Source organism: Sphingopyxis sp. NJF-3, from assembly GCF_053514865.1.
The window spans coordinates 3,617,046-3,672,081 of the sequence record NZ_CM130726.1 but is presented as its reverse complement, the minus strand read 5'-3'; the positions used below and the strand labels follow the sequence as shown (position 1 = coordinate 3,672,081).

General features: G+C 68.5%; 53 protein-coding genes and 1 tRNA gene (2 of these 54 only partly in view). 28 read left to right on the top strand and 26 right to left on the bottom strand.

Annotated elements, in window-relative coordinates:
* The 3 genes in view from ACOTSS_RS17675 to ACOTSS_RS17665 are tightly spaced (at most 2 nt apart) and all read right to left on the bottom strand, a layout consistent with a single transcriptional unit that may run on beyond the window.
* A protein-coding gene (locus tag ACOTSS_RS17675; RefSeq protein ID WP_448689287.1) for an acetyl-CoA carboxylase biotin carboxylase subunit crosses the window boundary here: on the bottom strand, positions 1-952 show its 5' portion. 416 nt of this gene lie to the left of the window's left edge; the window shows 952 of its 1,368 coding nt (coding positions 1-952); it begins with the start codon at positions 950-952; the stop codon falls past the left edge of the window.
* Between the two features lie 2 nt (positions 953-954).
* Complete coding sequence (accB, locus tag ACOTSS_RS17670) at positions 955-1,452, bottom strand: acetyl-CoA carboxylase biotin carboxyl carrier protein (protein WP_448689286.1); 498 nt, start codon at positions 1,450-1,452, stop codon at positions 955-957.
* Entirely contained in the window at positions 1,449-2,996 is a 1,548-nt protein-coding gene (locus ACOTSS_RS17665; protein ID WP_448689285.1) for a hypothetical protein, read from the bottom strand. Before ACOTSS_RS17665 ends, accB begins: the two co-directional genes overlap by 4 nt.
* 272 nt (positions 2,997-3,268) lie before the next feature.
* Between ACOTSS_RS17665 and ACOTSS_RS17660 the strand changes: the two genes are divergently transcribed.
* Positions 3,269-4,450: an acyl-CoA dehydrogenase family protein gene (locus ACOTSS_RS17660; RefSeq protein WP_448689284.1), complete on the top strand. Its 1,182-nt coding sequence runs from the start codon at positions 3,269-3,271 to the stop codon at positions 4,448-4,450.
* Positions 4,399-5,514: a phosphotransferase gene (locus ACOTSS_RS17655; protein WP_448689283.1), complete on the top strand. Its 1,116-nt coding sequence runs from the start codon at positions 4,399-4,401 to the stop codon at positions 5,512-5,514. Before ACOTSS_RS17660 ends, ACOTSS_RS17655 begins: the two co-directional genes overlap by 52 nt.
* A 24-nt stretch (positions 5,515-5,538) precedes the next feature.
* Here ACOTSS_RS17655 and ACOTSS_RS17650 read toward each other — a convergent pair.
* Positions 5,539-5,615 (bottom strand) — tRNA-Arg (locus tag ACOTSS_RS17650).
* A gap of 149 nt (positions 5,616-5,764) precedes the next feature.
* Between ACOTSS_RS17650 and ACOTSS_RS17645 the strand changes: the two genes are divergently transcribed.
* Positions 5,765-6,802, top strand: a complete 1,038-nt coding sequence (locus ACOTSS_RS17645; RefSeq protein WP_448691370.1) for a YeiH family protein — start codon at positions 5,765-5,767, stop codon at positions 6,800-6,802.
* A gap of 31 nt (positions 6,803-6,833) precedes the next feature.
* Here the strand turns inward: ACOTSS_RS17645 and ACOTSS_RS17640 are convergent, their stop codons facing one another.
* Complete coding sequence (locus tag ACOTSS_RS17640; protein ID WP_448689282.1) at positions 6,834-7,640, bottom strand: zinc-ribbon domain-containing protein; 807 nt, start codon at positions 7,638-7,640, stop codon at positions 6,834-6,836.
* A gap of 167 nt (positions 7,641-7,807) precedes the next feature.
* Here ACOTSS_RS17640 and ftsE point away from each other — a divergent pair, with 167 nt between their 5' ends.
* From ftsE to ACOTSS_RS17620, 4 genes are read left to right on the top strand one after another with little or no spacing between them, the layout of a single operon-like run.
* Positions 7,808-8,536 carry a cell division ATP-binding protein FtsE gene (gene ftsE / locus ACOTSS_RS17635; RefSeq protein ID WP_448689281.1) on the top strand — a complete coding sequence of 243 codons (729 nt, stop codon included), beginning with the start codon at positions 7,808-7,810 and terminating at the stop codon, positions 8,534-8,536.
* A 4-nt stretch (positions 8,537-8,540) separates the two neighbouring features.
* A complete protein-coding gene (locus ACOTSS_RS17630; RefSeq protein WP_448689280.1) occupies positions 8,541-9,446 on the top strand; it encodes a cell division protein FtsX in 906 nt (301 codons plus the stop codon).
* Entirely contained in the window at positions 9,443-9,973 is a 531-nt protein-coding gene (locus tag ACOTSS_RS17625) for a YdcF family protein (RefSeq protein ID WP_448689279.1), read from the top strand. Before ACOTSS_RS17630 ends, ACOTSS_RS17625 begins: the two co-directional genes overlap by 4 nt.
* A 10-nt stretch (positions 9,974-9,983) precedes the next feature.
* Positions 9,984-10,715 carry a lysophospholipid acyltransferase family protein gene (locus ACOTSS_RS17620; protein ID WP_448689278.1) on the top strand — a complete coding sequence of 244 codons (732 nt, stop codon included), beginning with the start codon at positions 9,984-9,986 and terminating at the stop codon, positions 10,713-10,715.
* Positions 10,716-10,848: 133 nt separating this feature from the next.
* Here the strand turns inward: ACOTSS_RS17620 and ACOTSS_RS17615 are convergent, their stop codons facing one another.
* Positions 10,849-11,751 (bottom strand): prephenate/arogenate dehydrogenase family protein, encoded by a 903-nt coding sequence (locus tag ACOTSS_RS17615; RefSeq protein ID WP_448689277.1) that lies wholly within the window; start codon positions 11,749-11,751, stop codon positions 10,849-10,851.
* Positions 11,752-11,759: 8 nt separating this feature from the next.
* Positions 11,760-12,875 (bottom strand): histidinol-phosphate transaminase, encoded by a 1,116-nt coding sequence (hisC, locus tag ACOTSS_RS17610; protein ID WP_448689276.1) that lies wholly within the window; start codon positions 12,873-12,875, stop codon positions 11,760-11,762.
* Between the two features lie 91 nt (positions 12,876-12,966).
* Between hisC and metX the strand changes: the two genes are divergently transcribed.
* On the top strand, positions 12,967-14,085 hold the full coding sequence (gene metX / locus ACOTSS_RS17605; RefSeq protein WP_448689275.1) for a homoserine O-acetyltransferase MetX: 1,119 nt from the start codon (positions 12,967-12,969) through the stop codon (positions 14,083-14,085).
* The gene (gene metW / locus ACOTSS_RS17600) at positions 14,082-14,681 is read left to right on the top strand and encodes a methionine biosynthesis protein MetW (protein ID WP_448689274.1); all 600 of its coding nucleotides are present in this window, start codon (positions 14,082-14,084) and stop codon (positions 14,679-14,681) included. The genes metX and metW overlap by 4 nt, the downstream gene beginning before the upstream one ends.
* A gap of 217 nt (positions 14,682-14,898) precedes the next feature.
* On the opposite strand, the gene ACOTSS_RS17595 is transcribed toward metW, so the two are convergent.
* Complete coding sequence (locus ACOTSS_RS17595; RefSeq protein WP_448689273.1) at positions 14,899-15,540, bottom strand: TetR/AcrR family transcriptional regulator; 642 nt, start codon at positions 15,538-15,540, stop codon at positions 14,899-14,901.
* A 271-nt stretch (positions 15,541-15,811) separates the two neighbouring features.
* Here ACOTSS_RS17595 and ACOTSS_RS17590 point away from each other — a divergent pair, with 271 nt between their 5' ends.
* Positions 15,812-18,121, top strand: a complete 2,310-nt coding sequence (locus tag ACOTSS_RS17590) for a TonB-dependent receptor (RefSeq protein WP_448691369.1) — start codon at positions 15,812-15,814, stop codon at positions 18,119-18,121.
* A 53-nt stretch (positions 18,122-18,174) separates the two neighbouring features.
* Here ACOTSS_RS17590 and ACOTSS_RS17585 read toward each other — a convergent pair whose 3' ends face one another.
* From ACOTSS_RS17585 to hemC, 5 genes are read right to left on the bottom strand one after another with little or no spacing between them, the layout of a single operon-like run.
* Positions 18,175-19,308 carry a CaiB/BaiF CoA transferase family protein gene (locus tag ACOTSS_RS17585; RefSeq protein WP_448689272.1) on the bottom strand — a complete coding sequence of 378 codons (1,134 nt, stop codon included), beginning with the start codon at positions 19,306-19,308 and terminating at the stop codon, positions 18,175-18,177.
* A 2-nt stretch (positions 19,309-19,310) separates the two neighbouring features.
* Positions 19,311-20,513 (bottom strand): acyl-CoA dehydrogenase, encoded by a 1,203-nt coding sequence (locus ACOTSS_RS17580; RefSeq protein ID WP_448689271.1) that lies wholly within the window; start codon positions 20,511-20,513, stop codon positions 19,311-19,313.
* A 42-nt stretch (positions 20,514-20,555) separates the two neighbouring features.
* Positions 20,556-21,464, bottom strand: coding sequence for a mitofilin family membrane protein (locus ACOTSS_RS17575; protein WP_448689270.1), 909 nt, complete (start codon positions 21,462-21,464; stop codon positions 20,556-20,558).
* Positions 21,465-21,490: 26 nt separating this feature from the next.
* Complete coding sequence (locus tag ACOTSS_RS17570; protein ID WP_448689269.1) at positions 21,491-22,174, bottom strand: uroporphyrinogen-III synthase; 684 nt, start codon at positions 22,172-22,174, stop codon at positions 21,491-21,493.
* The gene (gene hemC / locus ACOTSS_RS17565) at positions 22,171-23,118 is read right to left on the bottom strand and encodes a hydroxymethylbilane synthase (RefSeq protein ID WP_448689268.1); all 948 of its coding nucleotides are present in this window, start codon (positions 23,116-23,118) and stop codon (positions 22,171-22,173) included. Before hemC ends, ACOTSS_RS17570 begins: the two co-directional genes overlap by 4 nt.
* 267 nt (positions 23,119-23,385) lie before the next feature.
* Here hemC and tsaD point away from each other — a divergent pair, with 267 nt between their 5' ends.
* From tsaD to ACOTSS_RS17550, 3 genes are all read left to right on the top strand, one after another.
* Positions 23,386-24,420: a tRNA (adenosine(37)-N6)-threonylcarbamoyltransferase complex transferase subunit TsaD gene (gene tsaD, locus ACOTSS_RS17560; protein WP_448689267.1), complete on the top strand. Its 1,035-nt coding sequence runs from the start codon at positions 23,386-23,388 to the stop codon at positions 24,418-24,420.
* The gene (locus ACOTSS_RS17555) at positions 24,417-25,427 is read left to right on the top strand and encodes an NAD(P)H-dependent glycerol-3-phosphate dehydrogenase (RefSeq protein ID WP_448689266.1); all 1,011 of its coding nucleotides are present in this window, start codon (positions 24,417-24,419) and stop codon (positions 25,425-25,427) included. The genes tsaD and ACOTSS_RS17555 overlap by 4 nt, the downstream gene beginning before the upstream one ends.
* 94 nt (positions 25,428-25,521) lie before the next feature.
* A complete protein-coding gene (locus ACOTSS_RS17550) occupies positions 25,522-27,069 on the top strand; it encodes a lipopolysaccharide biosynthesis protein (protein WP_448689265.1) in 1,548 nt (515 codons plus the stop codon).
* Between the two features lies 1 nt (position 27,070).
* On the opposite strand, the gene ACOTSS_RS17545 is transcribed toward ACOTSS_RS17550, so the two are convergent.
* Positions 27,071-28,069: an adenosine kinase gene (locus ACOTSS_RS17545; RefSeq protein ID WP_448689264.1), complete on the bottom strand. Its 999-nt coding sequence runs from the start codon at positions 28,067-28,069 to the stop codon at positions 27,071-27,073.
* Positions 28,070-28,176: 107 nt separating this feature from the next.
* Here ACOTSS_RS17545 and ACOTSS_RS17540 point away from each other — a divergent pair, with 107 nt between their 5' ends.
* Positions 28,177-28,857 (top strand): EI24 domain-containing protein, encoded by a 681-nt coding sequence (locus tag ACOTSS_RS17540; RefSeq protein ID WP_448689263.1) that lies wholly within the window; start codon positions 28,177-28,179, stop codon positions 28,855-28,857.
* Positions 28,854-29,258: a hypothetical protein gene (locus tag ACOTSS_RS17535; protein WP_448689262.1), complete on the top strand. Its 405-nt coding sequence runs from the start codon at positions 28,854-28,856 to the stop codon at positions 29,256-29,258. Before ACOTSS_RS17540 ends, ACOTSS_RS17535 begins: the two co-directional genes overlap by 4 nt.
* A gap of 122 nt (positions 29,259-29,380) precedes the next feature.
* On the opposite strand, the gene queG is transcribed toward ACOTSS_RS17535, so the two are convergent.
* The gene (queG, locus tag ACOTSS_RS17530) at positions 29,381-30,433 is read right to left on the bottom strand and encodes a tRNA epoxyqueuosine(34) reductase QueG (protein WP_448689261.1); all 1,053 of its coding nucleotides are present in this window, start codon (positions 30,431-30,433) and stop codon (positions 29,381-29,383) included.
* Positions 30,434-30,480: 47 nt separating this feature from the next.
* Between queG and ACOTSS_RS17525 the strand changes: the two genes are divergently transcribed.
* From ACOTSS_RS17525 to msrB, 4 genes are all read left to right on the top strand, one after another.
* A complete protein-coding gene (locus ACOTSS_RS17525) occupies positions 30,481-31,449 on the top strand; it encodes an ABC transporter ATP-binding protein (protein ID WP_448689260.1) in 969 nt (322 codons plus the stop codon).
* A complete protein-coding gene (locus tag ACOTSS_RS17520; RefSeq protein ID WP_448689259.1) occupies positions 31,446-32,744 on the top strand; it encodes an ABC transporter permease in 1,299 nt (432 codons plus the stop codon). The genes ACOTSS_RS17525 and ACOTSS_RS17520 overlap by 4 nt, the downstream gene beginning before the upstream one ends.
* Positions 32,745-32,957: 213 nt before the next feature.
* Positions 32,958-34,214 carry a cytochrome P450 gene (locus ACOTSS_RS17515; RefSeq protein ID WP_448689258.1) on the top strand — a complete coding sequence of 419 codons (1,257 nt, stop codon included), beginning with the start codon at positions 32,958-32,960 and terminating at the stop codon, positions 34,212-34,214.
* Positions 34,215-34,258: 44 nt separating this feature from the next.
* Complete coding sequence (gene msrB / locus ACOTSS_RS17510; RefSeq protein ID WP_448689257.1) at positions 34,259-34,744, top strand: peptide-methionine (R)-S-oxide reductase MsrB; 486 nt, start codon at positions 34,259-34,261, stop codon at positions 34,742-34,744.
* Here the strand turns inward: msrB and ACOTSS_RS17505 are convergent.
* The 4 genes from ACOTSS_RS17505 to surE form a co-directional block, all read right to left on the bottom strand.
* Positions 34,702-36,522 carry a hypothetical protein gene (locus tag ACOTSS_RS17505; protein WP_448689256.1) on the bottom strand — a complete coding sequence of 607 codons (1,821 nt, stop codon included), beginning with the start codon at positions 36,520-36,522 and terminating at the stop codon, positions 34,702-34,704. The two genes, msrB and ACOTSS_RS17505, sit on opposite strands and share 43 nt — an antisense overlap.
* A 6-nt stretch (positions 36,523-36,528) precedes the next feature.
* Complete coding sequence (locus tag ACOTSS_RS17500; protein ID WP_448689255.1) at positions 36,529-36,954, bottom strand: GtrA family protein; 426 nt, start codon at positions 36,952-36,954, stop codon at positions 36,529-36,531.
* Between the two features lies 1 nt (position 36,955).
* Positions 36,956-38,482, bottom strand: coding sequence for an NAD(P)/FAD-dependent oxidoreductase (locus ACOTSS_RS17495; protein WP_448689254.1), 1,527 nt, complete (start codon positions 38,480-38,482; stop codon positions 36,956-36,958).
* Positions 38,483-38,612: 130 nt separating this feature from the next.
* Positions 38,613-39,386: a 5'/3'-nucleotidase SurE gene (surE, locus tag ACOTSS_RS17490; protein ID WP_448689253.1), complete on the bottom strand. Its 774-nt coding sequence runs from the start codon at positions 39,384-39,386 to the stop codon at positions 38,613-38,615.
* A gap of 161 nt (positions 39,387-39,547) precedes the next feature.
* On the opposite strand from surE, the gene ACOTSS_RS17485 reads away from it, so the two are divergent.
* Genes ACOTSS_RS17485 through ACOTSS_RS17470 form a run of 4 tightly spaced genes read left to right on the top strand, consistent with a single transcriptional unit; the run spans position 39,548 to position 42,994 of the window.
* Positions 39,548-40,291 carry a PEP-utilizing enzyme gene (locus ACOTSS_RS17485; RefSeq protein ID WP_448689252.1) on the top strand — a complete coding sequence of 248 codons (744 nt, stop codon included), beginning with the start codon at positions 39,548-39,550 and terminating at the stop codon, positions 40,289-40,291.
* The gene (locus ACOTSS_RS17480; RefSeq protein WP_448689251.1) at positions 40,288-40,890 is read left to right on the top strand and encodes a hypothetical protein; all 603 of its coding nucleotides are present in this window, start codon (positions 40,288-40,290) and stop codon (positions 40,888-40,890) included. The genes ACOTSS_RS17485 and ACOTSS_RS17480 overlap by 4 nt, the downstream gene beginning before the upstream one ends.
* Positions 40,887-42,617, top strand: a complete 1,731-nt coding sequence (locus tag ACOTSS_RS17475; RefSeq protein ID WP_448689250.1) for a pyruvate, phosphate dikinase — start codon at positions 40,887-40,889, stop codon at positions 42,615-42,617. The genes ACOTSS_RS17480 and ACOTSS_RS17475 overlap by 4 nt, the downstream gene beginning before the upstream one ends.
* A complete protein-coding gene (locus ACOTSS_RS17470; protein ID WP_448689249.1) occupies positions 42,614-42,994 on the top strand; it encodes an acetyl-CoA carboxylase biotin carboxyl carrier protein in 381 nt (126 codons plus the stop codon). Before ACOTSS_RS17475 ends, ACOTSS_RS17470 begins: the two co-directional genes overlap by 4 nt.
* Before the next feature lie 12 nt (positions 42,995-43,006).
* On the opposite strand, the gene ACOTSS_RS17465 is transcribed toward ACOTSS_RS17470, so the two are convergent.
* From ACOTSS_RS17465 to ACOTSS_RS17450, 4 genes are all read right to left on the bottom strand, one after another.
* Positions 43,007-43,990, bottom strand: coding sequence for a phosphotransferase family protein (locus tag ACOTSS_RS17465; RefSeq protein WP_448689248.1), 984 nt, complete (start codon positions 43,988-43,990; stop codon positions 43,007-43,009).
* Between the two features lie 2 nt (positions 43,991-43,992).
* Complete coding sequence (locus tag ACOTSS_RS17460; protein ID WP_448689247.1) at positions 43,993-45,195, bottom strand: hypothetical protein; 1,203 nt, start codon at positions 45,193-45,195, stop codon at positions 43,993-43,995.
* A gap of 20 nt (positions 45,196-45,215) precedes the next feature.
* Positions 45,216-45,530 (bottom strand): EthD family reductase, encoded by a 315-nt coding sequence (locus tag ACOTSS_RS17455; RefSeq protein WP_448689246.1) that lies wholly within the window; start codon positions 45,528-45,530, stop codon positions 45,216-45,218.
* 129 nt (positions 45,531-45,659) lie between these two features.
* Positions 45,660-46,319 (bottom strand): GntR family transcriptional regulator, encoded by a 660-nt coding sequence (locus ACOTSS_RS17450; RefSeq protein ID WP_448689245.1) that lies wholly within the window; start codon positions 46,317-46,319, stop codon positions 45,660-45,662.
* Positions 46,320-46,609: 290 nt separating this feature from the next.
* On the opposite strand from ACOTSS_RS17450, the gene ACOTSS_RS17445 reads away from it, so the two are divergent.
* The 4 genes from ACOTSS_RS17445 to ACOTSS_RS17430 all read left to right on the top strand — a co-directional run bounded on the left by ACOTSS_RS17445 (position 46,610) and on the right by ACOTSS_RS17430 (position 52,230).
* Positions 46,610-48,919, top strand: a complete 2,310-nt coding sequence (locus ACOTSS_RS17445) for a TonB-dependent receptor (RefSeq protein WP_448689244.1) — start codon at positions 46,610-46,612, stop codon at positions 48,917-48,919.
* Between the two features lie 178 nt (positions 48,920-49,097).
* Positions 49,098-49,838 (top strand): response regulator transcription factor, encoded by a 741-nt coding sequence (locus ACOTSS_RS17440; RefSeq protein ID WP_448689243.1) that lies wholly within the window; start codon positions 49,098-49,100, stop codon positions 49,836-49,838.
* 104 nt (positions 49,839-49,942) lie between these two features.
* Positions 49,943-51,004 (top strand): zinc-binding dehydrogenase, encoded by a 1,062-nt coding sequence (locus tag ACOTSS_RS17435; RefSeq protein WP_448689242.1) that lies wholly within the window; start codon positions 49,943-49,945, stop codon positions 51,002-51,004.
* Positions 51,005-51,024: 20 nt separating this feature from the next.
* Positions 51,025-52,230 (top strand): phosphotransferase, encoded by a 1,206-nt coding sequence (locus tag ACOTSS_RS17430; protein ID WP_448689241.1) that lies wholly within the window; start codon positions 51,025-51,027, stop codon positions 52,228-52,230.
* 48 nt (positions 52,231-52,278) lie between these two features.
* Here the strand turns inward: ACOTSS_RS17430 and ACOTSS_RS17425 are convergent, their stop codons facing one another.
* Together ACOTSS_RS17425 and ACOTSS_RS17420 are read right to left on the bottom strand one after the other, a co-directional pair.
* On the bottom strand, positions 52,279-52,662 hold the full coding sequence (locus tag ACOTSS_RS17425; protein WP_448689240.1) for an OsmC family protein: 384 nt from the start codon (positions 52,660-52,662) through the stop codon (positions 52,279-52,281).
* A gap of 59 nt (positions 52,663-52,721) precedes the next feature.
* Positions 52,722-53,570, bottom strand: coding sequence for an oxygenase MpaB family protein (locus ACOTSS_RS17420; RefSeq protein ID WP_448689239.1), 849 nt, complete (start codon positions 53,568-53,570; stop codon positions 52,722-52,724).
* Between the two features lie 82 nt (positions 53,571-53,652).
* On the opposite strand from ACOTSS_RS17420, the gene ACOTSS_RS17415 reads away from it, so the two are divergent.
* Complete coding sequence (locus ACOTSS_RS17415; RefSeq protein ID WP_448689238.1) at positions 53,653-54,885, top strand: acyl-CoA dehydrogenase family protein; 1,233 nt, start codon at positions 53,653-53,655, stop codon at positions 54,883-54,885.
* Between the two features lie 6 nt (positions 54,886-54,891).
* Here ACOTSS_RS17415 and ACOTSS_RS17410 read toward each other — a convergent pair whose 3' ends face one another.
* Positions 54,892-55,036, bottom strand: partial view of an acyl-CoA dehydrogenase family protein gene (locus ACOTSS_RS17410; protein ID WP_448689237.1) — the 3' portion only. The gene runs 953 nt beyond the window's last position; the window shows 145 of its 1,098 coding nt (coding positions 954-1,098); its start codon lies off the right edge, out of view; the stop codon is at positions 54,892-54,894.

Below are 55,036 nucleotides of genomic sequence, written 5' to 3'. Positions count from 1 at the left end.
CCGCGACGCGGAGCTGTTCCTGCACCAGATCGACGCCGCTCACCATTTCGCTCACCGGATGCTCGACCTGAATGCGCGCGTTGACCTCGATGAAATAGACCTCCTGCCGGAGGACGTCGTAGAGGAATTCGACCGTTCCCGCGTTGCGGTAGTCGACGCTCGCCGCCAGATTGACCGCCGCCTTGTGCAGCGTGTCGCGCAGCGTGTCGGGCATCGCGACGCTTGGCGCTTCCTCGATCAATTTCTGGTAGCGGCGCTGGACCGAACAGTCGCGCTCGCCGAAATGGACGACCTTGCCGTGCCCGTCGCCGATCAGCTGCACCTCGACGTGGCGCGCCTCGGGGACGAAGCGTTCCATGAACAGGGTGCCGTCGTTGAACGCCGCCAGCGCCTCGGCGCTCGCGCGGTCGTAGCCGGCTTCGACCTCTTCGCCGTCGTTGGCGATCACCATGCCGCGACCGCCGCCGCCGGCCGCCGCCTTCAGAAGAACGGGATAGCCGATGTCGTCCGCGACGCGACGCGCGTCGGCGGCGCTGGCGATCTCGCCGCTTCCGGGCACCAGCGGCACCCCCGCCGCAGCCGCCATCTCGCGCGCACGCAATTTGTCGCCAAGTGCGTCGATGATCGATGGTTGCGGTCCGACGAACAATAGCCCGTGCTGCTCGCAAAGCTCGGCGAACATCGCGCGTTCGGAGAGGAAGCCATAGCCCGGATGCAACGCATCGCAGCCGCTCGCTTTCGCCGCCTGGACGACGAGCTTCGCATCGAGATAGCTGCGCGCCGCCGGGCCGGGGCCGAGAACGAGCGCGCGGTCGACGAATTTCGCGGCGGCGCTTTCCCGGTCGGCGTCGGACACGCCGAGGACCGTCTCGATCCCGAGTCCGCGCGCCGCACGCGCGACGCGAAGCGCGATCTCGCCGCGGTTGGCGATGAACAGGCGCGCGATCGCCACCGTCAGTCCTTCACGATCACGAACAACGGCTGGTCGGCTTCGACGAGCGCGCCGTCGGCGGCGAGGATCGCATGGACGTGGCCGTCGCAGCCCGCGCGCACCGAAGTGAAGAGCTTCATCACCTCTACGAGGCAAATCTCGGTCTCGGCGGTCACCGGGTCGCCGGCCTCGACATAGGGGTCGGCCCCCGGCTTGGGCGCGCGATAAAAGGTGCCGAGATAGGGCGCGGCGACGACGACCGCATCGGCCGGCCAGTCGCCCGCGGGCGCTGAGGCGAGCCCTTCGGCTGCGGGCGGCGCAGCCGGTGCAGCTGCGGCCGCTGCCACCGCCACGGCCGGCGGCGCGACCGGGGTCACCTGCGCGCCGATGCCGCCGGTATCGGGATCGGTCGACAGATAGATTTCAAAGCCGTCGCGGATGACGTGGAGTTCGCGCAGGCCCGATTTCTCGAACTCGGCGATCAGCTGCTCGATGTCGGCCGACTGGTCCTTCGCGCTCATTGCCCGCTCTCCCGCAGCGCATCGACGGCGCCGGGGTCGAGCCCCGCGCCCTGGCCATCGAGGCGAGACCCCCGAAATTCGTCGGCATAGATGGCGCGAACCGCCGGGTCGCCCGACCGGTATTTCACCGTCGTGTCGCAAAGGAAGCGATGGCCATCGGCCATCTGCAGCGGCCGGAAATCCCGCGCCCGCGCGTTATAGTCGGCGAGCGGCAGCACGCCCGCGCTGGTCGTATAGCGATCGGCCTTGGCGCCGAGATGCGTGACACCCGCGCCCATCGGCGCGAGCCCCGGCGCCTCGCCCTGCCGGTCGAGCACATGATAGGGAATATGCGAGATATAGCGCACGGGATTGTTGTTGTGCTGCATCATCGCATAGCCATGGATGCGCTGGCTCGGCAGGTCGACGAGCCCGACGAGCGAGCCGAGAAAGTCGCGGCCGAACTCGTCGTTCAGCAGCGGCCGGAAACGGTCGGCGCGCGCGTCGATCGTCATCCAGTCGTCGACGTCATAGACCCCGGCGACATGCGCGAAATCCTTGATCAGCGAGAAATAGGTGAGCGCGCCGGCATCCATCATCTGGTCGCGCGACCATCCCGCCATCCGTTTCCACAAGGCGACGGTCGCCGCGCGAATGCGCTCGGTCAGGTCCTCGAAGGTGCCGGCCAGCTCCCTGGCCGATCCCATGCCGACGGGCACGAAGCCTTCCGACAGCGCGTCGGAGGTATAGAGGCCGACGCCGGTCAGCCGGTCGGCGGTGAACTCGGGCTTCGATTCGAAACTGCCCCAATCGTCCATCAGATAGAAGTGGCAGTCGGTCGCCTCCATCGTCACGGTCAGATTGTTGTAGGGGATGTCGCCCGCGATCCCGTCGAGCCAGGGATAGTCGCCCTCGGCAAGGTCGGTGAATTCACGGACGATCAGCTCGCGATTCTCGGCAAGCCGGTAGGGGCCGCTGTTGTTGAGCGTGCAGCGGCTCTCGCACGAGACGAGGAAGCCATATTGCGACACCGCGGCGAGGAAGGCCTGGGCGGCCTTGTGCAGCCGGTCGCCGGGCGTGCAGGCGAAGAGGTCGGCGTGGAAACGCTGGATTCGCCGCTCAGGCAGAAGCTGGACGCGCTGGCCGAATTCGCGCGCGTTGAGGTGCCCGTCCTCGCGCTGCTGCGCCAGCTTGAAGCGCCGCCAGAAGTCGAGGACATAGGCGACGTCCTCGGCGGCGTCGGCGGGGTCGAGCATGCCGAAGTTGATCAGCATCTCGCGGCCGAGAAGATAGAAGGTCGGCATGCCCCAGCCGGGAAGATTGCCGAACTTGCCGCCCATCGCCCGCGCCCGGTCGCCGATCTCCTCTGCGGACATGCGCGCCTCGATCTTCCGGAGCAGTTCGGGATAGCGATAGAAGCAGCAGAGGTAGGACAGCAGCATATAGGAGGGGACGGGAAACAGCTTCGATTCCTGGACCGTTCGGGTGACGCACAGCCAATAGGTATCGTCGCCCAGCGACTGGATCGCATTATTGGCTTCCAGCAAATGCGTATAAGTCAGCATCTCTCACCCCTTGGCGGGCCTGCGCGTTCACCGCAAAACCCCGATCGCCCCGTCCGATTAGCACCCTTGACGCCAAAGCGAAAGAGTGTTTAGGCGAAATCGTCGAACGAAATCGAACATTCCTTTTCAGGTGAATTGACCCGGATTCCGCATATCCTTCTGATTCAATATGCTTCTTTGCGCCGGCTACCGGCAGTGACGGAAACCCGTCACCTTCGCAAATTTGCATTTTTCGGATCGAATGCGGCCCACCCAACTGGAGAATCCAAGCCATGATCCCATCCGATCGCGCCAGAGACATCGGCGACCGCGTCGAACGCTTCGTCCGCGACCGGATCACCGCCTATGAACGCGACCCGCGTTGCGGCGCGCACGGCCCATCGGATGATCTGGTGCAGGAGATGCGCGAACTGGCGCGCGCGGCGGGCGTCCTCACGCCGCATATCCTGAAGGACGGCTGCCATCTTTCGCATGCCGAGACCGCTTATGTGCTGATCCGCTCGGGCCTGTCGCCGCTGGGGCCGCTGGCGGTGAACACCGCCGCTCCCGACGAAGGCAATATGTATCTGCTCGGAAAAGTGGGTTCGGCCGAGCAGAAGGAACGCTTCCTGAAGCCGATGATCGCGGGCACGGCCCGATCGGCCTTTTTCATGACCGAGCCCGCCGAGGAGGGCGGCGCGGGCTCCGACCCCTCGATGATGCGGACGATGTGCCGGCAGGACGGCAATCATTGGGTCATCAGCGGCCGCAAGGCCTTCATCACCGGCGCCGAGGGCGCGCGGGTCGGCATCGTCATGGCGAAGGCCGAGGACGTCGTCGAGGGCGGCGGGGCGTGCATGTTCCTCGTCGACCTGCCCGACCCGGCGATCCGCATCGACCGCGTGCTCGACACCATCGACGGCTCGATGCCCGGTGGCCACGCCGTGCTGACCATCGACGATCTGCGCGTTCCCGCCGACCAGATGCTCGGCAATCCGGGCGAGGGCTTCCGCTATGCGCAGGTCCGTCTCGCACCCGCGCGGCTCACCCACTGCATGCGCTGGCTCGGCGCCTGCATCCGCGCCAACGAGATCGCGACCGACTATGCGAACCGCCGCCACGCCTTCGGCAAGCCGCTGGTCGATCATGAAGGCGTCGGCTTCATGCTCGCCGAGAATCTCATAGATATCAAACAAGCCGAGCTGATGATCGACTGGTGCGCGGGCGTGCTCGACACGGGATCGCTGGGGATCGCCGAAAGCTCGATGGCGAAGGTCGCGGTGTCGGAGGCGCTGATGCGGATCGCCGACCGCTGCGTCCAGGTCATGGGCGGCACCGGCGTGACGCGCGATACGATCGTCGAGCAGGTGTTCCGTGAAGTCCGCGCCTTCCGCATCTACGACGGCCCCACCGAGGTCCACAAATGGAGCCTCGCCAAGAAGATCAAGCGCGACTGGAAAGGCGCGCAGGCGTGAGCGCGCTGGGGCAGGATGCGAACACCGGAACCACCGCGGTTCGCGACGCCCATCGCTTCGACGAGGCCGCGCTGGCGCGCTGGATGGCGGATCATGTCGCGGGCTTCGCCGGACCGCTCGCCGTCGAGCAGTTCAAGGGCGGCCAGTCGAACCCGACCTACAAGCTCGTCACGCCGCGCCGCAGCTATGTTCTGCGCCGCAAGCCGCCGGGCCCGACGCTGAAGGGCGCGCATGCCGTCGATCGCGAGGCGCGAATCCTGACCGCGCTCGGCGGCGCCGGCTTTCCGGTCGCGCGGGTCCACGGCCTCTGCACCGACGACAGCGTCATCGGCAGCTGGTTCTATGTCATGGAGATGGTCGAGGGCCGCATCTTCTGGGATGCGACCTTTCCCGGTGTCGCGCGCGCAGACCGCCCGCGCTATTTCGACGCGATGAACGGGGCGATCGCGCGGCTGCACATGATCGATTATCGCGTGCTGGGGCTCGAGGATTACGGTCGACCGGGCAATTATTTCGCGCGCCAGATCGCCCGCTGGTCGCGGCAATATCGCGAGGATCCCGATGCGGGCCGCAATGGCGACATGGACGCGCTGATCGAATGGCTGCCGGCCCATATTCCCGACGGCGAGGAAAGCGGCATCGTTCATGGCGATTTCCGCTGCGACAATATGATCTTCCATCCGAGCGAGCCCCGCGTGGTCGCGGTGCTCGACTGGGAATTGTCGACGCTGGGCCACCCGCTCGCCGATTTCCCCTATCATGCGATGATGTACCGGATGCCGCCGCACATCGTCGCGGGACTGGCGGGCGGCAATCTCGCCGCGCTGAACATCCCCGCCGAGGAGGATTATGTCGCCGCCTATTGCGCGCGGACAGGGCGCAGCGGCATCGCCAATTGGGATTTCTACATCGCCTTCAACGTCTTCCGGCTTGCCGCCATTTTCCACGGCATCCGCGGCCGCGTCATCCGTGGCACCGCCGCATCGAGCCAGGCCCGCGAGCGGTCGAAGGCCTTTCCGGAACTGGCGGCGCTCGCCCGCCGGTCGATGGAAAGCTGCGGATAGCCGCACTCCGGCTTCGTTCCGCAATGGCGCACCCGACAGGATTCGAACCTGTGGCCTCTGCCTTCGGAGGGCAGCGCTCTATCCAGCTGAGCTACGGGTGCCGGTAGAGCGGCGCCTCTAGCAAGCCCGGATCGCGCCAGCAATCGAATAACGACCGAAAGCGCATTGCGCATCGGGGGCGGGATGTGCGAAGCGCGGCAGCGCCGAACCCTGGGGAGTGCCCGTGGCGATTTCCGAACAGCGCTGGCCGATGGCCGCCGATCTCTATGGCGAACTGCAGCTCGAGGCGGCGCCGCCCGCGACGCGGCGCTGGCGCGACTATCTGCCCGGCGGCCTCGTCACCGCGATCGCGGCGCTCGCCGCGGCCTGGCTCGCCGATCACTATGCCGCGCCGATCGTGCTGATGGGCCTGCTGATCGGTCTCGCCCTCTCCTTTCTGTCGCAGGACCGGCGCACCCACGCGGGGCTCGACCTGATGTCGCAGACCGCGCTGCGCATCGGCATCGTTCTCGTTGGCGCGCGGATCACCGCGACGCAGCTCGCCGAACTGGGGCCGCTGCCCTTCGCCTTGCTCGTCCTGATCATGCTGACGGTCATCGTCGCCACCGTGGCGAGCGCGCGCCTGTTCCGGCAGGACAGCCACGCCGCGCTGCTCGCCGGCGGCGCGACCGCGATCTGCGGCGCCTCGGCGGCGCTCGCACTCTATTCGCTGATCGGCGACAAGCGCGTCGACCAGGCGCGCTTCACGCTGACATTGGTGGGCATCACCGTGGCCAGCGCGCTCGCGATGACGCTCTACCCGGTGCTCGCGGCGCAGCTCGGCCTTTCGGACACCCAGGCGGGCTTCCTGATCGGCGCCTCGATCCACGACGTCGCGCAGGCGATCGGCGGCGGCTTTTCCTTCTCCGCTCAAGCGGGCGAGGTCGCGACGATCGTCAAGCTGACGCGCGTCGCGCTGCTCGCCCCGATGCTGATGCTCGTCGGCTTGTGGCTCGGCCGCAGCGGCGCGACGGAGGCGGCGAAGACGCGCATTCCGTTGCGCCTGCCCTGGTTCATCCTCGGCTTCCTCGCGCTCGCGGCGATCAACTCGCTCGCCCCCCTACCGAAGCCGGTTCAGGATGGCAGCGCGACTGCGGCGCAGGCGCTGCTGCTGCTCGCGATCGTTGCGACGGCGATGAAGGCGCGGCTGCACCTGTTGCTCGACCAGGGCTGGCGCAGCTTCGCGCCGATCATCGTCGCGACGCTGACCAGCTTCCTGCTGTCGCTTGCCGCCGCGATCAGCCTGTGACGCCGTGACGTCACGGTAACGTGGCAGAATTTCAGCCTTTCGGCAGCGCCCAGCTCACCGTCAGCTGCGTCGCCCGGCGCGGGATGTCGAGCTTGGCTTCGCTGAAATTGACCTTCTCGTTCGGCGGCAGCATCCGCACCGGCGGCTTGATCGTCCAGCTGTAGACGATCGTCCCCTGCGCGTCGCGCAGTTCGGCGAGGATCGGCGGCACGCGCTGTTCGCGGTCGGTCGGGTTGATGATCACCCCCGACGCCGCGAAATAGATGGTGCCGTCGGCGAGTTCGCGGTGATCCTGGTTGGGCGGCAGTTCGATGACGAGGTCGGGCTCGTCGGCCGCGCCGGGAAGCCCGAGACCCTGCGCCCAGCTCGGTAGCCCGTAATAGAAAAGCGCACCGGTCGCGCCGATCATCAGCACCGCCGCCGCCGCGGCCACCATCGTCCAGCGCTTCGCCGGGTTGCGGCGGGCGCGGCGGAAAGGCAGCGGTTCGTCCGCCGCAGCGGGCATGGCACGCGGCGCCGGCTCGGCAGTGGCGGCGAACGCTTCGGGAGGCGGAGGCGCGGCGGGCTCCTCGGCCGGCGCCGCCACGGGCGGTACCGGGGGCGGGGCGACCGGAGCCGGCGACGGCCCGTCGTCGGCCGTCCGCACCGGATCGGGTTCCGGCACCGGCGCCGGCGCTGAAGCCGGCGTTGGCGCGGGCGGGATCGCCGCGGCACCGAGCGCCGGCTCCTGGAACCAGCTGTGGCGGCAATTGGCGCAGCGCACGGTGCGGCCATTGGGTCCGATCGCCGTATCGGGCACGACATAACGGGTCTGGCAGGACGGGCAGGCGAGGATCATGGCGTCCCTCTAAACACGCTGAGTCGCGCGCTGGCAAGCGTCGCGTCGCACCGACGGGCGCATCGGCGCTTGTCCTTGGGGAACAGCCGTGCAACAGCCAACGGCATGAGCGCGGAGGCTCCCCTGTTTTCCCGGCCGGCGGCGCGGCCCTGTACGCGGCTGACGTCATGACGGCCGCCACCGCTCCCCGCACTGGCGGCGCGATGGTCGAGTTCGACAGTGTCGGGCTCCGCTACGGCCCCGACAGCGAAATCCTCTCCGACATCAGCTTCAACCTGCAGCCGGGAAGCTTCTATTTCCTCACCGGCGCGTCGGGCGCGGGCAAGACGTCACTGCTCAGAATGCTCTATCTCGCGCAGCGGCCGAGCCGCGGCATCGTGCGGCTGTTCGGCGAGGATCTGGTCGCGATGCCGCGCCAGCGCCTGCCCGGCTTTCGCCGCCGCATCGGCGTCGTCTTCCAGGATTTCCGCCTGATCCCGCACCTTTCGGCGCGCGACAATATCGCGCTGCCGCTGCGCATCGCGGGGGTCAGCGAGGAGGATCTGTCGGGCCCGGTGGGAGAGATGCTGAGCTGGATCGGGCTCAGCGAGCGCGCCGATGCGCGCCCCGCGACGCTGTCGGGCGGCGAGCAGCAGCGCGTCGCGATCGCGCGCGCGGTGATCGCGCGCCCGCAACTTCTCGTGGCCGACGAACCGACGGGCAACGTCGATCCCGAGATGGCGATGCGGCTGTTGGGATTGTTCGAGGCGCTGAACCGCCTCGGCACCACCGTCGTCGTCGCGACCCACGACATCCACCTGATCAGCCGCATCGACAATGCGCAGATGATGCGGCTCGAAAAGGGGCGGCTCGCCGATCCGACCGGCGCGCTGCGCTATCCGCCGAACCGCGCGTGACGTCATGATCATCCCGCGCGTTCCCGTCCAGCATCGCCGCCTGCTTCCCGACCGCCGCCTGTCGGGGCCGACACCGTGGGTGATCGCGATCCTGATGATGCTGACCCTGCTCGCCGCCGCCGCCGGGATCGGGCTCGCGCGATCGGCGGGCGCGATCGGCGACGCGATCGCGGGGCGGGTGACGGTGCAGATCGTTACCGCCAATCCCGTCACCCGCGCCGAGCAGGCCGCGGCGCTGCGCCGCGCCGCCGCCGCGCAGCCCTATGTCCGCGCCGCGCGCGCGGTCGAGCCGGCGGAGCTGCTCGCGACGCTCGGCCAGTGGTTCGGCGGCGAGGATGGCGACGACCCCGTGCTCAAGTCGCTGCCGCTGCCCGCGCTCGTCGACGTCGATTTCGTCGGCGGCGAGCGCGCGGGCCAATTGGACCGGCTGCGCGCGCTGGTCGCCGAGACCGCGCCGGGCGCGCGGATCATCCCGCACGCCGAATGGCTGGGCCCGGTCGCGCGGCTGATCCGCTCGCTCGCCTGGGTCGCGGGCGGACTGGTCGTGCTGATGATCCTCGCCAGCGCGGCGGTGGTGATCATGACCGCGCGCGCCGCGCTCGGCACCCATTATGCGACGATCGAGATGCTCCACCTGATCGGCGCGACCGACCGCCAGATCGCGCGGCTGTTCCAGCGCCGCATCGCGATCGACACCGCCTATGGCATCGCGCTCGGCAGCGCGGTCGCGGCGGCGATATTGCTGCTCATCGGCTGGCAATGGTCGCGGGTGACCGCGGGGCTCGCCGCGACCGCATCGCTGGGGGCCGCGGGCTGGGCGCTCTTGCTGGCGCTGCCGCTATTGGCTATCGCGCTGGCTGCTTTGACGGCGCGCCAGACGCTGCTCGCCGCGCTCAAGAAGATTTTATGATCAAGCGCCTGATTTCCGTCCTCTTCCTGGTCTGGGTGCTGGGCTTCGCCTGGTTCGCGCTGCTGCCGCCGATGCCCGCGCCGCCGCAAAAGACCGACGCGATCGTCGTGCTGACCGGCGGACCGGGGCGCATCGACCGCGCGCTCGAACTGCTCGAGACGGGGCAGGCGAAGCGGCTGCTGATCAGCGGCGTCGCGCGCGAGGTGAAGCCGCGCGAGCTCGCCGCCGAATATAAGCGCCCGCAGTCGCTGTTCGATTGCTGCATCGCGCTCGGCTTCGAGGCCGAGGATACGCGCTCGAACGCCACCGAGGTGGCGAGCTGGGTTGCGCGGCGCAACTACAAGACGGTGCGCCTCGTCACCACCGACTGGCACATGCGCCGCGCCGAATATGAGATCGGCCGCGCGGTCGGCGGCAAGGTGACGATCATCCCCGACGCGGTGCGCAGCCGGCCAAGCTTCTCGACGCTGTTCCGCGAGTACCACAAATATCTCGCGGGGCTGGCGGGCGGCCTCCTCGGGCTGTAAGCCCCGCTTCGTGCGTTACACCCTCGCTCTTCTCCGCTCGATCCTGTTCTGGATCGCCTTCGTCTTCGCGAGCAGCGTCTGCTCGATCGGCGCGGTCGTCGCGCTGCCGATCTCGCACCATGCGACGCGCGGGTTCGTGCGGGGCTGGGCCTGGTTCCACCGCGTCATCTGTCGCGCGATCCTCGGGCACCGCATCGTCGTCGAGGGCGCGATGCCCGACATTCCGGTGCTCTATGTCTTCAAGCATGAAGGCGCGTTCGAGACGATCGAGCAGCCCCTGCTGTTTCAATGGCCCGCGGTGTTCGCGAAAGAGGAGCTGTTCTCGATTCCCGTCTGGGGCCAGGCGGCGCGCTTTTACGGCCTGATCCCGGTCGACCGCGACGGCGGCGGCAAGGCGATGCGCGCGATGCTCGCCGCGGCGAAGGCCGCGCTCGACGCAGGCCGCCCGCTGGTGCTGTTCGCCGAGGGCACGCGCGTCCCCCACGGGCTCGCGCCGCCGCTCCGCGCGGGCTTCGCGGGAATGTACCGCCTGCTCGGGGTGCCGGTGATTCCCGTCGCGGTGAACAGCGGCATCGTCTATCCGCCGCATCGCTGGGTCAAATGGCCGGGGACGATCACCTACAGGATCGGCGAGACGATCCCCGCCGGCCTGCCGCGCGAGGAAGCCGAGGAGCGCGTCTGGCGCGCGATCAACGCGCTCAATCCGCCCGAGGCGTTGCTGGGGGGGCAAGCGCCCGCCTAAAAAGTTCCGTATCCCCGAGCGAAGACGAGGGGCTCGTTCGAGCGGAGCGAGAACCGCCTCACCCCGCTGCCTCGACTTCGCTCGGCATGGCCCCTCGTCTTCGCTCGGGGATACGGATCGCTTTGACCGAGTCTCAGTGCTTCCGCCCGAAATCGGGCGCCGGATCGTCCTGCCCCTCGGCGATGATCGAGCGGCGGATCGCGCGGGTCCGCGTGAACCATTCCTCGAGCTTCGCGCCGTCGCCGCGGCGGATCGCCTGCTGGAGCACGGTCAGATCCTCGTTGAAGCGCTGCAGCGTCGCGAGCACCGCGTCCTTGTTGGCGAGGAAGACATCGCGCCACATCACCGGATCGCTCGCCGCGATGCGAGTGAAGTCGCGGAATCCGCCCGCCGAATATTTGATCACCTCGCTCTCGGTCACTTCCTCGAGCTCGCTCGCGGTGCCGACGATCGTATAGGCGATGAGGTGCGGCAGGTGGCTCGTCACCGCGAGCACCATGTCGTGGTGTTCGGCGTCCATCGTGTCGACCGTCGCGCCGAGCGCCTGCCAGAAGCCGGTGAGCGTCGCCACGGCCTCCTCGGGCGCGTCGGATGCCGGGGTGACGATGCACCAGCGCCCTTCGAACAGGCTGGCGAAGCCCGCCGCCGGGCCGCTGTTCTCGGTCCCCGCGACCGGGTGCGCCGGGATGACGAGGTGGCCTGGCAGCGCCGCGCGCAATGCCGCGCCAACGCCGGCCTTCGACGAACCGACGTCGGAGACGATCGCGTGCGGCGCGAGCCCCGGCGCCATCGCGCGCGCCGCGTCGGCCATGCCGCCGACCGGCACCGCGAGAATGACGAGGTCGGCGCCCGCCACCGCGTCGGCCGCATCGTCGGCGATGCGGTCGCACAGGCCCAGCATGCGGGCCTCGCCCCGCACGTCGGCGCTGGCGTCGTGGCCGGTGACCGCGACTCCGGGCAGCCGCGCCTTGACCGCGCGCGCGATCGACGAGCCGATCAGCCCGAGCCCGACGACCGCGAGGCGCTCGATCGCCATCGGCCGCGTCAGCCCGCGAGCGCGGCGCGAATCGCCGCCGCCAGCCCGCGCGTCTCGTCCTCGGTGCCGATCGTCATGCGCAGCGCGTGCGGCAATCCCTGTCCCGGCAGCCAGCGCACGATATAGCCCGCGTCCATCAGCCGATTGTAGACGGTCTCCGCGCTCGTCTCGCCCTCGAACAGCACGAGCAGGAAGTTGGTCGCCGACGGCACGACGCGCACGCCATGATTCCCCAGCCCTTCGATCTCCTGCGCCAGCCACGCGCGCCATTTGGCATTATGCTCGCGGCTGCGGGTCACGAAATCCTCGTCGCCAAGCGCCGCGACCGCCGCCGCCTGCCCGGCGCGCGTGACGTTGAACGGCAGGCGGATGCGGTGCAGCGCCGAAATCACTTCGGCCGCCGCATAGCCCCAGCCGATCCGCTCGGCGGCGAGCCCGTGGATCTTCGAAAAGGTGCGGGTGATGAAGACATTGGGCTCGGTCTTGGCAAGCTCGAGCCCGCCGTCGTCCTCGGCGTCCGAGAGGTATTCGGAATAGGCCTGGTCGATCACGAACAGCACGTCCTTGGGCAGCCCCGCATGGAGCCGCGCCACCTCGGCGCGCGTCGCGAGCGTCCCGGTCGGATTGTTCGGATTGGCGAGATAGACGACGCGCGTCCGCTCGGTCACCGCCGCGAGCAGCGCGTCGACGTCGGTCGCATAGTCCCTGTCGTCGGCCTCGACCGGGATCGCCCCGACGCGCCGCGCCGCGATCTCGTAGACCGCGAAGCCATAGCGCACATAGAGAATCTCGTCGCCCGCGCCGGCATAGGTGCCCGCCGCCAGATGCAGCAGCTCGTCCGACCCGTTGCCGCAGATGACGCGTGCGGGATCGAGCCCGAACTTCGCCGCGATCGTCTCGCGCAGCGCGTTGGAGCCGGGATCGGGATAGCGCGACAGCGCATCGGCCGCACCCTGGGCCTCGGCGAAGGCCGCGCGCGCCGCGTCTCCGGTGCCGAGCGGATTCTCGTTCGCGCTCAGCTTGATCAGCGGCCGGCCGTCGGCGCCCGCCGACTTGCCGGGAACATAGGGGGCGATGCCGCTGATCCACGGCTTCGGCGTCAGGGTCGGGGTCGCGTCGGTCATGTCGCGCCGTTTAGCGGCTGCAGCCCCCAAGTCCAGCATCTAGTCCAGCACGTTGACAAGGGTGGCCATGCGCGCCTAGCCCCGCCGCATCATGGCAACGCGCTTGCAATCCGACCGGCCCAACCAGATCACCCTCGACCACCCGCTCGCTCTCGACAGCGGCGCGCTGCTTGCGCGGCCGACGATCGCTTATGAAGCCTATGGTCCGCTGAACGCCGCGCGCGACAATGTCATCCTCATCTGCCACGCGCTGACGATGGACCAATATGTCGCCTCGACGCATCCGGTGACGGGCAAGCCCGGCTGGTGGAGCAAGGTGGTGCGTCCCGGCGGGGTGATCGACACCGACCGCTATCATGTCATCTGCGCCAATGTGATCGGCAGCTGCCTGGGGTCGAGCGGCCCCGCCAGCATCGATCCCGCGACGGGCGATCCCTATGCCATGAGCTTTCCGGTCGTGACGATCGGCGACATGGTGCGCGCGCAGGCGATGCTGCTCGACCAGCTCGGCATCGGCCGGCTTCATGCCGTCATCGGCGGATCGATGGGCGGGATGCAGGCGCTCGCCTTCGCGGCGCACTATCCGGGCCGCGTCGACCGCGCGCTCGTCATCGCGTCGGCGGCGCGCCATTCGGCGCAGAACATCGCCTTTCACGAGGTCGGGCGGCAGGCGATCATGGCCGATCCCGACTGGCAGGGCGGCGATTATTATGCGAGCGGGCGGGTGCCGGTGAAGGGGCTGTCCGTGGCGCGCATGGCGGCGCACATCACCTATTTGTCCGAAGCGGGTCTCACCGAGAAATTCGGGCGCCAGCTTCAGGACCGCGAGGTCAAGACGTTCGGGTTCGAGGCCGATTTCCGGATCGAATCCTATCTCCGGCATCAGGGGATCAGCTTCGTCGATCGCTTCGATGCCAACTCCTATCTCTACATCACGCGCGCGATGGACTATTTCGACCTCGCCGACCCGCATGGCGGTCGGCTCGCCGAGGCGTTTCGCCATTCGCCGGTGCGCTTCGGCCTCGTCAGCTTCGATTCGGACTGGCTCTATCCGACCGCCGAATCGCGCCGCATCGTCCAGGCGCTGCACGGCGCGGGCGCGCAGGCGAGCTTCGTCGAGCTGTCGAGCCCGTTCGGCCACGACGCCTTCCTGCTCGATTCGCCCGAGCTGTGGCGGCTGATGGCGGGATTTGTCGAGGCCGGCCGATGACCGCGCCGACGCTTCGCCCCGACCTCGCCTTGATCGCGGCGCAGGTGCCTGCCGGCACGCGCGTGCTCGACGTCGGCTGCGGCGACGGCACGCTGATGGCCGCGCTGCGCGACAGCGGCGGGGCCGATGTCCGCGGGCTGGAGATCGATTCGGCAAATGTCGCGGCCGCGATGGAGCGCGGCCTCGCCGTGGTCCAGGGCGATGCCGACCGCGACCTCGCTGACTATCCCGACGATGCCTTCGACATCGCCATATTGTCGCAGACACTGCAGACCTCGCACCGCCCAGACCGGATCGTCGAGCAGCTGCTGCGCATCGCCCCGCGCGCCTTCGTCAGCTTTCCCAATTTCGCTCACTGGCGCGTGCGTCTTGCGCTGCTCTGGGGCGGGCGGATGCCGGTGACGCGGCTGCTACCCGTCGCCTGGTACGAGACCCCCAATATCCACCATGTCACGGTCAGCGATTTCCGCGACCTGATGCGCGCCCGCGGCATCGCGGTCGAGCGCGCCTGGTACCTCTCGGGCGACCGCCCGACGAGCGACGCCGCGGCCAGCTGGCGCGCCGAACATGCGATCTTTCTGATTTCGCGGGGCTGATCCGCGTTCCCGACCCCACGGCGGCTTCCGACCGATAACAGCCGTCGCCCCCGCGAAGGCGGGGGCCGCCGTCGTTTTACGCAGCGGCGCAGGAATAGGCCTCCAGCGGCCCCCGCCTTCGCGGGGGCGACGAGCCATGCAACGGCCGCTCTCCACCCCCTGGCAGTCATTCGCCCTGACAAAAATGCAGCCCTGCAACGACGGGGCCAACGAACGATCAGCCCTTCTTCCCCAGCCCGTTCGCCAGCAAATCGTTCGCGATCCGCGCGACCTCGGCGATGTCGGCGTCGGCGTCCCACAGGCCGTACCGCATGCCGAGGAAGACGTTCATCCCGCCGATCGCCCAGGCGTGGATCTCGCCGACGTCGGGCCGGATCTCGCCGCGCGCCGCGCCCGCCTCGAGGCGCTGGCGGATGCGCTCGACCGTCGTTTCATAGTGGCGGCGATAGCTCGCGTAATCGACGAATTCGGCCTCGTCGATGATGCGGTAGATTTCCCTGTGCTCGCGCACGAAGCCCAGAAAGGATTCGAGGCCGATGCGCTCGGCGGCGATCTCGTCGGGCGCGGCCTGGACGATCGGGGTCACATGGTCGCGCAGTTGCTCGCTCATGTAGCGGACGAGCGCCTGAAAGATCTCCTCCTTCGAATCGAAATAGGTGTAGAAGCTGCCGAGCGCGGTGCCGGCGCGGCGGGTGATCGCGCTGATCGACGCCTCGTGAAAGCCGCGCTCGCCGAATTCGATCGCCGCGGCGTCGAGCAGCTTGCGCAGGGTGCGCCGGCCGCGCTCGGTGCGCGGCGTCTTGTCGCGCCCGCCGGCTGCGTCCGCCGCCTCTGCCGTCGTCACGTCCGGCTGATCCATCGCGCCATCCCTCTTCCCGCTCCGCGCCCCAATCGTGGCATTTTCGCACCACTGGCAAGCAAAAAACGCCGGAGCCAACTTCCAAGTTGAAACTTGGTTCACCTTTCATTATTGGGTGCGTCGCGGCTTGGCAAGTCCAGGCCCAAGAAAAGATGACGCCAGAAATGGCAAAATGGGGTGGCGAGGGGTCACCCGTGACTTGGGAGACTCAATCATGCGTCCTTTCGCCCGCCAGCTGCGCCGCGCGGTTCTCGCCACCACCACGCTTTCGATGCTCGCCTTCGCGCCCGCCGCTTTCGCGCAGGAGGATCCGGGCGCAAGCAGCGACGATTCGGGCGAGATCATCGTCACCGCCCGCCGCCGCGACGAGCGGCTGGTCGACGTGCCGGTCGCGATCACCGCCTATTCGGGCGACGCGCTCGACAAGGCGGGCGCGATCGACATCACCGACATCGGCGCGACGACCCCGAACACCACCCTCGAAGTCTCGCGCGGCGCCAACTCGACGCTCAGCGCCTTCATCCGCGGCGTCGGTCAGCAGGACCCGGTGTCGGGCTTCGAACAGGGCGTCGGCATCTATCTCGACGACGTCTATCTCAACCGCCCGCAGGCCGCGGTGCTCGACATCTACGACGTCGAGCGGATCGAGGTGCTGCGCGGGCCGCAGGGCACGCTCTATGGCCGCAACACGATCGGCGGCGCGGTCAAATATGTGACCAAGCCGCTGCCGCAGGACTTCTCGCTCAAGGTCAAGGCCACCTACGGCACCTACGACCAGGCCGACCTCGTCGTTACCGCGAGCGCTCCGCTGGGCGATATCGTCCGCATCGGCGCGTCGGGCGCGCGGCTGTCGCGCGGCGGCTTTGGCGACAACCTCACCACCGGTCTCGAAAACTACAACAAGGACGTCTGGGCGGCGCGCGGCACCGTCGAGCTCGGCGGCTATGGCGAGCCGGTGCTGATCCGCATCTCGGGCGACTATTCGAAGGACAAGAGCAATCCGCGCGGCGGTCACCGCCTGATCCCCAGCCTCGCCACCAACCAGCCGGTGCTCGACAATGTGTTCGACAGCCGCGGCGGGCTCAACGATCCGAAGCAGGAGATCGAGGCCTATGGCCTCGCGATGAACGTCACCGCCGAGCTCAGCGACACGCTGACGCTGCGCTCGATCAGCGCATGGCGCAAGGACAAGTCGGCGACTCCGATCGACTTCGACGCGCTGCCCGCGGTCGACGTCGACGTCCCCGGCTTCTATTTCAACGAGCAGATCAGCCAGGAATTCCAGCTGCTCTACGAAGGCGACCGGCTGAAGGGCCTGCTCGGCTTCTACTATCTCGACGCAAGCGCCGACACCTTGTTCGACGTGCGCATCTTCAACACCTTCGCGGGGCTCACCGCCTTTACCGAGGCCGATGTCGACACGACGACCTTCGCGCTGTTCGGCGACTTCACCTATGATTTCACCGACCAGCTCAGCCTGTCGCTCGGCGGCCGCTACACCTGGGACAAGCGCGAGGCGTCGATCCTGCGCCAGAATTACCTCGGCGGCGGGTCGCCGGTGTTCGGCGGTGCGGGGGTTCCCTTCGGCACGCCGGGCACCGATTTCGAGGGCAGCCGCAACTTCAACAAATTCACCCCGCGCGCCTCGCTGTCGTTCAAGCCGACCCCCGACCACACGCTCTACGCAAGCTATTCGCAGGGCTTCAAGGGCGGCGGCTTCGACCCGCGCGGCGTCGGCGTCAACGCGCCGACCGACAATGCCAACGGCATCCCGAGCGACGCGGAGGTCGCGGCCTTCCTGAGCTTCCTTCCCGAACAGGTCGACAGCTACGAGGTCGGCTACAAGGGCAGCCTGATGGACGGCGCGCTCAACGTCGCGCTCGCCGCCTTCTACGCCGACTATAGCGACGTCCAGATTCCGGGCTCGGTCGCCTGCACCGTCAGCGGCCTCCCCAGCTTCTGCGGCGTCGTGTCGAACGCCGGCAAGGCGACCTTCAAGGGGCTGGAGTTCGAAGGCCGCGCGCGGCTGGGCCAGGACCTCGCGGTGGCGGGCGACCGGCTGACGCTGTCGACCGCGCTCGGCTTCATCGACGCGCAGTACAAGGAATATATCACCAACATCCTCGATCCCGATACCGGAAAGAATGTGCCGACCGACGTCGCCGATTATCGCGAGGTGCAGAACACGCCGAAGTGGACCGTGAGCGGCACGCTCGCTTACTCGGCGCCGGTCGGCGAGGGCGATATCAATTTCGCGACGACGCTGTCGTACCGCAGCAAGACCTATCAGTTCGAGATTCCGAACCCCTATATCGACCAGAAGGGCTTCGCGCTGCTCGACGCCAGCCTCGTCTACACCGCGCCGGGCGACCGCTGGAGCATCGGGCTGTTCGGCAAGAATCTGACCAACAAGAAATACAAGACCTCGGGTTATACCTTCGTCGTCGCCGATCCAGAGACCGGCGTCATTCCGACGGGCGCCAACGGCCTGCCCTTCTCGGCGCTCGGCACCGAGGGGACGCTGACCGCCTTCTACGGCAATCCGCGTCAGGTCTTCGTCACGGGAACGGTGAAGTTCTGACGGCCAGAGCCTGAAACAAGGGGGAAAGGGGCGTCCGCTGCGGCGCCCCTTTTTTATCCGCCCAGCGGCGGCGCCCCCGCCGGCGCGACCATGCGCTCGCCGTCGATGACGATCGGGCTCGCGACCGCGTCGATCGCCGCGCCTTCGGGGCGAAAGCGCATCCCGCGCGCGATCACCTGCGGGTCGGCGAAGACGCCGGCGAGGTCGTTGATCGGCCCCGCGGGCACGCCCTCGGCCTCCAATGCAAGCGACAGCGGCTGCGCGTCCCACGCGGCGATCTTTGCCGCGAGCAGCGGGATCAGCGTCGCGCGGTTCGCAAGCCGCGCCGCATTGGTCGCGAAGCGCGGATCTTCACCCCATTCGGGCATGCCGAGGATCGCGCAGAGCTTGCGATACTGTCCATCATTGCCCGCCGCGATGACGAGCTGGCCGTCGGCGGTCGCAAAGACCTGATAGGGCACGACATTGACATGGCCGCTGCCCATCCGCTTCGGCACGACCCCGCTCGCCAGATAATTGGCGGCCTGGTTCGCGAGCACCGCGACCTGGCTGTCGAGCAGCGCCATGTCGATATGCGCGCCCGCCCCTGTGACGTCACGACGCCGCAGTGTCGCGAGAATCGCGACGGCCGAATACATGCCGGTGAAGATGTCGGCATAGGCGATGCCGGCCTTTTGCGGCGGGCCGTCGGGTTCGCCGGTCAGCGACATGAAGCCGCTCATCGCCTGGACGATATAATCATAGCCCGCGCGGTGCGCATAGGGGCCGGTCTGGCCGAAGCCGGTGACCGAGCAGACGATCAACCGCGGGAAATCGGCGCGCAGCCGCGCCGGGTCGAGCCCATATTTGGCGAGCCCGCCGACCTTGTAATTCTCGATGACGACATCGGCGTCCGCGAGCAGGTCGCGCAGCGCGGCTTGCCCCTTACCGGTCGCGATATCGATCGCGACGCTCCGCTTGCCGCGATTGCAGCTGTGATAATAGGCCGCGCCCAGCGCCTCGCCGTCCGCGCCCGCGACGAACGGCGGGCCCCATTGGCGCGTGTCGTCGCCCGCGCCCGGGCGCTCGACCTTCACGACCTCGGCGCCGAGGTCGGCGAGCAATTGCCCGCACCACGGCCCTGCGAGCACGCGCGCCAGTTCGACGACGCGCAAGCCGGCAAGCGGCTTGGGAAGCCTGTCCGCCACCGTCAGGAAAAGGCGCTGATGCCGGTGATCGCGCGGCCGAGGATCAGCGCGTGGACGTCGTGGGTGCCCTCATAGGTGTTCACCGTCTCGAGGTTCACCGCGTGGCGGATGACGTGATATTCGGCGGCGATGCCGTTGCCGCCGTGCATGTCGCGCGCGACGCGGGCGATATCGAGCGCCTTGCCGCAATTGTTGCGCTTCAAAAGGCTGATCCGGTCGGGGGCAAGCCGCCCCTCGTCGATCAGCCGCCCGACGCGCAGCGCCGCCTCGGTGCCGAGCGCGATCTCGGTGAGCATGTTCGCGAGCTTCAGCTGCACGATCTGGTTCGCCGCGAGCGGCCGCCCGAACTGCTTCCTCTCGAGCGTGTAGTTGCGCGCCGCCTCGTAGCAGAATTCGGCCGCCCCCATCGCGCCCCAGCCGATTCCGTAGCGCGCGCGGTTGAGGCAGCCGAAGGGGCCCTTCAGCCCCGACACGTTCGGCAGCAGCGCATCCTCGCCGACCTCGACCCCGTCCATCACGATTTCGCCGGTGATCGAGGCGCGGAGCGAGATCTTGCCCTCGATCTTCGGCGCCGACAGGCCCTTCATCCCCTTTTCGAGCACGAAGCCGCGGATCGCGCCGTCGTGGGCGTCGGATTTCGCCCAGACGACGAAGACGTCGGCGATCGGCGAATTGGTGATCCACATCTTCGCGCCCCGAAGGCGATAACCGCCCTCGATCTTCTCGGCGCGCGTCCGCATCCCCGCGGGATCGCTGCCCGCGTCGGGCTCGGTCAGGCCGAAACAACCGACCAGTTCGCCGCTGGCCAGGCCGGGCAGGAAGCGCCGCTTCTGCTCCTCGCTGCCATAGGCGTTGATCGGATGCATCACGAGGCTGCTCTGCACCGAACAGGCCGAGCGATAGCCCGAATCGACGCGCTCGACCTCGCGCGCGATCAGGCCGTAGCTGACGTAGTTCAGCCCCGCGCCGCCATATTCGGGGTCGATCGTCGCGCCGAGCAGCCCGAGCTGCCCCATCTCGCGCATGATCTCGCGGTCGAAGCGTTCGTCGAGAAAGGCCGAGGTGACGCGCGGCAGCAGTTCGCTTTGCGCATAGGCGCGCGCGGTATCGCGCACCATCCGCTCCTCATCGGACAGCTCGGCGTCGAGCGCCAGCGGATCGAACGGGTCGAGCGCCTCGATGCGCTGCGGATCGGCGAGGGCCATCGGATCGGCTTTCTTCAAAAGCGCGGCCCAGCGATCGGGCTGCTAGGGAGTGGTCGCGCCCTTGCGGGCGATCGCGGCAGCCGGGCTGTCGCGCGGCTCCAATATCGCCGCGGTCTCGATGAGGTCAAGCGCGCGCCGCGCCTCGTGATAGCGCCGCGCGTCGATCAGCCATTCGCCCGCCGCCTCGGCCCCCGGCAGCGCCTGGACCTCCTCGATCGCCTTGTCCACCTGGCCGCCCGCGAGATAGCGGCGCGCGCGCTCGATCCGTTCGGACGCGCGCGGCGACAGCGTGCCGGCGGGGCGCACGACGAACAGCTCGCTGAGCTCGCGCCGGAAACCGGTCCACAGGCTGCCGCCGCTCTCGCCATTGCGGCCGACGAGCTGCGGCGCGAGCGTGTCGAGTTCGCTGCGCAATTGTTCGAGGGTGATCGGGTCGCGCGAGGTGTCGATGATCGTCTTGACCGCATTGGGCTGATCGTCGCCGAAGCGCAGGCGCAGCTGCGCCTCGAGATAGCCGAGCGACAGGCCGCGATCGAGCGCGCGGCGCGCGGCGAAGGCGATCAGCAGCCCTTCGGCGCGCGTCGCATTGCCCGATGCCGACGCCGCCTCGAAGGTGATGCGCGACAACCGCGTTTCGAGGTCGGCGACCCGCGCCGACAGCGCGCTCGCGCCGTCGACCGGCGCCACGACCATCGCGGGTTCGGCGGCGCTGGGCGCGGGGGCGGCGCTGTCGCCCGGCGCCGCGAGCGTGCCGCCGGGTGTCGGTGTTTGCGCCACCTTCGTCACCGGCGCGGATCCGCTGCCCGGCAGCAGGCGCGTCATCGCCCATCCGCCACCGACGATTCCGATCACCAGCACGAGCAGGGCACCGATCACTAAGGTGCGGAACGAAAAGCCCTTTCCGCGAGCGCCCTCGTCGATGCGGACGCTTTTGTCGCTGTCGATTGCCATATTTCTCTTTCGAACGACCCCATTTTTCAGCCTTTGTGGCACAAAGCGCGCGCCAGTGCCAACATTGCCGCGTCATCGGGCCGTTCGGCGACCGCGACATCGCCCCATCCCGCCCCCGTCGCCGATGCCGCCTTCGCGCTGATCGCGACGAGCGCCAGATGCGCGCGGGCGTCCGGCACGAGCGCGGCGATCCGCTCCGCGGCGCGCCGGCTGTGGGCAAGCAGCACGGCCGGAGCGGCGACCAGCGCCGGCCAGTCGGCGGGTGGCGTCATGGCGTCGGCGGCATAGCAGGGGAGCGCGGTGATCGCCGCCCCGCGCGTGTCGAAGCGCGTCCGGTCGCGGCCGCAGAGCCACAAGATCCGGGTCACCCCGCGCGACGTCATGGCGTCGACCAGCGCCTGCCCGTCGGTCGCGCCGGCCTCGACGACGCGCAGACCCGCGGCGCTCGCGGCTTCGGCGGTCGCCGCGCCGACGGCGTGGACGGGAAGCGGAGCGAGTCGTGCAAGTCCGGCACCGCCGAGCCGCGCCGCCTGCGCGCTCGTCAGCAGCAGCGCGTCGAAATCCCCGGGGTCGGGCGCGGTCCAGGCGAGCGGATGCACGGCGAAGAGCGGCATGGGCCGGGCGTCGAGGCCCATCGCCCGCGCCCGCGCGACCGTCGCCGCGCCGCCGGGGTCGGGGCGCGTGACGATCAGCGGCAGCCCCGCGCTCATAGCGCGAACAGGCGCCGCACCGAGTCGGGTGCTTCGGCGAGCAGGCGGTGCGCGAGCCCCGCCGCGGCCTCGCCGTCGCCGACCAGCACATGCCCCGCGACATGATCGGCGCCGTCGGCCGAGAAAATCTCGCCGTCGAGACGCAGCGCGCCGCCTTCCACGAAGCGCGCGTGCGCGGCGACCGGCGAGCGGCAGTCGCCGCCGAGCGCGGCGAGGAAGGCGCGCTCGGCCATCACCGCGGCGTGTGTCGGCGCGTCGTCGACCGCGGCGACGAGCGCGCGCACCCGCGCATCGTCTGAGCGGCATTCGATCCCGATAGCCCCCTGCGACGCGGCGGGAAGCAGCAGCGCTGCGTCCTGCGCGACGCCGATGTCGTGCATCCCGAGCCGCTCGAGCCCCGCCGCTGCGAGCAGCGTCGCATCGGCATCGCCCGCCGCGAGCTTCGCGAGCCGCGTCGCGACATTGCCGCGCAGCAATACCGTTTCGAGGTCGGGGCGCAACCGCCGGACCTGCGCCGCGCGGCGCGGGCTGCTCGTCCCCAGCCGCGCGCCCTGCGGCAGTTCGGCGATCGCCGCCGCCGCGATCCCCTCGCGCACCACCAGCCGGTCGCGCGGGTCGGCGCGCGGCAGCATCGCCGCGAGCGCGAAGCGCATGTCGCGCAGCGTCTCGACATCTTTCAGGCTGTGCACCGCGACATCGATGACCCCCGCATCGAGCATCGCGTCGAGCTCGCGCGTCCACAGCGCCTTGCCGCCGACCTCGGCGAGCGCGCGGTCCTGGATCTTGTCGCCGGTCGCGGTGATCGGCACGATGACGAGAGCCGCGGGATCGAGCCCGTGCGCCGCGGCCAGCGCCGCGGCCGCCATGGTCGCCTGCGCCATCGCCAGCGGCGAGGCGCGCGTGCCGATGCGCAGCGGCACGGCGGGGGTGGGAAGATCGGTCATGCGCCGCTGCTAGGACTTCGCGACATCAAAGGGAAGATAGGGGATTCGCAGGTGGTGATGCCGTTTGAAAACAGGAGCGTGATTTTGCTTTCTTCGTCACCCCGGACTTGATCCGGGGTCCCGCTTTCTCCGTCGTTTAGCGGGACCCCGGATCAAGTCCGGGGTGACGAAACAGGGAGAAGGTGCGCCTTCGTGCCTCTGCGCCAATCCCCAAACACAACCCCCGCTTGCCCCCCTGCGCTCCGCGCGGGTAAGGGGGCCTATCATATGACCCTGATCCTCGGCCTTGAATCGAGCTGCGACGAAACCGCGGCGGCGCTTGTCGACAGCGAGCGGCGCGTCCTCGCGCACCGCGTCGCGGGGCAGGAGGCCGAGCACAGGCCCTATGGCGGCGTCGTTCCCGAGATCGCGGCGCGCGCGCATGTCGATCGCCTCGCGCCGCTGGTCGAGGGGGTGCTCGCCGACGCCGGGATGTCGCTCGCCGACGTCGACGCGATCGCCGCGACCGCCGGCCCCGGACTGATCGGCGGGGTGATGGTCGGGCTCGTCACCGGCAAAGCGCTCGCGCACGCGGCGGGCAAGCCGCTGATCGCGGTCAACCATCTCGAGGGGCACGCGCTTTCCCCGCGCCTCACCGACGCGGGGCTCGCCTTTCCCTATCTGCTGCTGCTCGTCTCGGGCGGCCATTGCCAGCTCCTCCTCGTCCGGGGCGTCGGCGATTACCGCCGCCTCGCGACGACGATCGACGACGCGGCGGGCGAGGCGTTCGACAAGACCGCCAAGCTGCTCGGGCTCGGCTATCCCGGCGGCCCGGCGGTCGAGCGCGTCGCGGCGGGCGGCGACCCGCGCGCGGTCCCCCTTCCCCGCCCGCTCGTCGGCAGCCGCGAGCCGCATTTCTCCTTCGCCGGATTGAAGAGCGCCGTCGCGCGCGCCGCGGCGTCGGGCGAACACAAGGTCGCCGACCTCGCCGCCTCCTTCCAGCAGGCGGTGGTCGACTGCCTTGTCGACCGCAGCCGCATCGCGCTCGCCGCCTGCCCCGAGGCGAGCGCCTTCGTCGTCGCCGGCGGCGTCGCCGCCAATGGCAGGGTCCGCGCCGCGCTGACCGAGCTCGCGGCGCGGTTCGACAAGGTCTTCGTCGCGCCGCCCTTGTGGCTGTGCACCGACAATGGGGCGATGATCGCGTGGGCGGGCGCCGAACGCTTCGCCGCGGGGCTCACCGACCCGCTGTCGGTCGCGGCGCGCCCGCGCTGGCCGCTCGACGAAGCAGCCGAGGCGGTGCGCGGAGCCGGAGTCAAGGCATGACGCGTGAAAGCATGACGTCACCCTTTTCGCGCTTCGGGGTCGTCGGCGGCGGCGCCTGGGGTACCGCGCTCGCGCAGCTCCTCGCCGCGGACGGCGCCCCGGTGCGGCTCTGGGCGCGCGAGGAGGAGGTCGTCGCGGCCATCAACACCGACCGGCGCAACCCGATCTTCCTTCCCGACGCGCCGCTCTCGCCCTCGCTGACTGCGACCGCCGACCTCGCCGACCTCGCGGGGCTCGACGCGCTGCTCGTCGTCGTTCCCGTCCCCTATCTGCGCGCCGTCCTCGCCGCGCTGCCGCCGGACGACGCACCGCTGATCTTCTGCAGCAAGGGGATGGAGGCGGAAAGCTTCGCCTTTCCGGTCGACATGGCGCGCGAAACCTTCCCCGCCCGCCCCCGCGCGGTGCTGTCGGGCCCGACCTTCGCGCACGAAGTCGCGGCGGGCCTGCCGACCGCGATCACCCTCGCCGCCGACGATCCCGAGTTGGCCGAAGCGCTCGCCCGCGCGCTCGCGCGCCCGCATTTCCGCCCCTATGCCTCGACCGACGTGATCGGCGCCGAGATCGGCGGCGCGGTCAAGAATATCCTGGCGATCGCCTGCGGCATCGTCGACGGCGCCGGATTGGGGCTCAACGCGCGCGCCGCGCTGATCAGCCGCGGTTTCGCCGAGATGACGCGCTTCGGCCTCGCGCGCGGCGCGCAGGCCGAAACGCTCGCGGGGCTCGCCGGGCTCGGCGACCTCGTGCTCACCTGCACCTCGTCCAATTCGCGCAACTTCGCGCTCGGCCAGGGGCTCGGGCGCGGGATGTCCGCCGCCGAACTGATGGCAGACCGCCGCACCGTCGCCGAGGGGGCGTTCAGCGCCCCGGTGGTCGCCGCGGCGGCGCGCGCCGAGAGGATCGACATGCCGATCACCGACGCCGTCGCGCGGCTGGTCGCGGGGGAGGCCAGCGTCGGCGACGCCGTTCAGGCGCTGCTCAGCCGCCCGCTGCGACGCGAAGGCGCGTGAGACAAAACCGCTCCGTGACGATACGCCCGCGATTGCCTGCGCCGCGCGCGCGCGCTAGGCTGTGCGGCGGGGAAAAGCAGAAGGGGCGCCAGGCTTGAGCCAGACGGACAACGCAGCCGCGCACCCCGCTCCCGATCAATCGATGCCCGATGCCGATGCGGCCGCGCTCGCCAAGGGCGGGCGCACCAATTTTTTCGGCTTCCTCCTGCGCCTCATCGCGCGGCTGCCCTTTCTCTACGTCGCCGGCCGCTGGTACGGCGCCGACCTGGTCGGCCGCTTCGCCTTCGCGGTGCTCGTCATCGAACTGGTCGCGCAGGTTGCGACGCTCGGCCTCAAGCGCGGCCTTGCCGAGCAATTGAGCGCGCCGGGCGCCGACCCGCGCATCGTTGTGTGGGACGGCATGTTCGTCGCCTTCCTCGCCTCGGCGCTCGGCTCGGCGATCCTCTTCGCCGTGCCGCAACTCATGTATCCGGCGGGCGACATCAGCGGCACTGATCACTGGATGGCGCTCCTCGTCTTCGCGATCGCCGGGACCGAGATCGCGCTCGCTGCCTGCGCCTATCGCTTCGACATCGGCGCGACGGTGCGCGCGCGCGCGATCGTCGAACCGTGGGCGATCAGCATCGCGGCGGCGGGCTTCTGGTTCGTGTCGGTCCGCGACGGGCTGATGCTCTCCTACGCCGCGGCGATGGTCGCGGCCTTCCTGACCGCGCTGTGGCCGATGATCCGCCACTATGGCGGCCCGGGCGTCTGGCGCCCGCACCCCGCGCATCTGATCGGGCTCGCGCGCCGCAACGCCCCGCTCGCCGCCGCCGACGCGATCGAATGGGGGACGCGCCGGCTCGACCTCTTCATCCTCGGCCAGTTCACCTCGCCGACGATCTACGGCATCTATTACATGGCGCAGCAGGTCGCCTCGCTGCCGCAGAAGCTCAAGACCAGCTTCGAGCCGATTCTCGGCCCCGTCATCACCCGCAGCCTCGCCGAAAAGCGCTTCGCCGCGGTCGCGGCGCAGGTCAGCCAGGTCGGTTTCTGGATCATCGCGGCGCAGGCCGGGGTCGCGCTCGCGCTCGGCATTCCGGGCGAGGCGGTGATGGGGCTCGTCGGCCCCGAATTCGTCGGCGGCACCGGCGCGCTCGCCTTCCTGCTCGCCGCCGAGGTCGTCGCCGCGACCGCGGTGGTCAGCGAGGCAGCGCTCGTCTATGTCGCGCGCCACCGCAACCTGCTGATCAGCCTCGCGACGCTCGCGCTGCAGGCGGCGCTCAGCGTGGGGCTGATCCTCGTCGCGCAGTCGATGGAGCTGCCGCCGATCTATTACGCCGGCGCGGTCGCGCTCGCGCTGATGCTCGCGCTCGGCTTCGCTTCGGTGGCGAAGGCGTGGCTGCTCGCGCGCATCCTGAAAGCCCCGGTGAACAGCCTGCGCTGGGCGCTCGTCTGGGCGACCGCGGGCGCGGCGGTGCTCGGCTGGGCGATGACGCATCGCTGGGGCAGCTTTCAGGTGCCCGAATGGGCCGAACTGCTGATCGGTGTGCCGTTGATCCTCGGCGTCTACGCCTGGCTGATCTGGACGCGCGGTTTCGGCCCCGCCGATCGCGCGCTGTTCCGCAAGCACTCCGAAGCGGCGGAAACCCCCGCCGCCTAACTCAGCCCAGCCGCGCCGCGACCTCGGCCTTGAGGTCGGTCTGCGCGCGCGGGCCGACCTGCGCGATGATCTCGCGCGCGCAGACCGCGCCCATCGTCAGGCAGTCGGCGATCGTGCGGCCTTCGGCCTGCCCCGCAAGGAAGCCCGCGGCGAAGAGGTCGCCGGCGCCGGTTGTGTCGACAACCGCATCGATCGGCTCGGCGCCGACTTCGGTGCGCGTCCCGCCCATGATGGCGATCGCCCCTTTTTCGCTGCGCGTCACGACGAGCAAGGGCACGTCGGCGGCGACCTTGGCGACCGCGGCCTCGAAATCCGCCTCGCCGGCGAGCGCCTTGATCTCGACCTCGTTCGCGAAGAGGATGTCGAACAGTCCTTCGACGATCAGCGCACGGAAATCCTCGCCGTGGCGGTCGATGATGAAGGCGTCGGACAGGGTGAAGGCGACCTTGCGCCCGGCATCGCGCGCGACGTCGATCGCGCGGCGCATCGCGGCGCGCGACAGCGGCGGATCCCACAGATAGCCTTCGAGATAGAGGATGTCCGAATCGGCGATCACCGCCTCGTCGATCATCGCCTGTTCGAGCAGGTGGCTCGCGCCCAGAAAGGTGTTCATCGTCCGCTGCCCGTCGGGGGTGACGAGGATCAGGCAGCGCGCGGTCGGCGCTCCGCCACCGAGCGGCGGCGTGTCATAGGCGACGCCAAGCGCACGCAGGTCGTGGGTGAAGACGTGGCCGAGCTGGTCGTCGGCGACCTGCCCGATGAAGGCGCAGCGGCGGCCGAGCGCCGCCATCCCCGCAAGCGTGTTCGCCGCCGAGCCACCCGACATCTCGACCGCGGGCCCCATCGCGGCATAGAGGCGCGTCGCCTCCGCCGCGTCGATCAGCCGCATCGAGCCTTTGGTGAGGCCCTCGGCCTCGATCAGCGCATCCTCGGCGCGGGCGATGACGTCGACGATCGCATTGCCGATGGCGACAACGTCGAAACGGGCGGTGGAGGCCATGAAAATTCCTGTGCTGTTGGGAAAGCTGCCGCGCGCCTTAATCGGCGGCGCGCGCCAAGGCAAGCGCGGCGCTTGACGCGCGCCGCGCCGCCCCGCATCCCGGCGCCATGGCCCGCGCCGTCCACGCCCTGCTGCTCGCGCTCCGCGACCTGCCCAGCCCGCGGGTGCTGCGCATCCTCGCCGCGAGCCTCGCGCTGACGCTGCTGATCTTCCTCGCTGCCGGCGCGGCGCTCTTCTTCGGCGCGCGCTGGGCGCTCGCGCATGGACGATGGCTCGCCGGCGCGAACCTCGACATGGCAGGGATCGTCATCATTCTTGCACTAATCGCCATAAGCTGGCTGCTGTTTCGCGCCGTCGCGATCGCCGTCGTCGGCCTGTTCGCCGACGGCATCGTCGCCGATATCGAGACGCGACACTATCCCGCCGCGGCGCTGCGCGCGGTCGATGTCGGCTGGCGGCACAACATCCGCCTCGCGCTCGCCTCGCTGGCGCGGTTGATCATCGGCAACCTCGTCGCGCTGCCCTTCTACATCCCGCTCCTCGTCACCGGCGTCGGCACGCTGCTGCTCGCGCTCGCGGTCAACGCGCTGCTGCTCGGCCGCGACCTCGAGGCGATGGTCCTCGCGCGCCACCCCGACCGCCCGCGCTTCGACCGGGCCTCGCGCTGGTCGCTCGGGCTGCTGTCCGCCGCAGCTTTCCTGATTCCCGTCGCCAATTTCTTGGCCCCCATCATCGGCGCCGCTATGGCCGTGCACATGCTTCACCTGGGGAAGAGGGACGACAGATGATCCGGAACCACCATCTGGGACCCATCGCGGGCCTCGCGCTGCTGCTCGCCGGCTGCGCCGGTCCCGCGATCCCGCGCGCGACGCCGCCGCGATCCGCTGCCGCCCGGCCGGTCCCGCCGCGTCCGGCGCCGACCCCGATCGCCCCGCCGCGCGTCGTCCAGCACAACAGCCTGATCGGCCACGACGCCGACGCCGCGATCGGCCTGTTCGGCAAGCCGCGGCTCGACGTGACCGAAGGCACGGGGCGCAAATTGCAGTTCGCGGGCGACGCCTGCATCCTCGACGTCTATTATTACGCCCCCAAACAGGGCGCGAAACCGCTCGCCACCCACGTCGACGCCCGCGCGCCCGACGGCCGCGACGCCGGCATCGACGGCTGCATCGCCGCGCTGCAGCGCTGATCGCAGCCGCTCATGCGGCTGTGCGGTACCGGCCCGCTCCCCCGCCCAGCCTCCCACAGGATATGATATCGGGAGGCTGGGCGGGGGAGCGGGCCGGTACCGCCTCCACCCAAAAAACGACGTCATTCCGCCAGTTCGGCGAGCGCCCAGGCGGCCGCGTCGGCGACCATCGGCGATTCATCCTCCGTCAGCGCTGCGAGCCGCGCCCGGAAGCCCGGATCACCGCTGTTGCCCGCCGCGATCGCGGCGTTGCGCACCATGCGATTGCGTCCGATGCGCTTGATCGGCGACCCCGCGAAGACCTGCCGGAACCCCGCATCGTCGAGGTCGAGCAGATCGGCGAGCGCCGGCGCGGCGAGCTCGGCGCGCGGCAGGAAGGCGCGGTGCGCGTGCGCGGTTTCGGCGAACTTGTTCCACGGGCAGACCGCGAGGCAATCGTCGCAGCCATAGACATGGTTGCCGATGGCGCGCCGCAGCTCGACCGGGATCGGCCCGTCATGCTCGATCGTGAGGTAGGAGATGCAGCGCCGCGCATCGAGCCGGTAGGGCGCGGGAAAGGCCTGCGTCGGGCACGCGTCCTGGCACGCCCGGCAACTGCCGCAGCGGTCGCGCCCCGGCCGCGCCGGCGCAAGGTCGAGCGTCGTGTAGATCGCCCCCAGAAACAGCCAGCTGCCATGCTCGCGGCTGACCATGTTCGTATGCTTGCCCTGCCAGCCGAGCCCCGCCGCCGCCGCGAGCGGCTTTTCCATCACCGGGGCGGTGTCGACGAACACTTTCACGTCAGCGCCGGGCGCCTCGGCGACCAGCCAGCGCGCGACCGCCTTCAGCGCCTTTTTCACCGTGTCGTGATAGTCGCTTCCCTGCGCATAAACCGAGATGCGCCCGCGGTCGGGTTCGCCGGCGAGCGCGAGCGGATCGGCGGCGGGCGCATAGCTCATGCCCAGCGCGATCACCGACCGCACCTCGGGCCACAGCCCCTGCGGCGACCCGCGCTCGGCGGCGCGGCTTTCCATCCATATCATGCCGCCGTGGCACCCTTCGGCGAGCCAGGCGTTCAGCCGCGCCGCGGTCTCGGGCGCCGCGTCGGCGCGCGCGATGCCGAAGGCGGCGAAACCGTACGCGCGCGCGACGGCTTCGAGCCGCTGTTCGAGAGGGGGCAAGGCTTCGGCAACCATTGGCGCCCTATACGCCAACCCCATTGCCGTGCCATAGCTTGCGCGAAATGATCGGGGACCGGCTTTTGAGCGATTTCAGCGTCGAGGCGAAGGACCTCACCAAATATTTCGGCGCCTTCAAGGCGGTCGATCATGTCAGCCTCGAAGTGCCGACGGGCAGCATCTACGGGGTGCTCGGCCCCAATGGCGCGGGCAAGACCACCAGCCTGCGCATGATGCTGGGGATCGTCGATCCCGATTCGGGCGAGAGCCGGCTGCTCGGCGGCCACACTCCGCAATCGGTGCGCCACCGCGTCGGCTATCTGCCCGAGGAGCGCGGCCTCTACCCCGGCATGAAGGCGCGCGAGGCGATCGCCTTCATGGGCGCGCTGCGCGGGCTCGACTGGGCCGAGGGGCGCCGCCGCGCCGCGACCTTCATGACCGAACTCGGGCTCGAGCGCGTGGTCGACGAGAAGATCCGCAAGATGTCGAAGGGCATGGCGCAGATGGTCCAGCTGATCGGATCGATCGTCCATGCCCCCGACCTGATCGTCCTCGACGAGCCCTTCTCGGGGCTCGACCCGGTCAATCAGGAGCGGCTCGAAACGCTGGTGCGGCGCGAGCGCGAGCGCGGCGCGACGATCCTCTTTTCGACCCATGTGATGGCGCATGCCGAGCGCCTTTGCGACCGCATCGCGATCATCGCGCGATCGGCGCGCCGTTTCGAGGGGACGGTCGACGCGGCGCGCGCGCTGCTGCCGATGCAGGTGCGCTACACGCCGCGCACCGACGATCCCGCGCTCGCCGCGCTCCTGCCGGCTGGGGCGGAACGGCGCGGCGACGCGTGGCAATTCCCGATTCAGGACGACGCGGTCGAACCGCTGCTCGCGCGCATCACCGCCAGCGGCCACGGTGTCGCCGGCCTGTCGATCGTCCGCCCGGCGCTCCACGACGCCTTCGTCCATATCGTCCGCCAGGTCGACGCGGGGTTCGACGCCGACGCGCACGCCGACGCGATCGAGGAGTCCGCAGCATGAGCCCCTTTCTGCGCACGCTGTTCGTGATCGCGCGACGCGACTTCCTGTCGATCGTCGCAACCCCGACCTTCCTTCTCTTCCTGCTCGCGCCGCTGTTCATGATCGGCATGGGCGCCTTGGGCGGCGTCGGCGCCTCGCAGCTCGCCGACAGCGCGCGCGGCGCCGGGCGTCTCGTCGTGATCGCCGATCGGGGTGATATGGAGGACCTGCGCGACGCCGACGCCCGGCTGCGCGAGGCGCTGCCCGGCGACCGGCCCGCAACGCTCGAGCTGCGCATCGCCGCGGCGAACGTCGACCCGGTCGCGATCGCGCAGGAAAAGGGCCGCGACACCTATGCGGTGATGAGCGGGCCGCTCGCGGCCCCGCGCATCGTCGAGCGCGAGGCGGACAGCCGCTCGGGCCGCTATCTCGCGCTGCTTGCGACCGAGGTGCTGCGGAGCCGCGCGGCGGGCGCCATCGCCCCCGCCGCGCCGCGCTTCGAAAGCCTGACGCGCGGCGGCACGAGCATCGCGGCGCAGCAGTCGATCGGCTTCGGCGCGGTCTTCGTCATCTTCCTTCTGACCCTGCTCCTCGCGGGCCAGTCGGTCGGCATGCTCGCCGAGGAAAAGGGCAACAAGGTGATCGAGATCCTCGCCGCCGCGGTGCCGCTCGAAAGCGTCTTTCTCGGCAAGCTCGTCGGGCTGCTCGGCGTCGCGATCCTGTTCATCGCCTTCTGGATGGCGATGGCGGTCGGCGGCGGACTGATCGCGATGACCCAGATCGACCCCGCCGCGATGGCGCAGGCGGGCGCGGCGGCGGGAGCTTCGCCGCCGTCGCCGGCAGTGCTGGCGGTGGCGCCGGCGACCGGCTGGCCCTTCTTCATCGGCATGTCGTTCCTCTATTTCGTGATGGCCTTCCTGCTCCTCGGCGCAGTCTTCCTCGGCGTCGGCGCGCAGGCTTCGACGGTGCGCGAGATCCAGATGCTCAGCCTGCCGATCACCATCTTTCAGGTCGCGATGTTCAGCCTGTCGACCGCTGCCGCCAACGCGCCCGGAAGCGGTCTCGCGACGATCGCGCAGATCATCCCCTTCTCGTCGCCGCTCGCGATGGCGGCGCGCGCCGCAACCGACGATGCGAAGGCCGTGCACCTGCTCGCACTCGGCTGGCAGGCGATCTGGGTCGCGCTCGTCATCTTCCTCTCGGTCCGCCTCTTCCGCTCGGGCGTACTCAGCGGACGCAGCGACTGGCGATTCTGGAAACGCAGCGCGGGGGTGGCGACCGCAGCAGCAGCAGCCGACGCAGCAGCGCGGCGGTGATCCGCTAAGGGGGGCTATCTGCTACCGACCGGAAGGCGATGCTCTCCGCCTCATAGCTTTGTCATTCCCGCTTTCGCGGGAATGACAAAGGTTGGAAGATGTCCGCTCCCCACCCCAAAGTGGCCCTCATCCCGCCGTTGACAAAGCTGTAAATAGTGGCATTCTGCAACTCATCTAGGCCGCACCAGACGGCCCCCAAGAGGAGCTGCCCCGATGGCCACCCAGTTTCGCACTGCCCCTGAAACCGCCGATCCGCTCGACGTTTCGCGCGCCGAATTGTGGAGCGAGGACCGCTGGCAGGAGCCGATGGCCCGCCTGCGCGCCGAATCGCCGATCCATTATTGCGAGGATTCGAAGTTCGGACCCTATTGGTCGGTGACGACCTATAAGCCGATCCAGCATATCGAGGCGTTGCCCAAGATCTTCTCCTCCTCGTGGGAATATGGCGGCATCACCGTCGCCGGCGACGGGATCGAGCATCTGCAGGAAGGCGAGGTCCCGATGCCGATGTTCATCGCGATGGACCCGCCGCAGCACACCGCGCAGCGCCGCACCGTCGCCCCCGCCTTCGGCCCGTCGGAGATCGAGCGGATGCGCGCCGACACGCTTGCGCGCACCGCCGCGGTGCTCGACACGCTCCCTATCGGCGAGACGTTCGACTGGGTCGAGAAGCTGTCGATCGAGCTGACGACGCAGATGCTCGCGATCCTCTTCGATTTCCCGTGGGAGGAGCGGCACAAGCTCACCGCCTGGTCCGACGCGCTCGGCGACATCGAGAGCTTCAACACCGTCGAACTCAGGCAAAAGCGGCTCGCGATCGCCTATGAGATGGGCGCGGCGTTCAAGGAGCTGTGGGACCGCAAGGCGCAGGCGCCGGGGCCGCACGACCTGATCTCGATCATGCTCCAGTCCGACGCGATGAGCCATATGAGCCACGAGGAATTCATGGGGAACCTCATCCTCCTCATCGTGGGCGGCAACGACACGACGCGCAATTCGATGTCGTCCTATGCCTATGGCCTCCACTGCTTCCCCGAGGAGCGCGCGAAGCTCGAGGCGAACCACGATCCCGAACTCGCGGTCAACGCGATGCACGAGATCATCCGCTGGCAGACCCCGCTCGCGCATATGCGCCGCACCGCGACCGAGGATACCGAACTGTTCGGCCACCAGATCAGGAAGCGCGACAAGATCGCGCTGTGGTACGCCTCGGCGAACCGCGACGAGAGCATTTTTCCCGACGGCGACCGGATCATCGTCGACCGCGAAAATGCGCGCCGTCACCTCGCCTTCGGCTACGGCATCCATCGCTGCGTCGGCGCGCGCGTCGCCGAGCTGCAGCTCACGGCGCTGATTTCCGAGATGCAGCGGCGCCGGCTGCGCGTGAACGTCGTCGGCGAGCCCGAGCGCGTCCACGCGAGCTTCGTCCACGGCTATCGCCATCTGCCGGTGGTGCTCGAAAAATATTGATGCGCGGCTGAAACCTCACGCGGGCCGGCTCCGTATCAACGGATATGATCGAACGGCGACATCTTCTCGGCGGCCTCGCGCTTGGCGGCGCGCTCATCGGCGCGCCGATGCTCTTCGCGAAATCGAAGCGGCCGCTGGCCGAGCCCGGCTGGCGTCTGTCCGACGCGCAGTGGAAGGCGCGGCTCACGCCCTTCCAGTACAAGGTGCTGCGCGAGGCGGTGACCGAGCGCCCCTTCACCAACCCGCTCAACGACGAGCATCGCGCGGGCATCTTTTCCTGCGCCGGTTGCGCGCTGCCGCTCTATTCGAGCAAGACCAAGTTCGAGAGCGGCACCGGCTGGCCGAGCTTCTGGGCGCCGCTGAAGGGTGCGGTGCGCACCGCGACCGACCATGAGCTCGGCTATGCGCGCACCGAGGTCCATTGTCGCCGCTGCGGCGGGCACCTCGGCCATGTCTTCGACGACGGGCCGAAGCCCACCGGCAAGCGTTATTGCATGAACGGCGCGGCGCTTTCCTTCCGCCCGGTCTGAGCGGCGATCCGTACCCGGTAGAGGCGCGCGTTCGATCCTGCGGGCAGCGCAATCGGCTCGAGCCAGGGCGGCGGGTCGTCCGCCGCGATCCGTGCCGCGAGCCCGCCCGGAAAATCCCTGGCGATATTGCGCATTTCGGGCTGCGACGGGCAGACGAAGACATAGCCGGCGCGCGTCGCCGCGACCCGCACTGCCGCATCGCCCCCCGCCGCGAAGGCGAGGATTACGCGGTTCATCGCGGCATGGTTGCGGTGATGCCCCGTCGCGACGACGCGGTGCGGGGTGTGGACGAGCAGCGCGGGCCCGATATCGATTCCCGACAGCACGAGCCCCGGCATCTGCCGCGCAACCTGCGTCAGATCGGCCGCCGCCGGGCAGGCTCCGCCGCTCGGCCGCTCATGCGGGACCGGCGCGAGCGTCGCCACCGCGGCGGCCGCGATCGTGCCGATCACCGCGGGCAGCGCCAGCAGCAGCGTTGACGATCCCACGACCCGCGCCAGCGCACCGCGCCGCGACTGGCCGTGACGCCAGAGCGTCACCCCGGCCACCGCGAGCGCCGGAAGCGCATAGATATGTGTGACCGCCGTCGTCCGCGTGACGAGCAGCGACAGCAGCACGCTCGCGCCGAGCACGAGCAGCATGATCTCCCAGCGCGCCTTCGCCGGTCCCGGCGCGGCGCGGCGCCAGATCGCGGCGGCCAGCGCCAACCCCGCCAGCGAGGGCGCAAGCAGCAACGCCGCTTGCGCTGCGTCCTGCCGCCACAGCGGCCGCCCTTCGAGGACGTTGACATACCAATAGTCACGCACCATCGGCTCGAGCGCGCCGAACGGCCCCGCGAGGCAGGCGGGTACCGCGAGCGCGAACACTGCGGCTCCGGCTGCTGCAGAAAGCGCGAGCAGCACCAGTCGCGCGCGCCAGTCGCGCCGCACCCGCGGCGATGCCGCGCCCGCAAGCAGCAGCGCGCCCGCCGCCGCAGTGCCGAGCAGATAGGGCCGCGACCAGGCGTCGCACCAGTCGGTCGACACCCCGCTCCAGCCGCGCGTCGCGAGCAGCAGCAGCGGCGCGCCCGCCGCGAGTACCGCGGTGAAGGCGAAGAGCCGCGCACCCGCCGCGCCGTCGCGCAGCCAGGCGAGCGCGAACACCGCGCCGAAGATCAGCAGATAGGGCAGCGCCTCGAGCGAGACCGAAAGATGCGCCGCCATCACCGCGCCCGCGAGCAGCCCGTGGCGCCGGTCCGCAGGGCCCAGCGCGAGTGCGAGCATCGCGATCGACAGGATCGTCTGCCAATTATGATGGTCGATACGCAGCGGCACGAAATAATGGAGGAAGGTCACCGTCGTCGCGGCGATCAGGAGCCCCGCGGCCACCACCGCGCGATCGTCCGACAACCGCCGCAGCACGAGCGCGATCAGCAGGAAAAGCGGCAACAGCAGCAGCGGCGGATAGAGCGCGACCGCCCATTGCTCGGCGAGCGCCGGGCCGAGCAGCGGGCGCAATAGCAGGATCAGCGCCGCGATCTGCGCGTCGATCAGCCGCGACCAGTGCATCAGCCCCCCCGCCGGCGGATTGATCCGATATTGCGTCGTGTCGAACCATCCCTGCCCCGCGATCAGGTCGCGTACCTGGACGAGCCGCAGCGCGTCGTCGCCGTCGCGAAAGCCGAGCAGCGGGATCGCCGGGGCATAGAGCCACAGCATCGCCGCCATCACGCCGAGCGCAAGCATGACGGCGAGGCCGAGGTCGCGGCGCAGCGGCGCGGGCGAGATGGCGGCGCTCATCGCGGTTCAGCCGGCGGCGAAGACGATCGACTTGCGCAGCACATAGGTGGTCTGGAAACTGATCGCGATCGCCGCGAGCTTGGCGAAGCGCGGGTCGAGCCCCAGGGCGTCGCCCGCCCAGACGATGCCGACGGTGATGCCGAGCCCGGCGAGCGCCGAGCCGAGAAATAGCGCCTTCTGCCGCGCCCGATCGAGCCCCCGCGTCTGCGCGCCCGCGGCAAAGACGAGCCGCGTCGAGATGAGCCAGTGCACCGCGATCCCGGCGCTATAACTGATCGCCGAAACCGCCGCGGCGTGCCATCCGCCCGCGAGCAGCAGCAGGAACAGCCCCATGTCGGCGGCGAGCGCCACCGCGCTGGCGCCGATATAGCGCAGATAGGTGACCCGGTGCAGCCGTGCGAGCAGTCGCTGCGAGACGCCGGCGCCGATCATCTCACGCCGCCTTGCCGACGCGCGCCGGAACCTCGCGCACCGACGCCAGCGCGGCGCGTTCGCCCTCGCTGCCGCTCTCGTGATATTCGGCGTCCTCGTTGACACCCCAGATGTCGTAGACGCGCGCGCCGGCCACGATGTTGCGCACCGTCAGCATCGCGGTCATCATCGCATGGTCCTGGTTGTTGTAACGATGCATGCCGTTGCGCCCGACCATGTGCAGCGTCGGATAGCGCGCCTCGAGCTCCTCGCGCATCGCCGCGACATGCGCGGCATAATCGTCGTCATAGACCGGATAGGCCTTTTCCTGCCGCACCACCGCGCCGCCGACAACATCGGCGGGGTCGCAGAGGCCGAGGATCGCCATTTCCTTCGTCGCCAGCGCGATCAGATCCTCATCGCTTGACGACCAGAGCCCATCGCCCTCGAAGCAGAAATATTCGAGCCCGACGCAGGCGATCGCGGGGTCGGGCACCATTTCGGGCGACCAGCTGCGGAAATTCTGCACCCGGCCGACCTTCACCTTGCTGTCGTGGATATAGATCCAGTTGTCGGGAAACAGGTCCTCCGAGCGGATCTTGAGCGCAACGGTCAGGAAGTCGCGATATTTGAGCGCCGGCGCATCGGTCAGCGCGCAGGCCGGCAGTGGGTGGATGCGCGCCGCAAGCTCGCGCATCGGCGCCGAGCTGATCACATGCTCCGCGTCGATCACGACGTCGCCGTCGGGTCCGCTCGCGGTCAGCCGCCAGCGCCCGCTCTTCTGGTCCTGCGTCAATTGCTTGAAGCCATGCGCCATCAGCACATGGTTGCCGCCCGCGCGTACCTTGCCCGCCGCCGCGTCCCACATCATGCCGGGGCCGAGCCGCGGATAGCGGAAGGTCTCGAGCAGGGTCTTGGTCGCCATGCCGTCGTTCGGCGCCCTGTTGAGGCCCAGGCTGCGTTTCAGCCCGTCGAGCACCGCAGCGCCGAGGCTGAGTCCCTTGATGCGCTGCGCCGCCCAGTCGGCCGACATCTCGTCGCACGGCATCCCCCACACCTTCTCGGTATAGGTCTTGAAGAAGATCGAATAGAGCTTGTGCCCGAACTGGTTGATCGTCCAATCCTCGAAACTGCGGACCTTCCTGTTCGGCAGCAGCTTGGCTTTGGCATAGCTCGCCATGCACAGGGCAGAGCGAAGGATACCGAGGTTCCACAGCGCCTCGAACGCACGCAGCGGATAGGAGTAGAATTTGCCCTCATAATAGATGCGGCTCATCCGCGGGCGCTGAATGAAGTCGTCGGGCAGTATCTCGTTCCACAGGTCGACGACCTCCTGGCTTTTCGAGAAGAAGCGGTGGCCGCCGATGTCGAAGCGGAAGCCCTCATGCTCGACCGTGCGGCTGATTCCGCCGACATAGGCCGGATCCTTCTCGATCACCGTCACCTTATATCCCTGTTGCGTCAGCAGATAGGCGGCGGTCAGCCCCGCCGGCCCGGCGCCGATGATCGCGACGTCGGCGCTCGTCGGCCGGTTCTGGGTGTCTGGCATCGATATTTTCCCCACGCAGCAAGAAGCTTGCCTACCGCTGTGGCGCAGCGGCCCTAAAAACTGGTTAATGCTGCGGTAGGAAATCGCCCACGTCGCCGCGCCTTGATCCGGAGAGGAAGGGGGGGGCAGCCTATGCGAACAGCGCCGCAATCTTCGGCATCGCCTCCTGCGCGGTCATCTCGATCTGGAGAGGGGTCACCGATACCTGGTTGGCGAGCACCGCATGAAGGTCGTTGCCGTCGAGGTCGCCGCCATCGGGAAAGCCGATCCTGATCCAGTAATAGGGGACGTGGCGCTCGTCGATGCGGCGCACGGGGCGAAAGCAACCCGAGGGGCGCTGGCCCTGCGTCGTCGCGCGAATGCCGGTGACCTGGTCGACGGGGCAGTTGGGGAAATTGACGTTGACGAACAGTCCGGGCGTCCAGTCGAGTTCGAGCAGCTGCCGGATGACGATCGGTGCATATTTGCGCGCGGTGTCCCAGTGTATCTCGCTCTGGTAGCGGATGATCTGGCTGAGCGCGATCGCCGGGATGCCGAGCACAGCCCCCTCCATCGCCGCCGACGCGGTGCCCGAATAGGTGATGTCCTCGGCCAGATTCGGCCCGCGGTTGATGCCCGACAAGATCAGGTCGGGCTTCTTGTCGGTCATGAACTCATAAATGCCGAGCAGCGCGCAGTCCGTTGGCGTGCCGCGCACCGCGAAATGGCGGGCGTCGCGCTGGATGACACGGACGGGATGGCTGATCGACATCGAATGGCCCGCGCCCGACCGTTCCTCGTCGGGAGCGATCACCCAGATATCGTCGCTGAACTGGCGCGCGATCTCTTCGAGGAGAATGATTCCCGGCGCGTCGATTCCGTCGTCGTTGACGATCAGGATTCGCGGCTGCGTCGTGTCGCTCATGGATCGATCCTCCCTCGGCAATCTGTCGCATCCCTCTTAGGTGTAGAAGGGTATGTCAGTCAATATCGTCGAACGATTTTGACCAAAGATAGTTGACATCGACCTGCGCTTCGGTCACCAAGAGCGCACGAGCAGGATCGCGATGGGCAAGGGGAAGAGGTTTGGCAAAGCTGCCGATCGACAATGCGCTTTATGGGCAGCCACCCGCTTCGCCGCTAGTCGAGGCGACGATCGGCTGGGTGCAGGATCTGGTCCGCACCCGGCTGCGCGAATCGGGGCTCGACTGGGAAGATTTTGCGCTTTCCGCCGCCGACACTCTGCTCACCGCCGAGGATTTCGCCGCGATCGAGGCGCGCATCCTCGCGAGCGGCCATCGCTTCGACTGGTCGGCGAGCATCTCGGTCGCCGAGCGGCCCGAAGCCTATAAGGGCGTAGAGGGGGTGGCCGGTGGCGATGGCTTCGCGCATCCCGACGCGCCTTCGGGCGAAGCGGACGGCGACGGGCGCGCGCTGCGCGGCGTCGGCGACAACGTCGTCCAATACCCTGCCAATGTGTCGGGCATCGCGCGTTATATCCGCTCGAACGACCGGGTGCTCGCCTATCTGACCGAGGGCGTGCCGCCGGGCACCATCGCGATCATCGACGACAGCGGCGGGACCCTCACCGCGCCGATCATCGAGCAGTTCGCGGGTGTGATATGCGCGGGCGGCACGGTGCGCTCGCACCTCGGCATCCTGACCCGCGAATATAATATTCCGTGCCTGATGAACGCGAAGATCGCGGGTGTGCGCGAAGGCGACCAGGTGATGATCGAGGCGAGCGCCGCCGCGAAGACGGCGGAGGATTATCAGCAGGGGGTCGAGCGCGTCGGCCGCGTCTGGCTTCTCGAAGGAGCGGCGGCATGAATGAGCGCGACCTTGCCCTGCACGCGACCGCGATCAAGCGTCACGCGCCGGCCGCCGCGATCGGCGCGCTCGTCGGCCTCGCCGAAGAAGAGATCACGCCCATCCTGCGCACGGCGGTCGCGGCGGGCCGCGCGATCGAGGCGAAGGGCGCCTATGCGCTGACCCCGCTCGGCGGCGTTGCGCTCGCATCGCGCTATGGCCTTCACTTTCAGCCCTTGCGCGACGATCCGGCATTCAAGGCGGCCTATGAGGGTTTCGAGCGGATCAACCGGACGCTGAAGCAGATCATCACCGACTGGCAGACGCTCGACGTTGGCGGGCAGAAGGTCGCGAACGACCACAGCGACGAAGCCTATGATGCGCGCATCATCGATCGGCTCGGCGGCCTGCACGAGCAAGCGGAGCCAATCCTCGCCGCGCTCGCCCGCGGCCTGCCGCGCCTCGCCATCTACGGCACGAAGCTGCTCGCCGCGCTCGAAGCCGCCGAGGATGGCGACATCGAATGGGTCAGCGACATCCGCCGCGACAGTTACCACACGCTCTGGTTCGAACTGCACGAGGATCTGCTGCGGATCATGGGCACCGAACGCGAGGAATGACCGTGACCGACTGGACGATCAGGCTCGACGGATCGGCGCGTCCGTCGAAGGAAGAGGCGGGCGGCAAGGCCTGGTCGATCGCGCAGATGCGCGCGCTGGGCCTGCCGGTGCCGCCGGCTTTCGTGATCACGACCAGGGCCTGCCTGGCCTTTCTGGAAAGCGGCGCTTTTCCTGCTGGCCTCGATGCGGAGATCGACGCGTCGCTCGCCTGGCTCGAGGCCGAGACCGGCCGCGGCTTTGGGTCGGGCGACAAGCGACTGCTTCTCTCGGTCCGTTCGGGCGCCGCAATCTCGATGCCGGGGATGATGGACACGGTGCTGAACCTCGGCATCGACGACGAGGCCGAGGCGGCGCTGGGCGCCGAGACGGACCTCGCCGACTTCGCGCGCGACACGCATCGCCGCTTTCTCGAACTCTATGCCTCGATCGTCCTCAAGGCGCCGGTGGAGCTCGATCCCGGCGCCGCGCCCGCCGTCTGGCGCGACGCCGTGGCCGCGGCGGGCGGCCCGGTTCCGGCGAACGTCCGCGACCAGCTCGCGGCGACGGTCCGCGCGGTGTTCGAAAGCTGGAATACGCGCCGCGCGCGGCGCTACCGCGAGCATAACAATATCCCGCACGACCTCGGCACCGCGGTCACCGTGCAGGCGATGGTGTTCGGCAACCTTGATGAACGCAGCGGCACCGGCGTGCTGTTCAGCCGCAACCCGCTGACCGGCGAAGCCGTGCCCTATGGCGAATATCTGCCGCGCGCGCAGGGTGAGGACGTGGTGTCGGGCAAGTTCACGCCGCTGGGCCTCGACGCGATGCAGGCTGCCGAGCCCGAGGCTCACGCTGCACTGCTCGACGCGAGCGCGCGTCTTGAGCGCGAGCATGGCGATGTCCAGGACATCGAATTCACCGTCCAGTCGGGCCAGCTCTATCTCCTCCAATCACGCGCCGCGAAGCGCGCGCCGGCGGCGGCGGTTCGCTTCGCGGTCGATATGGTCGCCGAAGGGCGCATCGATATCGCGACCGCGCTGTCGAGGGTCAGCGCCGAGCAGGTGCGCGCCTTGTTGCTTCCCCGTCTCGCTGACGGCGCCGTTTCGGGCGCCATCGTGCTGGCGAGCGGCGAGGGGGCCTGCCCGGGGGCGGCCGCAGGCGTGCTCGTTGCCGATGCCGATGAGGCCGAGCGCCGCGCCGCCGCGGGCGAGGCCGTCATTCTCGTGCGCAAGACGACCAGCCCCGACGATGTCCACGGCATGATCGCCGCGCGCGCCGTGGTGACCGAGCAGGGCGGCGCGACCTCGCACGCCGCGGTGGTCAGCCGCGCGCTCGGGCGCCCCTGCGTCGTCGGCGTCGGCGAGGGCGCCGTCGCGCGCGCAGGGGCGATGGTCACCGTCGATGGCGATGCGGGGCTCGTCTATGAAGGCAGCCTGCCGACTGCGTCGCCCAGCGAGCGCGACGACCCCAATCTGCGCCGGCTCATCGAATGGGCGCAGGCGGCGAGCCCGGTCGCGGTGCTCGATTTCGAACAGGGCAGGGATGTGGCGGCGGTCGATGTCGATGCCGCGCTGGGCGGCGGCGATCTCGCCGAGCTGTCGCGCGTGGCGGCGGGCGCCGGCGCCGTGCGCGGCTTCGCCCTTGCGGGGGAGGGAGCCGCGATCGCAGCGCGCGAACAGGGGGCGAAGACGATCGTCACCGAACCCGTCCTCCCCGTCCTTCTCTCGCTGATCGGGGCGGCTGCATGAACCTGCCCGTCGACGATGTCCGTTTTCTGCTTGGACAATTTGCGAAGTCGCCCTGGCGCGACCTTCACTGCCGTACCGGGGCCTGGACCGTCTTCATGGCGAAGCCCGGCGGCGCGGCGAACCCGCTTCGCGCGGCGGTGTCCGCTCCCGCGGCTCCGCCGCGGCACGATGTGACCGCGCCCCACCTTGGCCTCTTCGCGAGGCTGGTGACGGTCGGCGATCGGGTGGCCAGCGGCACGCCGCTGTGCCGGCTCGAAAAGCTCGACGAGCATACGGATGTCGTCAGCGACCGCGACGGGCGTGTCGTAGCGATCCATCGGCGCGACGGCGATCTCGTCGAATATGGCGAGCCGCTGGTCGAGATCGAGGCGGTCTGAAGGCCGCCGGCGTCAGCCGGCGGCCATCGCGCGCCGATCGAGCAGCGCGACATAGGCGGGAAGGACGGCGCCGAACGCCTCGAAGCGCGGATCGTTGATCCGGCCGCTGCGGAAGAGATGGGCGCCGACCGAGATGATGGCGGCGACCTTCGCCTGGCCGAGCACGGCATAGCGCCGGGTATCGACCGCGGTGCGGCCGGTGCCCTTTTCCCATTCGGCGACCATCCGCTCCGGCGACCACCAGCCGGGCAGATCGAAACCCGCATTGGCGAGCGAGGCTTCGCCCTGGTCGTGGAACATCAATATATAGCCAAGGTCGAGCAGCGGCTCCGACACCTGCGCCATCTCCCAGTCGAGAAGGCCGGTCAGCCTGCCGCCGTCGAACAGGCAATTGCCGTGCTTGGGGTCGCCATGCACCGGCGTCGGCGCGCCCGACGTCGCGGGCGGGCGGCGCGCCAGATCCTCCAGAATCGCGACGAGCGCCGGCATCGCTTCGGAATCGCGCGACACGTCGAGCCAGTGCTGCGCTTCCTCCTGCGGCGTGCGCCCGCCCGGAGGCATGGCGTCGGCCGGCATGGTGTGGAGCGCGATGATGGCGTCGAACCATTGCCGGCACACGCGTTCGGCGCCATCGACCGGATCGGCGGCGAGCCAGTCGGGCACGGCATATTCGAACGCCTCGCCCGAAATGCAGCCCATCAGGAAGAAGGGGTCGCCGATCACTTCGGGATCGGTGCAGAGCTCGAGTACCGGCGGCAGCGGCACGCCCGGCGCGTTCTTCGACACCGCGGAGAGGATCTGGTGCTGCCGCTCCATGTCATAGGGCGGCAGCAGCCCTTCCTCCGACGGCGGCATGCGCAGCACTTCGCCGAGCCCGTCGACCATATAGGTCTCGTTCGAATGGCCCGCCGACAGCGTCGTGATGCCGGTGATGCGGTCGCCGCGCGGCAGATAGTCGCGTAGCCCCCGTTCGATGCGTTCGATATCGCGCGCCATCGTCAGATCAGCGAGTTGGCGGCGGTCAGACCCATTTCGGGGTGTGCGCCGTGGATGATCGTTTCCATGATGCCATAGCCGACCGCGTCGCCCTCCCTGACCCGGATCGGGCAGTCGCGGAGCTGGCGGATGCGCTTCAGCGTCTCGACATCGAGCGTGTCGGGAAAATATTCGCCCTCGATCGTCAGCGGGCCGTGCCACGACCCATGCTTGCGCCCATCGAACCCGAGATAGAGGCCGGGGCCCAGGTGCACACCCGACGTGCCGACCACCTCGACCTCCACGCTGTGCGTGCCGCCCTGCAGCATGTCGAAATGAACCGTTCCGCCGAGCAGGCGGCGGGTCCTGTCGTCGAAGCGCATTTCGGGGCGTACGCGCGCGACCTTTTCCTGCGTCCCGTCGGGGAGGTTGCGGTAACCGGACGAGTAGAAGATGTGGCCTTGCTTCGACATATAGTAGAAGTGGTAGCTCGTCCGCTCGCCGCTCGGGCTTTCGAGCATGAACGGGCTCCAGATCAGCACGAACTCGCCCTCGCCGAACTTCACGTCGCCGAAATCGGACGACGGGCGGACGTCGGCATTATGCGCGCCGACGTCGAGCCGGGTGCCCCAGCTATGGTCGCGATACTCGGTCCACTCCCCGGGCTTGATCTCGATACGCTCGCCCTCGATCTCGACCCATCCCGACGGCACGCCGATCTGGTGATAGCGAACGACGTCCGAACCGACGCGGAAACCGTCGCGCTCGCGCTGCTTGTGGCGGTCCTCGAAGAAGGGCGGCATTTCCGCGGTGAAGACGATGTCGTAGGAGATCGGCTGCGCATCGTTCTTCGCCAGCGCATAGCGCACCTTCCTGAGCGGCTCGATGATCTCGTAGGTCAGCGGGCCGACGCTGGTGATCGACGGGTCGTCGCGCAGCTCGCGATTGGCGCGCACCGTCCATTGCTCGCTGCCGCGCGACACCGCGGCCCAGCCGTCGAGGACGCCGCGGTTGTGATAGCGGCCGAGCCCGAAATCGATCCCCATCGCGCCGTCCTTGCGGACGATCGCGGTCCATATCTTCTCGGTCCAGCTCTGTTCGGAGGTCGAGACGGTCGAAAAGGTGTCGACGATCTGGTGGTTGAGCACCTCGTCGAGCGCGGTGATCATCCCGATGTCGCTCATCGCGTTGCGGACATAGGGGGTGTTGGGATTGAAACCGGACATCGTCGTCTCTCCTGGATGGTTTAGGCTGCGGCCAGTTCGCTGACCTGCAGGATGGGGGTGGCGTCGGTGTAGTTGGGAATGTCGGCGAACAGCGCGTCGCCGGCGGCGGCGATCGCGGCGTCGAAGGCGGCGCGCGAGGCGAAGTGCATTTCGCTGACCGCCCAGAAGGGCGGGGGCGATCCGTCGAGGCTCGCGACCCCGATCGCCGTGCGGAGCGCCTGCAATCCGTGCGGCGTGAGCAGCGCCCGGGCGCGGCCGCTGTGCGACGTCAGATAATAGTCCGCGTCGAAACGGCTGCCCGGATCATTGGGATAAATCGCCGTGACGCATAGCATGATGAACCTCTCCCGCGGCTGCCGATTCGTCGGAGCTCGTTGGGGAAGGGTCTAAATGTGTAGGACGATTTCGTCCAGTGATTTTCGCGGACGCAATGCGCCTGCGAATGTGAAGAGGGGATAAAAAGCCTAGATTTCCAAGGAAGGGAAGGCGCTCGCGGGCAATTCGTGGATCGTCTGGCGCGTCCCCGCGAAGTGTTTTTTTACCGCGCGATCGGCCGCCGCCGGATCGTTTTCGATCACCGCCTTGGTGATCTTGGCATAGCCCGAGGCGTGGCGCATCCGCTGGCGCTCGGACTGGATCGTCTCCACCTGCGCGCGGAACAGGTCGGTGCGGCTGAGCGGCATCGCGCGTGCCAGTTCCATATTGCCGCCGATGTCGATCAGCGCATCGTAGAACTGGCGCCGGCGATCGAGATAGAGGCCGCGATTGCGCTCCCTGGTCGCCGTGTCGATGTTGGCCGCGGCGACCAGCATCCGCTTGCGCTGCGCGTCGCGGTCGCAATGTTCCGCCGCGAGTCGCGCGGCGAGCCGGGCGAGCGGTTCGAGCGTGTCGAGCAGGTCGAGCACCGATTTGCGGTCGAGCGTACTGATATAGGCGCCGCGAAAGCGGTTGAGCGTGACGATTCCCGCTGCCGAGAGATGCTTCAATGCTTCGCGCAGCGATCCGCGACTGATGCCGAGGCGCCGGGTCAGATCGGGCTCGAGCAGATGCTGGCCGGGCACGAAGGTCCCCGATCGAATTCCCTGGAGGATCGATTCGGACACCCGGTCCGCAGCGCTGGCCATTGATCCGTCCGAGCCCGCGGCCGTTTCGGGCTCCGCGTCGGGATTGGTATCTTTCTGCGCCTTTTGTGCTTTTGTGGCCATCGTCTTTCTGTCCTCAGTTGCCGGACGTTTAGCCGATCGATTGCGCGCCGTCCATCATATGTAACGAAAGCGTCTTACACTGTCATCGCACGAAATCGTCAAACGATATTGACGGATGTCCGTCAATGTGGAATGAAATCGCGTGATGCCGGTACGCATGCCGGAGCTGGACCCGCGACAACGCGAGCCGGATTGGGAGGAGAGAGGCGATGATTTCGAGGCATATTGCGATTGGGCTCGGCTGTTCGGCGCTCGCGATCGGAGCTTCGGCTCCTCTTCGCGCGCAGGAAGCCGCTTCCCCGGATCCTGAGGCGAGCGGTTACGGCGCGACGGAGATCATCGTCACCGCGAACAAGCGCGAGGAATCGATCAACCGCGTCGGCCTGACCATCAAGGCGGTGGGCGAGAGCGATCTGCGCGAACGCCAGATCACCTCCGCCGCTGACATTGCGCAGGCCATACCGGGTCTCAGCTACACCAACAGCGCCAACAACACCCCCGTCTTCACGCTGCGCGGCGTCGGTTTTTATGACACTTCGCTCGGCTCCTATCCGACGGCGAGCGTGTATCTCGATCAGGTGCCGCTTCCCTTTCCGGTGCTAACGACGCTGACGGCCTTCGATCTTGAGCGCGTCGAGGTACTTAAGGGACCGCAGGGCACCCTGTTCGGCCAGAATTCGACCGGCGGTGCGATCAACTATATCGCGGCCAAACCGTCCGCCGATTTCGAGGCGGGGGTCGAAGCAAGCTATGGTCGCTTCGACCATTTCATCGGCAACGCCTATATCAGCGGGCCCTTGAGCGACACGTTGCGCGCTCGCGTCGCGGTGCGCGGCGCTCGCAGCGGGCCTTGGCAGAAGAGCTATTCGCGCGACGACGAAAACGGCCGGACGCGCGAACTGGCCGGGCGCTTCCTGCTCGACTGGAAACCCAGCGATGCGATGAGCTTCCAGCTCAACATCAACGGCTGGCAGGACAAGAGCGACCCTCTCGCGGTGCAATATCTTGCCTTCAACGAGCAGGCGGTGTCGAACACCCAGATTGTGCGCGACTATCCGCGGTCGCCGCTGACTCCGCGCGCGGCCGACTGGTCGACCGACAATGGCATGTTCATCAACCGCAAATTCGCGCAGGCCTCGCTGCGCGGCGATATCGAATTGGGCGGCGGGCTGACGCTGACTTCGATCTCGGCCTATAGCCGCTTCAACCAGCGCGGTGCGATGGACCAGGACGGCATGAACCTGCAGGACATCGACCTGCGCGCCTTTGCCGGGCGCATCCGCAGCCTGACGCAGGAACTGCGGATCGCCAACGATCCCGCGAACCGCGTCCGTTTCATCGTCGGCGGCAATTACAGCCGCGACAAGGTCTATTATATCGAGAACCTCGTTTACGACGATTCCTCGGCCTTCTATAATTACGGGATCACGACCAGCGAGAATTACAGCGATCAGAAGATGCGTAACCTGGCGGCCTTCGGCAATGTCGAGTTCGATCTGACCGATCAGCTGACGGTGAAGGGCGGCATTCGTTATACCGACGCGCGGCGCAGCGCGACCATCTGCAACCGCGACGGTGGGGACGGGCTGACCGCCGGCTTGTTCACCTTCTTCTCGCGGCTGCTGTCGGGCGATCCCAATCGTCCCGCCCTCGGGCCGACCGACTGTTTCGTGCTCGACGAGAATTTCTTCAACGGGCCCGAATTCGTAAGTGAGCTCAACGAGGATAATGTTTCCTGGCGCGCCGGGGTCGACTTCAAGCCGTCGAGCGATCTGCTCTTCTACGCCAACGTCTCGAAAGGTTATAAGGCGGGTACCTTCGGCAATATCAACGCCTCGTCGACCGCGCAATTCGTCCCTGCGGTACAGGAATCGATCCTCAATTATGAGGGCGGATTCAAGGCGCAGTTCGCTGACCGCCGCGCATCGCTCAACGGTGCGATCTTCTATATGGATTATCGCAACAAACAGCTGCGCTCGAAGCTGATCGACAGCACATTCGGGATTCTCGACGCGATCATCAACATCCCCAAATCGCATCTTCAGGGATTCGAGCTCGAGCTGCAGGCGCGCCCCACCGACGGGCTGAGCTTTGGCGCGGCGCTCACCTATGTCGACTCCGAGATCGATCGCTACACTGGTGTCAATGCGGGTGGCGTGCAGGCGGACTTCGCGGGCACCCGCGTGCCCTTCACGCCCAAATGGCAGGCGGCGACCAATATGCGAGCGGACATTCCGCTCAGCAGCGGCCTCAACCTGTTTGGCGGTGTGCAACTCACCTATCGTAGTGCGACCAACGCGATTGTCGGCGAAACCCCGCTCTACAGGATCGACGATTATGCATTGCTCGATCTGCAGATCGGAGTTGAAGAACCCGATGGCGGCTGGAAAGCAACGCTATGGGGCAAGAATATTACGAACACCTATTATTGGACGAACGTCGTCGCGGGCCAGGACACGGTCGTCCGCTATGCCGCGAAGCCGGCTACCTATGGCGTGACGCTTGGTTACCGATTCTGACCGGCTCATTCGAGGCGAAACCGGGAGGGGGACGGCACAAGCCTGCTCCCCTATCCAAATTCACTTCGCTGCCGTCGATGGACTCGGATAGATCCCTCATGATAGGACGAAATCGTCGAAAGATACGCTGAAGATCACGACGCGGAAGAATTCGCGCGAGGGAGAGGAGCGAGGAAACATGCTGGTTTCGCGCGATATTGCGGCCCGGGCCGACCAGATGATCGCATCCTGTGGTCTCGACAGCCTGTCGATCTTCTTTTCGGCCCAGTCCGAAGGGGCCACCAGCCTGACCTATTTGTTCCACCACGGCGTCTCCGAAGAGGCGCAGCACGCCTATAAGGACGGGCGTGTGTTCGAGGAGGATCCCTTCACGCGGGTGGTCGACCGCACCGATCGCTGCGGCCGGATGATCCGCTGGGGCGAGGACCGGCTCGATCGCGCCGCGAACCGGGCGACCGAATATCGCCAGTTCATCAATTGCCATTCGGTCGACGTCGTCGGCGCGTGGGTGCAGCAGGTGCTGCCCGAATTCTTCCTCGTGATCGGCGCGCACTGCCGGCCGGCCGGGCACCGCAAGTCGAACGTCGCGCACGGCCTGCTCGAGCATGAGACCGCGGCGATCTCGCAGATGGTGATCAGCCAGTTGTTCGAGGAAATCCTGGCCGGGGCGGGGGGGCGCGGAACGTTGCAGGCGGCGCTCGCCGGTAGCGGGTCGGGTGTCGACGCGTCCGCCGCGAAACTGTCGTCGCGCGAAATGCAGATCGCGCGGCTGATCGGCGCCGGCAAGCAGAACAAGCAGGTCGCCTATATCGCCGGCATCTCCGAATTCACCGTCGAGAACCACCTGCGACGCATCTACCGCAAGCTCAACGTCCACAACCGCGCGGCGATGACCGCGAAGATTTTCGGCGGTCATTGAGGGCAATAGCGGGTTTCCGTCACTGGTCGGCCGCCGCGACGCTTCCTACCCGGGAACCATGATGGACGGCGCCGCGGACGGCGCCGCCGGCGGGATGGGTGGTTATGAAGGCAATGGTCCTCGACGGCGGCGCGCTCGCGCTGGCAGACATCGCCGAGCCGCGCCCCGGCCCCGGCCAGCTGCTGACCCGGCCCCTGGTGTGCGGGGTTTGTGGTAGCGACCTGCATGCGAAGGAACATGCCGACCATTTGTGCGGCCTGCTCCACCGCGCCGGATTCCGCGGCTTCATGGACCCCGCCAGACCCGTGGTGATGGGGCATGAATTCTGCTGCGAGATACTGGACGACGGGCACGGCTTCGCGCGGGGCCAGCGCGTCGTCGCGCAGCCATTCATCGCGGGCCCTCAGGGCGTCGAGCTCATCGGCTATTCGAACCGCTTCAACGGCGCCTTTGCCGAACAGATGCTGCTCCAGGCCGACGCCGCCTTTGCCGTCCCCGATCATGTGCCGACCGACATCGCGGCGCTGACCGAGCCATTGTCGGTCGCGGTCCATGCGGTCGCCGAAAGCGGAGCCGATGGGAGCTGCGCCTTTGCGGTGTTCGGGTGCGGCCCCGTCGGTCTGTTCGTGATCGCGCGGCTGAAGGCGCTCGGCCTCGGCCCGGTGCTCGCGGTCGAGCCCGGCGCGGCGCGGCGTGAGATGGCGGCGCGGCTGGGCGCCGATATCGTCGCGGCGCCGGGCGACGCCGGGATCGAAAGCTGGTTCGACGATCTGGGCCTGTCGCTCGGTCTGTCCGATGCTATGGCGCGGGCCCCCGAGCTGAGGAAGCGCGAGCGCGCGGTGCTGTTCGACTGCGTCGGCAAGCCCGGCATGCTGATGGCGCTCGCCGCGTCGGCGCCGGTCGGGGCGACGATCACCGTCGTCGGAACCTGCATGGAGACCGACCCGATCGAACCCGCCTTCCTGCTCCAGAAGGCGCTCCAGCTGCGCTTCGTCTTTGCATACTCTCCCGCCGATTTCGCCGATGCCTTCGCGATGATCGCCGCCGATCCCGATGCCCTCGCGCCGATGGTGACCGGATCGGTCGGCCTCGCCGAGGTCGACCGCGCCTTTGCCGCGCTGTCGGGGGGCGGATCCGACATCAAGCTGATGGTGACGCCGACATGAAAGCCCTGACCGAAGCGGATATGACCGCATATCTCGCATCGCGCTTTCCGGACTGGAAGCATGTCCGGATCGGCGGGCTGCATCGCCTGCCGCTCGGCGCGTCGCGCGAGACCTATCGTTTCGACCTTTCCTATGAAGATGCGGAGGGCGCCCACTGCGACCGGCTGATCCTGCGTCGCGATCCGCCGGTCAGCAACGTCGATAGCGACCGCAATCATGAATATAGCGCCTACCGCGCGATCCACGGCCATGGCATTCCGGTGCCGCGCATGGTCCTGCTCGAAGAGGATCCGGGACCGATGGGTGGCGCGATCTCGATTGCCGAGGATCTGCGCGGTTACCACAACAGCGAATATCAGCTGCAGGAGCCCGCCTGGCGCGACCGGCTGCCGCATATCGCGGAGCAGATGTGGGGGGTGATGGGGCGCCTCGCGGCCGTGCCGGTTGAAGATCTCGACCTCGCGTTCATGGTCCCCTGCTTCGGGGCGCGGATGGACGATGGCGGCGGCTTCGCACTGTTGCTCGAAGACCTTGCGCCCGCCGCCCCGGGGGACCAGTTCCGCGGCCTGCCGGACCGGGATGCGCTACGCGCGGTTCGCGAGGCGGCGCGGCTGCACGCCGCTTTCTGGGACCGGGGCGAAGGCGTCGATCTCGCCTGGCTCGACACCGACGCGCGCGCGCAGCCCTTTTACACGCCCGCCATTTTCCGCGGGGCCTGGCCCGGCTTTCGCGATCGCTACGCCGACCGGCTCAGCGATGCGCAGCGGCGCGTGTGCGACGCGCTGGCCGAGGGCTATGACGTCTACGACCGCCCGCGATCGCACCCGCGCTGCATCACCCACAATGATTTTCGCCCCGACAATATGCTGTCCGACGCGAGCCGCCTCATCGTCGTCGACTGGCAATCGGTGGCGCTGGGCTGCGGCGCGGTCGACGTCGCCTATTTCATCGGCGGCAGCTATGCACCCGATGCGCGACGCGCGATCGAGCCGCGGCTGACGGCCGCCTATCTCGATGCGCTGAAGGCCGAGGGCGTCGCCGATTATTCGCGCGAGGCGTTCGAGGCCGACTATCGCCACTTCACCTTCGCCGGCATCAACGTCGCGGTGGGCGCCGCGATGCTCGTCCAGCGCACCGAGCGCGGCGACCAGATGTTCCTCACCATGCTCGACCGCCATGTCAGCCATGTGCTCGACCATGACGCGCTGCCGCTGCTGCGGGAATAGCCCGCCGGACTGTCGGCCGCCACGGCCCCTTCGCGCCTTGCAGGCAAGTCAGGCGAGCGTCGTCGCGATCGGCAGCCCGCCCTTCAGCGTCAGCGTCACCGGGGTGCGCTCGGCGATGTCGGCGAGGCGCGCCTTCTGCGCGTCGTCGAGGCCCGCGATCGCCAGCGTGCGGTCGATGTGCATCGCGCCGGGGCCGCCCGAGAGGCGCAGACCCACCTCGACCGATATGAGCGGCCAGTCCTTGCGGTCGGCATACATGCGCAGCGTGATCGCGGTGCACGCGCCGAGGCTGGCGAGCAGCAGGTCGTAGGGCGCGGGGCCGACCGCGCCGCCGCCGAGCGCTGGAGGCTCGTCGGATATCAGCTTGTGGCCGCTGACCTCGATCTCGGTGCGATAGCGGTCCTTGCCGATGCGCGCGGTGCCGTGGGCCATCTTCCGTCTCCTGAAATCTGCCGCGCGATTCTTTCACGCGCCGCGCGCGAGGGCAAGCCTCAGCGCCAGGCGGTGTCGCCGGGGAGGCCGAGCCGTTCGGCCGCCTGCCACGCCGGCGAGCCGCGATCCCTCACGCGCTCGGCGAGCTTCGCCATCGCCGCGACCATCCACCGGTCGCGGCGGCCGAGGTCGTAGCGGGAGCCGAGTTCGAGCCGCGCGCGCACCGCGGGCGGCAACAGCGACACCGCGGCGCGTACGAGCGATTTGTGCAGAAAGCGCGGCACCGACGGCGCGGCGCGGCCCGACTGGATGATGTCCAGAAATTCGGTGACGATCGGATGCGGCTCGAAACGCGGCAACAGCGCCTCCATCATCGCGAGGAAGTCGGCTTCGGATTTCGGCGTTTCGGTGACGCCATAGAGTGCCGCGACGGGCTCGCCCTCGCGCCAGAAGCGTGCCTGGTCGGCGGGCGAGAGCGGCGTCACGAAATGATGATAGGCCTTGAGGAAGCCATATTGAGCGGTCGCATAAACCCAGTTGAGTAGTTCGGGGTCGAGCGCCGAATAGGCCTCGCCCTTCGGCGTCGTTCCCGACACCTTGGCGTGCATGCGGCCGACCCCGCCGATCACGCGCCGCGCGGTGCTCGCGGGGCCGTAGACGCCGGCCATCGCCGCCATGCCGGTGCGCCGCGACCGGCCGATCGGGTCGGCCTTGTAGGTCGAATGGTCCCACACCCCCGAGCGGATGCGCGCGTCGGCGAATTCGAGCAGCACCGCCGCGACCCCGCCGACGGCGAGCGCGACCGGATTTTTGAACACCCGCCACTGCACCGAATCGGGCGCGAGCAGCGCGGGCTCGCCTTTGGGACTGGTGAAATCGATCGCCATCGCGGCGGGTGGACGGCTCATCGGGTTCATGGGACACATCCGTTGCGATTGACCTTCGGGATTAAATTGTTATCAGATGTGATAATTAATGACAACGGGTGGAATGATGAACCTCGACTGGAGCGACGCCGAAGCGGAATTTGCGCGCGAGATTCGGGCTTTGTTCGAGCGCGAACTGACGCCCGAACTCCGCGCCGGAACGGCGGGCATGACCAGCGTCTATGCCGATCATGACGTGTCGATGGCGTGGCAGGCGAAACTTCACGCGCGGGGGCTCGCCGCGCCGCACTGGCTGCCCGAACATGGCGGGCGCGACTGGAGTGCGGCCCAATTCTACCTTTGGGCGCGCGAACGCGCGCGCGCCGGCGCGCCGCCGCTGTCGCCGATGGGCATCCATATGGTCGCGCACGTCATCGCCGCGTTCGGGACCGAGGCGCAGAAGGCCTGGTTCCTGCCGCGCATCCTGTCGGGCGAGATTTTCTTCTGCCAGGGCTATTCGGAGCCCGGCGCCGGGTCGGACCTCGCGGCGCTGCAGATGAGCGCGGTGGCGGACGGCGATGATTTCGTTCTGAACGGCTCGAAGATCTGGACCACTCACGCGGGGGAGGCGAACTGGATTTTCTGCCTCGTCCGCACGTCGAAAGGCGAGCGGCCGCAGCAGGGGATCACCTTCCTGCTGGTGCCGATGGACCAGCCGGGAGTGACGGTGCGCCCGCTGACGATGATCTCGGGCGAGACGATCCAGGCCGAGGTCTTCTTCGACGACGCGCGCTCGGCGAAAGCCAATGTGATCGGCGCGGTCGATCGCGGCTGGAGCGTCGCCAAATATCTGCTCGAATTCGAACGCGGCGGGTCGGCGCACGCTCCGGCGCTCGCGATGCGGCTCGACGCGCTCGCGCGCCACGCCGCCGGGACTCCGGCGGGCGAGGGGATGCTCGGCGACGACCCGGTCTTTGCGCACAAGCTGGCGCGCGCGCGCATCCGCGTCGACATATTGGAGATGATCGAGCTGCGCCTGCTGTCGTCGGCGGGGCAGGGCGAAAGCGTCGGGGTGATGGCGTCGCTGCTGAAGATCATGGCGACCGAACTCGCCCAGCATATCACCGAACTCGGCTATGAGGCCGCAGGACCCGCGGGCACCGCCTTTCAGCCGCACGCGGGGTGCCCGGGCGCCGACGTCCCCGCGCATGCGCCTCCCGCCGACGGGCACATCACCGGCGAGCCGTGGCAGGCGATCGCGCCGCTGCGCTATTTCAACGAGCGCGCGGGGTCGATCTATGCCGGATCGAACGAGATCCAGCGCAACATTCTCGCGAAGGCGGTGCTGGGGCTGTAGCGCAGCCTATCCCGCCCGCGTCATCTCCGCCGCATAGCGCGCGACATGCGCGTCGCGCGTTCCCAGGCGCTGCTCGATCGCGGTGGCGCGCTTGAAATAGTGGCCGACGCGCAGTTCCTCGGTCATCCCCATCGCGCCGTGGAGCTGCACC

Excerpts from the sequence above, each read along its gene's own strand:
- tsaD (WP_448689267.1), top strand. The coding sequence starts at position 23,386 with ATGACCCTGATCCTCGGCCTTGAATCGAGCTGCGACGAAACCGCGGCG.
- ACOTSS_RS17455 (WP_448689246.1), bottom strand. The coding sequence starts at position 45,530 with ATGCTATGCGTCACGGCGATTTATCCCAATGATCCGGGCAGCCGTTTC.
- ACOTSS_RS17465 (WP_448689248.1), bottom strand. The coding sequence starts at position 43,990 with ATGGCGCGCGATATCGAACGCATCGAACGGGGGCTACGCGACTATCTG.
- ACOTSS_RS17555 (WP_448689266.1), top strand. The coding sequence starts at position 24,417 with ATGACGCGTGAAAGCATGACGTCACCCTTTTCGCGCTTCGGGGTCGTC.
- ACOTSS_RS17500 (WP_448689255.1), bottom strand. The coding sequence starts at position 36,954 with ATGATCGGCGCCGGCGTCTCGCAGCGACTGCTCGCACGGCTGCACCGG.
- ACOTSS_RS17440 (WP_448689243.1), top strand. The coding sequence starts at position 49,098 with ATGCTGGTTTCGCGCGATATTGCGGCCCGGGCCGACCAGATGATCGCA.
- ACOTSS_RS17595 (WP_448689273.1), bottom strand. The coding sequence starts at position 15,540 with ATGGATCAGCCGGACGTGACGACGGCAGAGGCGGCGGACGCAGCCGGC.
- ACOTSS_RS17525 (WP_448689260.1), top strand. The coding sequence starts at position 30,481 with ATGATCGGGGACCGGCTTTTGAGCGATTTCAGCGTCGAGGCGAAGGAC.
- metX (WP_448689275.1), top strand. The coding sequence starts at position 12,967 with ATGGCAACGCGCTTGCAATCCGACCGGCCCAACCAGATCACCCTCGAC.
- ACOTSS_RS17425 (WP_448689240.1), bottom strand. The coding sequence starts at position 52,662 with ATGGCCCACGGCACCGCGCGCATCGGCAAGGACCGCTATCGCACCGAG.
- ACOTSS_RS17580 (WP_448689271.1), bottom strand. The coding sequence starts at position 20,513 with ATGGCCCTCGCCGATCCGCAGCGCATCGAGGCGCTCGACCCGTTCGAT.
- surE (WP_448689253.1), bottom strand. The coding sequence starts at position 39,386 with ATGAGCGACACGACGCAGCCGCGAATCCTGATCGTCAACGACGACGGA.
- ACOTSS_RS17660 (WP_448689284.1), top strand. The coding sequence starts at position 3,269 with ATGATCCCATCCGATCGCGCCAGAGACATCGGCGACCGCGTCGAACGC.
- ACOTSS_RS17665 (WP_448689285.1), bottom strand. The coding sequence starts at position 2,996 with ATGCTGACTTATACGCATTTGCTGGAAGCCAATAATGCGATCCAGTCG.
- ACOTSS_RS17640 (WP_448689282.1), bottom strand. The coding sequence starts at position 7,640 with ATGATCCTCGCCTGCCCGTCCTGCCAGACCCGTTATGTCGTGCCCGAT.
- ACOTSS_RS17540 (WP_448689263.1), top strand. The coding sequence starts at position 28,177 with ATGGCCCGCGCCGTCCACGCCCTGCTGCTCGCGCTCCGCGACCTGCCC.
- accB (WP_448689286.1), bottom strand. The coding sequence starts at position 1,452 with ATGAGCGCGAAGGACCAGTCGGCCGACATCGAGCAGCTGATCGCCGAG.
- ACOTSS_RS17655 (WP_448689283.1), top strand. The coding sequence starts at position 4,399 with ATGGAGCCTCGCCAAGAAGATCAAGCGCGACTGGAAAGGCGCGCAGGC.
- ACOTSS_RS17505 (WP_448689256.1), bottom strand. The coding sequence starts at position 36,522 with ATGAGCGCCGCCATCTCGCCCGCGCCGCTGCGCCGCGACCTCGGCCTC.
- hisC (WP_448689276.1), bottom strand. The coding sequence starts at position 12,875 with ATGACCGACGCGACCCCGACCCTGACGCCGAAGCCGTGGATCAGCGGC.
- ACOTSS_RS17630 (WP_448689280.1), top strand. The coding sequence starts at position 8,541 with ATGATCATCCCGCGCGTTCCCGTCCAGCATCGCCGCCTGCTTCCCGAC.
- ftsE (WP_448689281.1), top strand. The coding sequence starts at position 7,808 with ATGACGGCCGCCACCGCTCCCCGCACTGGCGGCGCGATGGTCGAGTTC.
- ACOTSS_RS17625 (WP_448689279.1), top strand. The coding sequence starts at position 9,443 with ATGATCAAGCGCCTGATTTCCGTCCTCTTCCTGGTCTGGGTGCTGGGC.
- ACOTSS_RS17415 (WP_448689238.1), top strand. The coding sequence starts at position 53,653 with ATGATGAACCTCGACTGGAGCGACGCCGAAGCGGAATTTGCGCGCGAG.
- ACOTSS_RS17545 (WP_448689264.1), bottom strand. The coding sequence starts at position 28,069 with ATGGCCTCCACCGCCCGTTTCGACGTTGTCGCCATCGGCAATGCGATC.
- metW (WP_448689274.1), top strand. The coding sequence starts at position 14,082 with ATGACCGCGCCGACGCTTCGCCCCGACCTCGCCTTGATCGCGGCGCAG.
- ACOTSS_RS17445 (WP_448689244.1), top strand. The coding sequence starts at position 46,610 with ATGATTTCGAGGCATATTGCGATTGGGCTCGGCTGTTCGGCGCTCGCG.
- ACOTSS_RS17495 (WP_448689254.1), bottom strand. The coding sequence starts at position 38,482 with ATGCCAGACACCCAGAACCGGCCGACGAGCGCCGACGTCGCGATCATC.
- ACOTSS_RS17480 (WP_448689251.1), top strand. The coding sequence starts at position 40,288 with ATGAATGAGCGCGACCTTGCCCTGCACGCGACCGCGATCAAGCGTCAC.
- queG (WP_448689261.1), bottom strand. The coding sequence starts at position 30,433 with ATGGTTGCCGAAGCCTTGCCCCCTCTCGAACAGCGGCTCGAAGCCGTC.
- ACOTSS_RS17515 (WP_448689258.1), top strand. The coding sequence starts at position 32,958 with ATGGCCACCCAGTTTCGCACTGCCCCTGAAACCGCCGATCCGCTCGAC.
- ACOTSS_RS17535 (WP_448689262.1), top strand. The coding sequence starts at position 28,854 with ATGATCCGGAACCACCATCTGGGACCCATCGCGGGCCTCGCGCTGCTG.
- ACOTSS_RS17575 (WP_448689270.1), bottom strand. The coding sequence starts at position 21,464 with ATGGCAATCGACAGCGACAAAAGCGTCCGCATCGACGAGGGCGCTCGC.
- ACOTSS_RS17520 (WP_448689259.1), top strand. The coding sequence starts at position 31,446 with ATGAGCCCCTTTCTGCGCACGCTGTTCGTGATCGCGCGACGCGACTTC.
- ACOTSS_RS17615 (WP_448689277.1), bottom strand. The coding sequence starts at position 11,751 with ATGGCGATCGAGCGCCTCGCGGTCGTCGGGCTCGGGCTGATCGGCTCG.
- ACOTSS_RS17475 (WP_448689250.1), top strand. The coding sequence starts at position 40,887 with ATGACCGTGACCGACTGGACGATCAGGCTCGACGGATCGGCGCGTCCG.
- ACOTSS_RS17470 (WP_448689249.1), top strand. The coding sequence starts at position 42,614 with ATGAACCTGCCCGTCGACGATGTCCGTTTTCTGCTTGGACAATTTGCG.
- msrB (WP_448689257.1), top strand. The coding sequence starts at position 34,259 with ATGATCGAACGGCGACATCTTCTCGGCGGCCTCGCGCTTGGCGGCGCG.
- ACOTSS_RS17430 (WP_448689241.1), top strand. The coding sequence starts at position 51,025 with ATGACCGCATATCTCGCATCGCGCTTTCCGGACTGGAAGCATGTCCGG.
- hemC (WP_448689268.1), bottom strand. The coding sequence starts at position 23,118 with ATGACCGATCTTCCCACCCCCGCCGTGCCGCTGCGCATCGGCACGCGC.
- ACOTSS_RS17460 (WP_448689247.1), bottom strand. The coding sequence starts at position 45,195 with ATGTCCGGTTTCAATCCCAACACCCCCTATGTCCGCAACGCGATGAGC.
- ACOTSS_RS17645 (WP_448691370.1), top strand. The coding sequence starts at position 5,765 with ATGGCCGCCGATCTCTATGGCGAACTGCAGCTCGAGGCGGCGCCGCCC.
- ACOTSS_RS17450 (WP_448689245.1), bottom strand. The coding sequence starts at position 46,319 with ATGGCCAGCGCTGCGGACCGGGTGTCCGAATCGATCCTCCAGGGAATT.
- ACOTSS_RS17590 (WP_448691369.1), top strand. The coding sequence starts at position 15,812 with ATGCTCGCCTTCGCGCCCGCCGCTTTCGCGCAGGAGGATCCGGGCGCA.
- ACOTSS_RS17420 (WP_448689239.1), bottom strand. The coding sequence starts at position 53,570 with ATGAGCCGTCCACCCGCCGCGATGGCGATCGATTTCACCAGTCCCAAA.
- ACOTSS_RS17435 (WP_448689242.1), top strand. The coding sequence starts at position 49,943 with ATGAAGGCAATGGTCCTCGACGGCGGCGCGCTCGCGCTGGCAGACATC.
- ACOTSS_RS17570 (WP_448689269.1), bottom strand. The coding sequence starts at position 22,174 with ATGAGCGCGGGGCTGCCGCTGATCGTCACGCGCCCCGACCCCGGCGGC.